This window comes from Viridibacillus sp. NPDC096237, from assembly GCF_050278625.1.
Lineage (GTDB): Bacteria > Bacillota > Bacilli > Bacillales_A > Planococcaceae > Viridibacillus.
In genome coordinates this window covers 1-54963 of sequence record NZ_JBNNTI010000028.1, presented here as the reverse complement: position 1 = coordinate 54963, position 54963 = coordinate 1, and the positions used below count along the sequence as shown (strand labels likewise).

Sequence of the window (54963 nt, the reverse complement as noted above, 5' to 3'; positions counted from 1 at the left end):
AGGATCAAACTCTCCATAAAAGTAGTTTGAAAGCTCATTAGCTTTGCTAGCGTATCATCCGAAGATGATATCTATTTCGTTTTGATCCACCAACAGAGTTGATGTCCAAAAACATTTATTGATTAACGTCTTGCTTGTTCAGTTTTCAAGGTTCATTACGTTCGCCACTTCATTAGCGACATTTAAGATTATATCGTAATAACATTTCGTTGTCAACAACTTTTTAAGTTATTTTCAAATCGTCGTTTCAACTTAGTTACCATTGCTTGTTTATCAGCAACTTTTATATTCTATCAAACTCATCACTCAGTGTCAATAACTTTTTTAAGTTATTTTCAAATCGTTTTGTTAGCTAAATTAGCAACTCAATTAATATACCACTATATTAATGTTAATGCAATACTTTTTTAAAAAAGTTAAATTTCCTTTACTAATTAGTATTAAGAGTATACAAAAATAGCTTATTTTCTATTGTGATGAACTTTTTAGTGATTTTCAAATAAAAAGCTAATCATTCTAATAGAGCATAAATAAAAAGACTCTAGTTAAAACTAGAGTCTTTTTATAAGGCGTCCTTATTATTTAATCACGCGGACGCATTGTAGGGAATAACAATACGTCACGTATTGTTTGCGAATTCGTTAACAACATAATTAAGCGATCGATACCGATACCTAAACCACCTGTTGGTGGCATACCGTACTCTAGAGCTTCAATGAAGTCATCGTCCATTTCATGCGCTTCGTCATTACCTGCTTCTTTTTCAACAATTTGTGCTTCAAAGCGTTCACGTTGATCGATTGGATCATTTAATTCAGTGAAGGCATTCGCATGCTCACGACGCACTATGAATAGTTCAAAACGATCCGTGAAGCGCTCGTCTTCAGGGTTCTTCTTAGCTAATGGGGAGATTTCCACTGGGTGACCGTAGATAAATGTAGGTTGAACTAATGATTCTTCTATTTTTTGTTCGAAGAATTCATTAATAATATGCCCTACTTCCATAGAGTCTTTAATCTCAACACCATGTTCTTTTGCATGTGCTTGCGCTTCCTCTTTAGTCATTGGTGCCCAGAAGTCCACTCCTGTAGCTTCTTTAACTGCATCTACCATGTGTAAACGAGTCCAACCTGGCGCTAGACTAATAACATCATCGCCATACTGTACATCAGTTGTACCTAATACTTCTTGCGCTACATGAGAAATTAAATTCTCTGTAAGTGCCATTATGTCACGGTAGTCAGCGTACGCTTCATATAATTCAATCATAGTGAATTCTGGATTATGGCGCGTTGACATACCTTCATTACGGAATACACGACCGATTTCATATACTTTTTCAAGTCCACCTACGATTAAACGTTTTAAATGGAGTTCAATAGCGATACGCATATATAATTCCATATCTAATGAATTGTGATGCGTAATGAACGGACGCGCAGCTGCTCCACCTGCAATTGCATGTAGCATTGGCGTTTCAACCTCAAGATATCCGTTACCATCTAAGTAACGACGGATTGCTTGAATAATTTTAGAGCGAGTAATAAAAGTTTGTTTACTTTCTTCACTCGTCATTAAATCTAAGTAACGTTGGCGATAACGTTGCTCTACATCTTTTAAGCCATGGAATTTCTCTGGCATTGGACGTAGTGATTTAGTTAGGAAAGTAAATTCTAATGCCTTCACAGAAAGCTCTCCTACTTGAGTACGGAAAACATTACCGCGAATACCTACGATATCCCCTAGGTCCGCTTGCTTAAATAATTCGTATGCTTCTTCACCAATAGCATCTTTACGAACATAAATTTGTACTTGTCCACCCAGATCTTGAATATGAGCGAAACCAGCTTTACCTTTACCACGCTTAGTCATAATACGACCCGCGATTACAACTTCATGTAAATCTTCTTCTAATTGCTCTTTAGTGAAATCCACATACTGTTCTTTTATTTCGTTTGATAAATGCGTACGTTCAAAACGGGCACCGAATGGATCTAGGCCGTTTTCTCTAATAGAAGCCATCTTTTGGCGTCTCACCAAAATTTGGTCATTTAATTCTTCAGACACGATATTCACTCCTCATTTTTTGTTCCGCTATGCAGTCCATAATGTACTTATTGTACACAATTTCGCTTGACGATTCACGTCTTTATCATCATTTACTAGTAAATACTTCATAATCCATTAGCTCATAAAGAAAAAAGCCGCCACTTTAAAAGGACGGCTAGGAATTTTATTAAATAATGTGGATTGCTTTTTCTGTTGCTTCTAGTTCTTCAAATTCTACTACTAAGCCATTTAGTAATGTTCTCAATTCTAATGCTGTCTCTGTTTGATTAATGGCATTACGAGCTTTACCGTTACCACGAATACCTTTTAAGTACCACGAAGCATGTTTACGCATTTCACGAACTGCTACAACTTCACCTTTTAACGCCATTAGGCGTTCAAAGTGAAGTAGACATACGTCGATTTTCTCACGAACACTCGGTTCATCAATTAATTTACCTGATTTCAAATATTCCACTGTTTGATACATCATCCACGGATTACCTAGCGCAGCACGACCGATCATAACGCCATCTACTCCAGTTTGTTCAAGCATACGTTTAGCATCTTGTGGTGTTTCTACATCTCCGTTACCGATAACAGGAATATTGACGTTCTCTTTTACCTGGCGGATAATATCCCAGTTTGCATGTCCTTCATACATTTGAACACGTGTACGACCGTGGACAGCAACTGCAGATGCTCCAGCACGCTCAACCTCTTTTGCATTGTCTACTGCAAAGACACGCTCATCATCCCATCCAATACGCATTTTCACGCTGACTGGTTTTTTCACACTGTCTACTACTGCTGCTACCATTTCATATACTTTATTTGGATCTAGAAGCAATTTCGCTCCCGCTTCACATTTGATGATTTTATTTACAGGGCAACCCATATTGATATCGATAATGTCAGCTGTTGTATTTTGGTCTACATATTTAGCCGCTTCTACAAGCGTTTCTTTATCGCCACCAAAGATTTGTAATGAAAGCGGATTTTCACGCTCGTCGATATAAAGCATATTCAACGTTTTATCGTTACGATAAACAATCCCTTTGTCTGAAATCATTTCAGCATATACTAAGCCTGCTCCAAATTCTTTTACTGTTAGGCGGAAAGCTGAGTTACAAATACCTGCCATCGGTGCAAGAACTACTCTGTTATCCATAACAATATCACCAATTTTGAACGGCTTGTCATTAGTTAATGTCATGCTGTGTTTCCTCCTTTTCTAGCAGGAGATTATTCTCCTCCTTTTAATTCGTTCATATTTATATCAAGCACTGTCGCTATGATTTGTAACTGTTTTTCTGTTGGCAACCGATCTCCACGTTCAATTTTGCCTAAAATAGAAGTAGACATACCAACTTTTTTTGCAAATTCGACCTGCTGAATTCTTTTTAGTTTTCGAAATGCACGAATTCTTCTACCCCAGCGATCGTTTTCCATTGTCGTACGCCTTCTTTCCCAACACTAGATAGCATCGATTGCATTGCTTCGTTTGTTTTAGGATATATGAGATCTGGTGCGATTTCCAATAATGGCACAAGAACAAAAGCACGTTCCTGCATTCTAGGATGCGGAACAACTAGTGTCTCCGTTTCAATATTGTCGTGATTATAAAGCAAAATGTCAAGGTCTATCGTTCTCGGACCCCACCGAATTATGCGAACACGCTTCAACTCATTCTCGATTGCCTGGCACATTTCAAGTGTTTTTTGCGGATTCAACGAAGTATGAATTTGCACAACTATATTAAGAAATGCATCTTGGTCTGTAAAGCCAACAGGATCCGTCTCGTATACAGACGATACAGCCATGACTTTCACTTCAGGATGTTCAGTTAACAACTTAACTGCACGTTGCAAAGTTTGTAGCCGTTCTCCTATATTAGAGCCAAGAGAAATAAAGGCTTCGTTCATTGAAACTCACCTCTTGTCAATTCAACAGATACTTCACGGTAATGCCCTGGAATTGGTGGATCAGGTTTAATCATCTCCACACGTAGCCCCTTTACTTGATCTTCGTAAGTAGCTAAAATACGGGTAGCAATTTGCCCTGCGACAGCTTCGATTAGTTTATATGGTTTACCTTCAACGATTTCTTTGCAGATTATATAAATTTCTGCATAGTTCACTGTATACTCAAGCTCATCCGTTTCACCAGCTCGTTGTAAATCTACCGCTAGAGATAGCGATACCCTAAAACGCTGACCAATAGCGGTTTCAGCAGCTAATACACCGTGGTATCCATAAAACTCCATATCTTTTACATGGATATAGTCCATAGTTAACACTCCACTCCATCATTGGATTTATTTTTTTAAATTTTGTATTCTACATGTGGTTGTTTACCCACTAAGACATCCATCATCCGTGTCATACGCGTAATTTCTTTAACATCATGTACACGTACCATATGACAACCTTTATCGATTCCAAAGCAAACTGTAGCACCCGTACCTTCTACCCGTTCTGTAACAGGGAGATCTAAGATATTACCAATCATTCTTTTTCGAGACGTTGCAAGTAATACGGGATAACCCAATTCTACTAATTGCGGTAAAACTTGCATCATTAACACATTTTCGTGATGCGATTTAGCAAAACCAATTCCTGGGTCTAACCAAATAAGCGTATCAGGTACTCCAGCCTCTTTGGCGATTTGCAAGCTCTTTTCTAAATCAGCTTTTGCTACCTCCCAGAAGTTTTCTCCGTATTCTTCATTGTCACGGTTATGCATTAAAATAATTGGCACATTTAATTCTGCGGCCACATTAGCAATTTCAGAGTCGTACTTAGCTCCCCAAATATCATTAATTATATGTGCACCGGCTAAAACAGCTTGTCTTGCCACTTCCGCTTTATACGTATCAATTGAGATTAATACTTTCACCTCTTTACGGAGTGCCTTTATAACAGGTATAACACGAGCCAATTCTTCTTTAACTGAAATTTGAGTATGCCCTGGACGTGTGGATTCGCCGCCAATATCAATAATCTTCGCACCATCTGCTACCATTTGCTTTGCTTGTGCGACTGCTGCTTCTAAATCGTTATATTTTCCGCCATCAGAAAAAGAGTCTGGCGTTACATTTAATATCCCCATCACAAACGTCTCTTTATGGAAGTCGAGTACATGCCCATCGATGATTAATGGTCTTGTGTATTTGTCTAGGTTCATCAAGATCTTCCTTTCGAATCATTTATACTTTTAACATACTGCTCATGAAGAACTTTGTAAATCGGTCCTTTATTTCCCAGGAAACTTTTCCCTTGCAATGAGCGGATTGGAATAAGTTCCTGAATGGATGTTGTGATAAAGCATTCATCCGCTTTTTCTAAATGCTCTCGAGTATAGAAACCTTCTATAACAGATATTTGATTCATCACTTGCTGGCGTGTAATACCTGGTAAAATACCTGTTTCAATAGAAGGTGTATATACCTTACCATCGGTAGCCCAAAAAATATTAGATGTAATACCTTCTGCTACAAAACCTCCTTCATTAACAAAAAAGCCCTCCAACTCAGCTAAAGATGGTACTTCAAATCGAGCCAGCACATTATTCGCATAGTGATGTGATTTATGACGGATTGATTGCTCTGGTGAATTACGCTCTGTATTTAACCATACCGCCGATTTCTCTTGTCCTCTCACCATTTTAGGTAAAGGTTTACGAAAGACAATAACAGTTGGCTCCGCATAGCTAGTCGGCTTTAATCCGATATCATGCGTACCTGCGGATACATTCAAACGGAAATAACCATCTTCTCCATCACAACGTTTGTCCAACTCACGAATAACAGTTAACAATTCATTAAAGTTATATGGTAATACGATATGATAGTCATCTAATGCTCGTTGCAGTCTTTTACAATGCTCTTCCCAAAGAAATACATCTCCTTCATACGTACGAAACGTTTCAAAGAAGCCTAATCCATACAAAAAGCCATGATCAAAAGGTGAAATTCTTAGATCCACACTCTGCGCATACTCCCCGTTCATCCAACACCACATTAGTTACCACTTCCTTCAGCAACCTCACAATAGCAATCGATAAAGTTCCACAATATCTTCTTACCTTCCTCTGTCATAACCGACTCCGGATGATACTGAACACCCTCAATCGGATACTCCTTATGACGAATCCCCATAATCTCACCTTCTGCTGTAAAAGACGTAATTTCAAGGCAGTCAGGTAAAGTTTCACGTTCAACGATTAATGAATGATAACGGGTTGCTTGAAATGGATTTGGTAGCTCACTATTTACACCGTTATTATCATGCTGTACAGGTGACGTTTTTCCATGCATTAAACGTTTTGCACGAATAACTTTCCCGCCAAAGACTTGCGCAATCGCTTGATGACCTAAACAGACACCGAAAATAGGAATCCTCCCTGCAAAATGAGCAATGATTTCTAGACTTCTACCGGCTTCATTTGGGCTACAGGGTCCTGGAGAAATAACAATCATAGTTGGTGCAAGCTGCTCAATATCCTGCACCGTTAGTTCATCATTTCTTTTTACAATAAGCTCTTGTCCAAATTCACCGAAATATTGTACGAGATTATAAGTAAATGAATCGTAGTTATCAATCATTAAAATCATACATTACACTCCTCTGCCATTGCCTTCGCTTGCCATAAAGCCTTCGCCTTGTTTAGCGATTCAATATATTCATTTGCCGGAACAGAATCTATCACAATGCCTGCACCTGCTTGAATATAAGCCATTCCTTCTTTAATAAAAGCTGTACGAATGACGATATTAAGTTCTAAATCACCATTGTATCCTAACCATCCGATTGATCCTGTATATAATCCTCGACGAACCGTTTCAAGTTCCTCAATAATTTCCATCGTACGAATTTTTGGTGCACCTGTTATTGTACCACCAGGGAATAACGCCCTTACAACATCTGCATTTGAACAGCTTTCATCTACAATGCCCCGTACATTCGAAACAATATGCATAACATGTGAATATCTCTCAATCACCATAAATTCATTCACTTCAACAGTGCCATATTTTGATACGCGACCTAGATCATTCCGCTCCAAATCAACTAACATAACATGTTCAGCACGTTCTTTTTCATTAGCAATTAATTCTTGCGCCAAGCGTTCATCTTCAGTGGCATCTTTACCTCTCGGACGAGTCCCTGCTATTGGGCGAGTTGAAAGCTCTTGACCTTTCTTCTTCACAAGTAATTCAGGAGAACCTGAAACAACGGCAAATTCAGGAGATTGGATATACGCCATGTACGGAGATGGGTTAAATGAACGTAGCGCCTCGTACATTTGCATAGGTTCAGCTCCAAGCTCCTTTGCCTGTCTAACTGACAGGTTCACCTGGAACACATCGCCTTGTGCAATATAGTTTTGCACTTTACGAACAGCTTCTTCAAAAACATCAGCCGATAGCGATACTTGTAACCTTGTCACATCATGGACAACATCCGTCGCTGCTCCCTCCTTAAACTCCTGAGATTTTAGACCACTTTCGCACGCTAATTGCCAATCGCGCGCACGTTGCTCAAGGTCAACATCGCTAGTTGAAAGCTTCATTAAATGAACTTGTTGCTTCACTACGTCAAGAACAGCCCATTCATCGAATAGATAAAAATATAAATCCGGTATTTGCAAGTCATTCTTCGCTAGATTTGGTAGATTCTCAATTTTCCGCGCATAATCATATGAGATAAATCCGGCTGCACCACCTTGGAAATCAAGTAAATCTGCATTAACAGGCAGCTTATATTCTGCTATTAAATCTTCTAACAAATGTAGCGATTCTCCTGTTCGCGTTTCCTCTTGTCCATTACGCCAAGAAATATGTAAACCTTCATCCGTCGAACGCACTACAGCCATCGGGTTCCACCCAGCCACTGACTGCTGACCCCCGCGACCGCTTTCTAATAACAAATGGTATTGCTCATCTTTTACAAGTTCCTTAAACGCATAAAAGAACGACTGCTTGTCCATCGAAAATGATGGGTAGTTAATTAATGATAGGCTCAAGAACTCTTCCTCCAATTAAAAAATTTATATTTCAAATCCACAAATTTCACTTTATAAATTACACCAACAACTAACAGTATATGAAAATGAAAGTCAGAGAGCAAAGTTCTAGAGAAAATATAAACAAAAATAAAAAACGAGGCACGAATATGCCCCGCTTAAAAGTTAATGAAGTTGAATTAGTCGTCAAAGTGGTAAAGAGGCGTGCTTAAGTAACGCTCTCCATTCGATGGAAGAATCGCTAAAACGTTTTTGCCTTTACCAAGACGTTTTGCAGTTTCGATTGCTGCAAAAATAGCTGCACCAGATGAAATACCACCTAATACACCTTCTTCTTTAGCAATTTTACGTGCAGTATCAAATGCAGCGTCATTTTCCACCGGGAAAATCGAAGTATAAACTTCAGTATTTAACACTTTCGGAACAAAACCCGCACCGATCCCTTGAATTTTATGAGGTCCCGGTTGCGCTCCAGCTAATACTTGAGAATCTTTTGGTTCTACTGCGATAATTTCAATTTCAGGATATTTTTCTTTCAATACTTCTCCTACACCTGTAATTGTACCACCAGTACCAACACCCGCGATAAATGCTTCAAGATTTAAACCATCAAATGCCTCAACGATTTCTGGTCCAGTTGTTAAACGGTGAACCTCAGCGTTTGAAGGGTTTTCAAATTGCTGTGGGACGAACCAGCCATTTTGTTCAGAAAGTTCATTTGCTTTTGCAATTGCCCCTTTCATCCCTTCAGCTCCAGGTGTTAAAACAAGATCTGCTCCGTAAGCACGTAGTAAATTGCGACGTTCCATACTCATTGTATCCGGCATTACTAACACCGCTTTATATCCTTTAGCAGCTGCTACCATTGCAAGACCAATACCCGTATTACCACTTGTCGGCTCAATTAATGTGCTTCCTTCTTTTAACTTACCAGCTTTTTCAGCAGCTTCAATCATAGCTAAAGCAATACGATCTTTAACACTGCTACCTGGGTTAAAGTATTCTAGTTTTACGTAAACATTACCATCATTTGGTCCTGTTACATTATTCAATTTAACGATTGGCGTTTTACCAATTAAATCTGTTACTGAATTAACTAATCTACTCATCTTTTATTCACTCCTAATTCCTAGTAATTTTATAGGTTTTAAATTATCTCAATTTTACAACCTATTGGTTACGTTTGTCAAATGAAACACTATTTACTCTACTAAAAATGCAAACTATTTTCCTTAATAACATTTACCATCCAATAGAATCAAAAACATTATTAATTATAGAGGTATAGGCTCAATTCATTTATGAAAATAAATAAAAAGGCTACTCCACACTCCGTAGATGTAGAATAGCCTAGAAATCATTATTTTATAGGTCTTTAAATAAATGAAATAGCTATTTCGTTAAGATATGGATGAAGTTATATTCCACTCATCAGAATAGGTTTACCAACCCTTAAGAATTAATCTCTGTTATAAACCCTTCTAATTCTTCTTTTGAGTATTGATACTTCTCTTGGCAGAAGTGACAATGCGCTTCTGCTTTCCCATCTTCTTCGATCATATCACGGATTTCTTTTTCACCTAAGCTAATAATAGCCGCACCAAAGCGCTCTTTTGAACAACTGCATTCAAATTTCACCAGTAATGTATCTAACATTTGAACATTCTCTTCGCCTAGTACAGCTTTTAAAATTTCTTCAGGTGTGTAACCTTTTTGAATCATCTTAGAAACTGGCTCGATTTTCGTTAAATGGTTTTCAATCGCGGTAATCGTTTCATCGTCTACACCAGGCAGAAGTTGAATGATGAATCCACCAGCAGCCAAGATAGAATCATCTGTATTTACTAATACACCAAGGCCTACTGATGAAGGCACCTGTTCAGATGTAGCAAAATAATATGTGAAGTCTTCTGCTATTTCACCAGAAACAATTGGCACTTGTCCTGAGAAAAAATCACGTAAGCCCAAATCTTTTACAACCGTTAACGCACCTTCAGTACCGACCGCACGACGTACATCTAATTTCCCGTGTGGGTTTAATTCAAATTCCACATGTGGATTAGTTACATAACCACGAACTTCACCTTTTGCATTCGCATCAACAATCATCGATCCAATCGGTCCATTACCTTCAACTTTAACAGTGATTTTATCTTCACCTTTTAACATCGCACCCATCATAACCGCGGCAGTCATTGTACGACCAAGTGCCGCAGAAGTTGTTGGCCAAGTATCATGACGACGTTGTGCTTCCCCAACAGTTTCAGTTGTACTTACCGCGAACGCACGTACACTATTATTAAATCCTAATGCTCTTACTAAATAGTCTCCCATTCAAATATTCCTCTTTTCTTATTGATTTCTCTTATATATTATATGCAATCCCTTTAATGTTAAAAACGGATCAACAATATCGATAATTGTAGATTCTTTCGCAATCAAAGATGCAAGCCCGCCAGTTGCAATCACAAGCGGTTCTTTCTTACTTTGTAATTTCATACGACTAACGATACCTTCAACTTGCCCAACATAACCATAAACGATGCCGGATTGCATAGCAGATACCGTATTCTTCCCAATAACATTACTAGGGCGCATAATTTCAACTCGCGGTAATTTAGAAGCACGTGCAAATAAGGCTTCTGTTGAAATATTAATCCCAGGTGCAATTGCTCCACCCATATAATCACCTTTATCATTCAAATAACAATAGGTTGTTGCCGTACCAAAATCTACAATAATCAGTGGCGAATCATACTCATGAAGTGCAGCTACAGCATTCACAATACGGTCAGCACCAACTTCTCTCGGGTTTTCATATTTGATATTAAGACCTGTTTTCACACCAGGCCCAACAATCAATGGCTCTAGCGAAAAATACTTACGACACATCGCCTCTAATGAAAACATTATCGGAGGCACTACTGAGGAAATAATAATGCCTTCTATATCAGCAAAAGATAAATCCACATGTGCGAACAATGATTTAACCTGCATTGCATACTCATCTTCTGTCTTATGCGGGTCAGTCTCCATACGCCAATGATGCATAAGTTTGTCATCGTTAAATATACCAACGGAAATATTCGTATTCCCAGTATCCATTACTAAAATCATCGAGCCTAGCCTCACTTACATACAGTTTTCTGAAAGAATCATACCATATCTCCTACTAATAAAAGAAGCTGATTGCCTTATGCAAATGCAAAGGTCAATCAGCTTCTGATTTAATAGCTATTATTTTCGTTCTTCTTGAATACCGTCATTTGATGTTCCATCCTGCTTTTCAGTAGGTAGGTCACTTGATGTTGGATCAGCAGTTCCAAATACATCAAGCTTTTCTTCTTTAACTAACGTTACATTTTTAGATTCATTACTTTCAAGTACTAAACCAGCTTTTTTACCATTATTTTGGTAAGCTCTGTCTGGCAATGTACCGTGGTCTTTTAGATGTTTAATCTGTTCTGCATCTAATGTTTCAACTTCAAGTAGAGTTGTAGCAATAAGATTTAGAAGATCACGATTTTCAGTAAGAATTCGCTTTGTACGATCGTATTGCTCTTTTACCATGTTTTGCATTTCTTGATCAATTTCATAAGCAATTTTATCTGAGTAGTTTTGTTCAGAGTTGATATCTCTACCTAAGAAGACATTGCCTCCTTGGCTTGAACCAAATTGCAATTGACCAAGCTTATCACTCATACCGTACTCGGTAACCATTGAGCGAATAATACTCGTAACACGTTGGAAGTCATTATGAGCACCTGTTGAAACTTCACCAAAGACGATATCTTCAGCTACACGTCCACCTAATAACCCTGCAACTTTATCAAGAAGCTCAGGTTTAGTCATGAAGTAACGATCTTCTTTTGGAAGCATTACAGCGTAACCGCCAGCTTGCCCACGTGGGACAATTGTAACTTTATGAACTTTTTCAGCTTCATCCAAGATTAATCCAACAACAACATGACCCGCTTCATGGTAAGCAACAATATTACGTTCTTTTTTAGAAATGACACGACTCGTTTTAGCAACACCAGCGATTACACGATCTGTTGCTTCATCGATATCACCCATGTCAATTTTTTTCTTATTCGAACGAGCAGCTACAAGTGCAGCTTCGTTTAATAAGTTTTCTAAATCTGCACCAGAGAAACCAGGCGTACGTTCGGCAATCGCTTTTAAGTCCACTGATTCATCTAAAGGTTTTTTACGAGCGTGTACTCTAAGAACCGCTTCGCGACCTTTTACATCTGGGCGTCCAACTGTAATTTGACGGTCAAAACGACCTGGACGTAATAATGCCGGATCTAGAATATCTGGGCGGTTCGTTGCAGCGACGATAATAATACCTTCGTTTTCACCGAAACCATCCATTTCAACAAGTAATTGGTTTAATGTTTGTTCACGTTCATCATGACCGCCACCTAAACCTGCGCCACGTTGACGACCAACTGCATCAATTTCATCGATGAAGATGATACATGGTGCGTTTTTCTTCGCGTTTTCGAATAAATCACGAACACGTGAAGCACCCACACCAACAAACATTTCAACGAAGTCAGAACCACTAATAGAGAAGAATGGTACGCCAGCTTCACCAGCTACCGCGCGTGCCAGTAAAGTTTTACCAGTACCAGGAGGTCCTACAAGTAGAATCCCTTTTGGAATACGGGCTCCAATATCATTGAACTTAGTAGGATCTTTTAAGAAGTCTACTACTTCTACAAGTTCTTGTTTCTCTTCGTCTGCACCAGCTACATCTGTAAAACGAACTTTTTTCTTTTGATCGTCATACAGCTTAGCCTTACTTTTGCCAAAGCTCATTACACGATTACCGCCACCTTGTGCCTGATTCAATAAGAAGAAGAACAGGATAAAGATGATGATGAATGGAATAATCCCCGTAAAGAACTGAATCCATCCACTCGTTTCAGGAGCAGGTAAAAAGTTTATTTTCGAGTTGTTTTTTGCCGCAGCATCAATTTTATCCATTACTGCTGGGTTATCACGAGGTACATTCGTTACGAAAGACTCACCTTTTTTGTAACCCTCTAATTCACCTTTAACGACATAAACCAATTTGTCAGGCTGTAACTCCGCACGGGTTACTTTGCCTTTATCTAGTGCTGTAATGAACTCGTGATACTGAATTTCTTTCGTCGGTTGGTTTTTGTTATTAAACGTACCAAAAATCCCGATGATCACGAGGAAAATTAATAAATATAATATGGTGTATCGAAATATTCGATTCATCCCCAGCCTCCTCACAAGGTAAACAGAAAAACTATAGTAAATCTTAACATATGAACATTAAGGCGTACAACGATAAGCATTTCGAAAAAGAAGTTTCAATGTAAAATTGTCAAAATTTTAACATTGTTATTAAAATGAATAAACTTCTTTCTTTAACACCCCAATGTATGGTAAGTTACGGTATTTTTCTGCGTAGTCTAAACCATATCCTACAACAAATGCATCTGGTACTTCAAAACCTACAAAGTCAGCTTTTAAATCTACTTTGCGACCAGTTGGTTTGTCTAATAATGTAACGATTTTAATTGATTTTGCTTTGCGATATTTGAAAAGGTCTACTAAGTAGCTTAGCGTTAGTCCACTATCAATAATATCTTCTACGATTAAAATGTCGCGACCTTCAACACTTGTGTTTAAGTCTTTTACGATTTTCACTTCCCCTGAAGATACAGTTGCATTACCGTAACTAGTTACATCCATAAAATCCACTTCAACGTATGTGTCGATTCGTTTCATTAAATCAGCCATGAATGGCATTGCACCTTTTAGTACACCAATCATTAAAGGAAACTTCTCTTGATACTCCTCCGTTAAGGCTTCCCCAATCTCACGGATTTTAATTTGTAAATCTTCTTCTGAAATTAATACTTTCTCGATGTCTTTTTGAAGCATCTTAGTTCCTCCTTGATTGTATATAGACACTACAAACTTTGTTGATCTACGATGAAGAATGCATCATCAGTAGAACGTTTGCTATTAGAAAAACAATTACCTATACGAAGACCAGGAAGCGCAATAACCTCATCTTCTTGCGTAACAATAACTGGCCATTCATCTCTTAGCGTCATCGGTACCTTCTCATCAATGAATAGACGTGATAAGCGCTTATGTTGATTCAAGCCAAGTAAATTGATACGGTCTCCATTTTGTCTAGCCCGGACATATAACGGCAATGAGAGCAGTTCAATTTGAAAAAAATACGTCTTTGCGGACGGGGTAGTATCAGATGGCCTTTCATCAGATAGCTTTCCTATGTATACACGCAAATTGTTCGTCAAATTCGTCCATGTATTAAGCGTAACCATTAAAGGCGACTTTTCTACACTTGAAATTTGTTTTTTCTTGATAATTAGCTCATCATATTGACGAATTGCTACTACATCTTTTGGTAAATGCAAAATTACATTTCCAGCCGTCGATGAAGTCTGTTCGAGAATAGAGTTCAACAGGGTATAACTTTGTACAATGGTTGTATCTTTATATAGATATTTTAATAGTAGTAGAATGATTCTTCTTTGTAAAGCGAGTGGCTTATTTCGGAATGCTTTTATGCAAATTCTCCATGAATCTTCATTTTTTTTCGTCACAACATCATGAAAAGCATCTTGTGCTAAACTTTGCAATAGATCTTCATCCGCTTGCGCCTTTTCGGTATACTGACGAACTGCATCAGCAACACGTGGATTTTCACCCTCTAATAACGGCACAACATGATGACGTATTCGATTACGTGTGTACGAATCCTTTTTGTTACTAGAATCTTCTCGATAAGCCTGTTTATTTCGTTGTAAATAAGTATGAATGTCATTCTTCGTCACAGCTAAAAATGGACGTATTAGATGCCCGTTTGCAAATGGACGTTCTCGTTTAATCCCAGTAATACCAGAAGCACTTGAACCTCGGGTAAGCGCCATTATGACACTTTCCACCTGATCATCTGCATGGTGCGCAACAACAAGATGCGTACTTGTACTTTCTAACATAACCTTCTCGAAATACCGATAGCGCTCTCTTCGGCATGTATCCTGCAAATTCCCCTTCTCACGGTGTAAAATTTCAGGAATAGGTATATCAATAGCATAAACAGGAATGTCACGCTCTTGGCAAAATACTTCAACAAATTGACGATCACCTTCAGCATCTACCCCACGTAACATATGATTTACATGAATCGCTGCAACAGAGACACCCAGTCGGTCTTTCTCTTTATACAAAAAATGCAGGAGTGCCATTGAATCGGCACCTCCCGAACAAGCTACGAGAAGACGGTCACCTTCATTACATAAGCGATAATGCTTCATGTATTGATATGCTTTTCGTTCGAGTTGCTCCATCTTCTCACCTCATTTACTATCTTACCATTCTTTGCTCAGAAATAGCCGACGAAGATGGTTTAAATAAAGACCAATTCGATATTTTATGTTCAATACGAATTGCAACCAATGTGCAATCATCATTTGGTACATCTGTACCTCGAAAAGCACGTAAAATAGACGTACACATATCCTCAGTTGGACAATTCTCCAGCTCCCGCAAATGACGAATTAGTTTTCTTTCCTGCTCTTCCCAAGGTTTATTCTCAAAGAACAAACCATCTGTACACATGAAAATGATATCCCCTGCTTTTAATGATACTTGATCTGCTTCTACTGAAAACGATGTCAAAAACCCTACCGGCTCGCTCTTACTCTCTAGTCGAATACACTTTTCGCCTCTTACTAAATAAGTTGCCATACTCCCTGCTTTCCAAGACCATAAGGTACCGACTTGTAAATCAACAAGCGCAAAATCCATCGTCGCGTACATATCACTATCATTTTTTAAAGACATGACATAATGCAGAGTATGCATAGCTGTTTCAGGTGCCATTTGATGGTGCATACATTCACGCATTAACCGAATGAGACGTCTACTTTCTTGATGCGCCTTTTTACTATGTCCCATTCCGTCTGATAACATAACAGCCGTAAGCCCTTGATGAAGCGGGAAAACAGCGTGCGAATCACCAGAATAAATTGTATTCTGCTTCGAAGACGTATACACATCATAAGACATTTGGAAACGAACTGAAGATTGGAATGTCATCTGCAAATGTGGATATGGACTATCCTTCAGAGCAGTTCGTGCAATTTCAAACGGTTCATTAAACACACTTTGTAAAATTGGTAGTACTAAGCGCTCTGCTAACGTTTGATCTGTTTCCCACATTGCTTTTTTCTCTGGCAAACAGCAGACAATTTTTCGATTCCCTACCTCATTTGATAAAATATCTACTTGGAAATGTTCAATTCCAGCAAGCTTCAGCTCATCTGATAGCTCGTCCTCTTTCTGTTGGAAAGACACTGTCTCCCCAGTCATATCATTCATCACCATATCGATATGCTGGCACATATCCCTCAATTGCAAGGCAATCATCTTACGCCCGTGGTAAAACTGACCGCTAAGTTGCTTTTGTGAAACTTTCTCTTCAAGCGCTGACAAAAATGCCCCAGATTTCACACATTTATAACGAATTTTCTCATCAAGCTGTAGTATCGTCGCTGCATTTGCAGTAGCACTTGCATCAAGCCATCTCTGCATTAGATCCGGCATTTCACTCTTACTATTGCTCCAACAATTATCGTACTTAAAGCATGCTTGGCAAACTGCAAGCGGTTGCTCCTGCCTCTCTTCCACTATATTCCTATTCACATTCCCAAAACGATCATGTACAAGCTCTTTCATAAAATCTACAAAGTGATGGAAATCTACAAGCTTCGTATTGAGCCTTTCCGTTAACCACTTTTGCCTTTCTAAAAGCACTTCATCGCGATTTGGATATAATTGATTTTGCCAATATATAACCCACCTCTGTGGGAAGATGAAGAATAACAGGGTAGCAAATGCTATAGACATAAAGAATGTGTAATCAAGTGGTAGTGTCGCATCATACAATGCAAAAAAGACACTTGCCATTAAGCCACCTATTGCGATCCAAAACCTACCGACATTTTTGCAAACTCCTGCAAATAATCCGGTTACAGCATATACTGCCATCATTCCACTAAAAGATAATTGAGATAAACTAAGTATCATACCGGTTAGCACTGCAACAGCTGTCGCTAATGTGACACCGCCAACTAACGCAGATACAAGTATGAGTAAATGCATGGCAATACGCGTTACTGATAGAAAGCTAAGTACCACTCCATCCATGGCCGTTAAAATCACTGCACCTACGATTAATGCCGCACCTACTCTTTCAAAAGACCATTTGGCAGTCATTAACTGATGCATTGGGAGAAAAAGGAGTCCCAAAAAGAGCGTCATAAAAATAGACAGCGCGCCTTCATATCCGACATACAGCCATACAAGCATCGGGGGATGCCCACTATACGATATATATTGCCAAACTATTTGAACCGTCAAAATACTAAACCCTACTATTACAGGAAGTGGCAATCGTTTAAATGGGGTTTTTAAAAGGAGTAATAAAAACAACAATTCCAATATATGAATTGTTGTTTGCCCGAGACCTAATGTAAGACTTCCGCATAACCCTCCTACCAATGTCCAACTTGACCACCTTGGATATCTAGTAAATGCTATTGCTGCAATCGGTAGGAAAAATGGTACCGTTGCTTCAAATAACACAGCTTGAGATAAGTAAAAGGAACAAAATAAAAACAAAACGGATAGCCATATTCGATATTTTCGCTTAGCTACACTTGCCCATGTATTCCTAATTGCTTGGTTCTGTGCTATTCCTTCATGCCACATCTTCATAAAACAACCTCCTCCTGAACATTGCCATCATTATAGCCCGAGTATTCCATAAAGTTTGTCTTTTTGTGTTTTCACGAAAAAAAACTTTTCGACGAGAAATTGCTTTTTTAAAGAAAATATTTTCATAAAACAGCTTGACACCTACATATGTTATCTTGTATTATTTATTATGTTGTTTAGAACGGCGGCGTAGCTCAGCTGGCTAGAGCGTACGGTTCATACCCGTGAGGTCGGGGGTTCGATCCCCTCTGCCGCCATATTTTTTTCATCTAGGCCATCTGCGCCAATATTTTTTGGCCCCTTGGTCAAGCGGTTAAGACACCGCCCTTTCACGGCGGTAACACGGGTTCGAATCCCGTAGGGGTCATCATAAAAAAGCAACCTTCTCACCACGAGAAAGTTGCTTTTTTATATGTCTAATTAAGTAAGGTATATAAACATAAGTAGCAAATCATCTACAGAGGTGTCGTTATAGGCGAATTTTAGTTTGTATGTATTGCATTTAATAGTACAATTCGCCAGGTATTAACAATAAAAAAACAACCCACTACATACATGGATTGTTCAAAAATCTATTTCACACTTTTTCTACGATTAAAATAGCCAGCAAATTACCCTCTTCTTGCGCCACGGCCACCACGTTTAGATTCTGTAGCGCGTTTTAATGTTGCAAGACGATCTTCACTGTCTTTTAAAAAACGTGCCATTTTTTGTTCAAAATTCTCTTTCGGTTGATGACGATTATCATTGCGATCATTTGAACGATTATTATGACGTGGGCGTTGAGGGCGCTCTGGTCGTTCTGGTTGAGGTTTTGCTTTGCGAATAGATAAACCAATTTTACCATCCGCTTCGACATTCATTACTTTAACCTCAACCATTTCTCCAACTTTCAAATGTTCGTTGATGTCTTTTACATAATTGTCTGCAACCTCACTAATGTGCACCAGACCTGTTGAGCCATTTGGCAGCTCTACGAATGCTCCAAAATTTGTGATACCTGTTACCTTACCTTGTACCTTGCTGCCTACTTCAATTGACATAAAAAAAACGCTCCTCCTTAATAAATAAAGCGACTTGTAAGCCATGTAATCAATTTTTGAATCTTAAAACTCGGTGAGATTCTCACTTCTAATTATAGCCAACAAAAAAAGAGTGTCAATAAGACTACTCTTTCGAATCACCGTTTTTCTCATCTTTTTCGGTATTTTTTGGAATTGAGAAAATGATTTCACCATCTTCAGAAAGGAAAAGTTCTTTACGTGCTAGTTTGGCGATGTAGTTATCGTCATTTAGCTTCGAAATTTGAATTTTCAATTCCTCTTGCTGGTCTTGGGTGTCTGAAAGTTTTTGGGTTAGCTCTATTTTTTGTTGCTCTTTATTAGCGAGCGCCTTCTTTTGATTTATCAATGTAAATATTAGGGACCCCGTAACGAGAACAAACACGATTGCGAAAAGCGCTAGTCTTCGATAAAGACGTATTTTCATAGCTCGTTTTTTCTTTTCCTGCCGTTCCATGGACTCGATATATTCTCGACGAATGGCAGCAACTGAATTTTCACCATTAGCTTTTTTGTTACGATTATTCATCCTCGTTATCCCTCCCTAAATAAAATTCTTTTAGCTTCTTAGTTGTTATTGTATGTGTATTCTCCATTATAACGAATTTACCTTGTTTTTTTAAGTCTTAACTGTTTAGTTTTTTTAACCAATGGCCTAAATGGTAACAGTAGGAGCCTTACAACACGCATTAGGGCGCGAATTATCCACCTTATGATAGAAATAAAAAAATTAAAAATTAACCATAATGGCCTAAGAAAAATACTGTATATTAGACGACCTCCGAATCGAAATAATGATTGGAAGTATAACTGATAGCAATAAAAACCTGCGAGCTGCGCTATTGGATCAACAATACGCCATTCACCAGCTCGCACTTTAAATAGTAAATAAAAGCTAGCTATACCGAGCAAAAGCCAAGTTGTTAGCTCTAGCGTTATATAACCTTTTCTTCTGAATGACCGCGGGGGTGCATAATATTTAATCGTACGTACTAGATCTATACATGCTGCTCCTACAATTCCACTAGCAATCATGACTAGAAGGCTGAGAAATTGCGCTGTTACGGTCATCCAAATATTTTATGAAGGAAGCTTTTAGACAAGCCGTTGTCTTCGTCATCATACTGTAGCGTCTTCACTGTTCCTTCAAGTGTCAATAAACCCTTGTCTACATCCAAATGGACAATACGCAATTCCTCACCTCGGATGAGTAAATGTCCTTGCGAAGTGTGCACTAAAAACTCTTCTTGATCAAAGCGCTCGATTGATTTCACCGAAGTGACATCCATTCGTTTGCGATTTCTGACCGTTAGCAAATGATCCCCTGTTGGAATTGTGTACGTTGCATTATCCGGCTGTAACGTCAATGATTCCCCTCCCTTGTCCTGTCTTTAAACTATATGCTGTGGACAAACCCTTTATGATAAAATTGCTAATTTCCATTCAGAAATTTGTTTATAGATAGTTTTCTCTAAGTGCTTAGTAGTCATTTTCATACTATTTTAGCGTTAACTCTTTCAACATTCATTCTTTATATAGATAGAAGAACCCCTATAACAATGCATTACTTCATATATCTGCCCATCTCTATGAATCCATATAAAAGATATTCTTATTCATTAATAATTTGTAGTTTCCACCCTATCATGATTACTGGTGAGAGGTAATTTAAAGAACTTAGCTTTGAAAGTGTCTAATTAAAAAAGATTGTCCTGAAAGTTTGTAAACCCTACTTTTCAGGACAACCTCATATAAAATCGTTCAAACAAAATATAGATAAATGCTTAATATACTATTTCTCTATAAGCAATATCTTCTTTTTAAATTCAGCTAGTTCTCGTCATCGATAAATTGTGGTTCAATCTTCTCTAATTTTTCTTCTTTTATAATCGTAAACATTCTTGCGGCGTCTTCTTTTTTTACTGTATCTTTCAATTCTTCAACACGTGCTGTTACAACTTTTTGGCCGAAACGGATTGCGAGCTCATCACCAGTCTTTACAGCTGTGCTTGCCTTCACTATCTTACCATTAATCGTAATACGCCCTTGATCAGCAACCTCTTTTGCTAATGTACGACGTTTAATCAAACGTGATACTTTCAAAAATTTATCTAATCTCATTTTTTATTTTCCTCCTTGTAATTTCGCTTCGTTCCAAAAGGCATCTAGCTCTTCAAATGTGTAAGCTCTGAAATCCTTTTTACCAGCCATTACTTGCGCTTCAACATATCCAAAGCGACTAGCAAATTTCTGATTGGCATGGAGCATAGCATCTTCTGCTGAAATTTTATAAACACGTGCGATATTCACTAACGTAAATAGTACATCACTAAATTCATCGAAACGTGTTTCATTCGTTCCATTCGTTACTTCAGCTCGGAATTCCTGCCATTCTTCAGAGAATTTTTCCCACACGCCATCTGTTGTAGGCCACTCAAATCCAACTTTTGCCGCTCGCCTTTGATAGTTATAAGACGTTTGTAGTGAGGATGTTGCTCTGTATTCACCTTTTAATAAAGGTTCTATTATCTCACTATTTACATTTTCTTTACTTTTGATTTTTTCCCAATTGGCGTTTACTTCTTCCACATTTTCTACTGTAGCATCACTAAACACATGAGGATGGCGACGAATCATTTTTGTGCTCACAGCTTCTAATATATCTTCTAGGTTGAAGAATCCTTCATCTTCACCGATTTGCGCGTGTAAAAATATTTGTAATAGTACATCACCAAGCTCTTCAATCATATGCTCATCATCTTGTTCATCTATTGTTTGTAAGAACTCATGTACTTCCTCTAGCATATACCTTTTCAAACTTTCATGTGTTTGCTGTTGATCCCAAGGACAACCATTAGGGCCACGCAATATCGAAATTATCTCACGGAAAGTCGACCATTCACGAAGAGCTTCATCACGACTCGTTACAGGAGGCACGTAGACAGTTGTTAAGTTATCAATTTCTGCTGCACGATCTAATTCGTACAAAGGAACTGTGCGTAGCTTTTCACCTTGTGAGCCTGCTGCAGTGACGATTGTAACTGGATAGTCCTCACGGTATTTTTCCATCAAAGTCAATTTCACTTCTGAGGCACTGAAAGTATCATATACTTGGGCAATTAGTAGATGTTGCTTCATATTCACTTCATGCACTGAAAAAGTTGTTCCATCTACTAATTGAAAGCCATCGATTGGGTCGATACGTAATGCACCGAAAATCGGATCTAGGAAACTTTGTCCGCCCTCTATATTCAACCTCACCTTTCCTTCTTTTTCAGCTTCGATTAAAAGCTGGACAGTTAACTCCGCTACAAGTGGATGTCCAGGCACTGCATACATTATGTCTTCTTTCTCCACATAACTTAAAAGCGTTGCTACAATTTCTTCATAAACTGGACGGAAATCATCGTGCTTTTCATATATATGGTCAAAGCTTTCAAATTCGATTCCTTCAGTTACTAACTCATTTAGTACCGGATGGTCTATCGTACGTACATATATTTTCTTTGCCTGTTGTAACTTGCGATAAACACCTATTTGTAGTTGTTCAAAGTCACTGGCTCCAAGACCGATTACTGTTAATTGATTCATAATTTTCACCTATCCTTATTTCTTTCGTTGTAGCCATAATTGATAACTGGCCATCCTGCGTCCAAACGGTAGTAAAAACCAATCCCTACTCGCTAGAACTTTATACTTCGCAATGATTGTTAAAAACACAAAGGCCCCTATCAATGCTGCTGAGCTACCAGTCAAAGCTGCATTCAATCGCGAAGGTAAAGATGTAAAAAGCCACTGCTCTGCAAAATAACCCCAAAACAGCACACAACCTATCATGACAATTGACGCAAGTGCCGTGCATATATAAAAGCGTGAAGGTGCGAAGCGGATTGGTCTAACTTTTTTAAAATAATAGATCAAACCAATAGCTGAACATATTAAACCTAAATTACTAGCATACACTGCGCCTATGATACCCCATCTTATAATAAACAACTTATTACAAATCACTTTCACTATAAAACCTACTATTAGTATTAAAGTCGGTATTTTTAATTTCCCTAATCCTTGAAGCATTGCTGTTAGCGTTAAAATAAGTGACAACCATATAATTTGCACCACAAACACTATCAGTACATTAGATAATTCACGTGTTGCAAATAGCATCTCATTTACATATGGCATAACTAGCATCAATCCAAGCGTCGCAGCAAAACCAAATAGCAAGGCCGTACGATAGGTCAATTGGATAAATCTTTCAGCTCCTCGTCCATTGTCCTTTTTTGACGTATGAGCCACAAGAGGGACAATTGCGAGGGATAACGATGTTGCAATAACAAGCCCCACCTGTACAAGCGGTTGGCCCCTATCGTAAATCCCCTTTGTTTCCATTGCCTCTAAGGTCGGTATTCCACTTTTAGTAAGTGTTTCAAAAACAGTAAATGAATCTACTAGTTGAAAAAACAACAGTAAAAGACCACTCACACTTACTGTAATGCTCAAAATTGTTAATTCCTTCAACACAGGAAAGATAGCTATTTTTTTCCTTACAACTATTTTGTCTCCTTGCTTAAACTTTTTAAAATATATCCACAATAAAATGATACCAGCTAATTCACCAACAACAGTGCCAGCCATTGCCATTTGTCCCGCCTGATACAAAGAAGAAGTTGTCTTCATTACAATCCAAGTACCACCTAAAATAACAAGGACACGGACAGTTTGTTCAATCACTTGTGCATAGGCAACTGGTGTCATAATACCGCGCGCTTGGAATAATCCTTTATAAACAGCAAGCGCTGGCATACATAGTGTCACAAATGCACCTGTACGTAAAAGTGAAGCTAAAGCTGAATCGCCCATCCATTTTGCAAATAAATCTGCACCACCAAATAAAATTACGAAGAAAATTATTGATAAAACACTTAAATAATAAAATACGACGCGTAAGAGTTCACGACGCCATACTCCTCCATCACGATCTTCAGCATCAGCAAGCATTTTAGAAATGGCGACAGCAAACCCACTCGATGTCCAAACAACGAAAATCGCTACAAATGGATATACTTGCTGATAAATATAAAATCCCTGATCTCCAACTAAATTTTGAAAAGGGACTCGGTACATCATGCTCAGAATTTTGACAAACAGAGCTGCAAGCGTTAATAACGCCACGCCCTTCACATATACCTTCATTCCCCACTTCTCAGGCATTTCAAATCCTCATTCCTATAAAACGTTCAGTAAAATACATAATAATATAAATGTCATCAGTATAGCATATTGATGCTTATCCATAAAAAAACTGGTTACCGCATATTAAAACACTATATTAATCAGAAGAATATCTTCTTTTTATAGCAATGAATTATAAATTAGTAACTCTTAGTTCAATTCCAGTAAAAAAATCCGATAAATTTATTAACTAAAAAATACAGAGGAGGTATTGCTTTGAAATTGAATATCACCAATATTAAAACATTTCATAACGCGGCAAAATTTAATCAGCCACATATGCTACAGAGCTCATATATTCACGCTGCGCTAAAATCAAAATCGAAAAAAAATCGGGTTATCACTGAAAAAGAAAGTGGTTATGTACGTCAATACCTCGTCAAAGATGATGGCTCAAAAACTTTGATTTCTGAAATGCGGGAGGGTACGATGCAACAGACACGTACTCATAATGAATCAAACGACCGCTCAAATGCAGACGGTTTAATGAAGTTTCTTAATTCTTCTTCAATTGTACATCCTTCCAATATTAAAACGATAAAATAAAAAAGTCTTCTTCGCACCATGCGAGGAAGACTTTTTTCATGTTAATCCAACATTTGTTTGGCAAGGAAGTGAGCTGCAGTTTCAGCTACCTTTTGCTCCGAGTCACCGATAAAATGTACCTTTGACAATATATAGACAGCGCCAATTGGGTCACCTGACACGATAATCGGTGCCACACAATAAGATTTTATTTGCTCAATTTGACCTGGAACTAACTCTACAGAGCTTTCATGCTTCTCAACTAGAATAGATCGTTGCATAATACTTTCTTCAGCAAATGATGAAAGCTGTCTATTAACGTAATCCTTTTTTGATACACCTGCTACAGCAATCATTTCATCACGATCGCTAATTAACGCAGCTGTGCCAAGCGTTTCATATAACGTTTCTACATACGAAGTTGCAAAGTCACTCAATTCGCTAATAGGTGAATATTTCTTTAAAATAACTTCCCCTTCGCGATCCGTGAATATTTCTAACGGGTCGCCTTCACGAATGCGTAAAGTCCTTCTTATTTCCTTTGGGATAACGACGCGCCCTAAATCATCAATACGTCGTACAATGCCAGTTGCTTTCATTCGTGTTGCCTCACTTTCGACAAAATATAGTTATACTTGTCCTAGTATGGTTCACAAATGGGCAATCTATGCAAAAAGGGTATTACTCAGCAACAGGTGCAGATTCTTCCCTTTTTGCAGTTGGCAAAAGTTTCATAATAGCTTCTAAAATATCAAATGGTAATTCTTTATCCGCTTTACGCTCGTCTATTGTTAGTAATAGCTGTTGCCCATCCATTCGGAAGCCAACAGCACGACCGAACTTCAGTGATTCTGAGACAACTTTTGCACCGTCTATATTCGCGGTACCTTGCTCTGAAATTTGAATAGTAATTACTTTATTCGTTTCTTTAATTGAAGTGACTCCAGTTTCCTTAGCCCAAATTTTCATTCGTGCAATGCGTAACAAACGTTCAGTTTCAAATGGAATATCCCCAAATCGATCTTGTAATTCATCAATGATTTCCACAAAATCATTTTCAATTTCCATCGCTTTTACACGTTTATACATTTGAATTTTTTGATAGCCATCTGGAATATATTGATCTGGAATGTATGCATCATATGGTAAAATAATTTCGATTTCAGATATGTCTTCTTTTTTCGTACCACTACGTCGTTCTTCTATTGCTTCTTCAAGCATTTGTGAGTACAAGTCAAATCCGACAGAATCAATAAAGCCATGTTGTTGTGATCCTAGTAGATTCCCTGCACCCCTAATTGATAAATCACGCATAGCAATTTTAAATCCAGATCCAAGTTCTGTAAATTCCTTAATCGCTTGCAAACGCTGCTCAGCTACCTCTGTTAGTACTTTATCGCGTTGGTACATGAAATAGGCATATGCAACACGATTGGAACGCCCAACACGCCCACGTAACTGATAAAGCTGTGATAAACCCATGCGATCTGCATTGTGTACAATTAATGTATTCACATTTGGAATATCAATACCTGTTTCAATAATTGTTGTCGTGACTAGCACATCATAATCCCCGTCCAAAAATCCAAGAATAACGGATTCTAGTTCAGACTCAGTCATTTGTCCATGTGCAAAGCCGACACGCGCTTCAGGTACGAGTTCTTGAATCGCTTGCACCTTTTTGGCCATATCTTCAACACGATTGTATAAATAGAATGTCTGCCCACCGCGTGACATTTCACGCTCAATAGCTTCACGCACTAGTGCACCACTATGCTCCATGACATACGTTTGAACTGGGAAACGATTTGCAGGTGGTGTTTCGATAACAGATAAATCACGTACACCAACCATCGACATATGCAGTGTACGAGGTATTGGTGTTGCTGTTAATGTTAATACATCGACGTTCGTTTTTAATTGTTTGATTTTCTCTTTATGCGTCACACCAAATCGTTGTTCTTCGTCAACAACGAGTAGTCCTAAGTCTCGATAAACAACATCTTTAGATAACAGCCTATGAGTACCGACTACAACATCTATCGTACCTTCTTTTAAGCCTTTTAATGTTTCTGCTTGCTGTTTTTTTGTACGGAAGCGGCTAAGTAAACCAATAGAAACTGCCTGCTCTTGGAAACGTTCTACCATCGTTTCATAATGTTGCTGGGCTAATATGGTTGTAGGTACAAGAAAAGCTACTTGCTTACCATCCATAATCGCTTTGAAGGCTGCACGAATGGCAACTTCAGTTTTACCATATCCAACATCACCACAGACAAGTCGGTCCATTGGACGCTCACGTTCCATATCGTGTTTGACTTCACGAATAGAACGTAATTGATCCTCCGTTTCCTCATAAGGGAATGCAGCTTCAAAAGTACGTTGTTCATCACCATCTGGAGTAAAAGCAAAACCTTTTTCAGCTTCACGTTTTGCATATAGTTTGATTAAATCATCGGCAATATCTTGTACTGCAGATGATACTTTACTTTTCGCACGTTTCCACTCTGCTCCGCCTAGCTTATGTAACTTCGGATCACGGTCCTCAGACGCAACATATTTTTGGATTAAATCAATTTGATCGACTGGTACGAATAATTTATCATCTGCTCGGTAGCGAATGTGCAAATAATCTTTATGCGACCCTTTTACTTCTAAAGTTTCGATACCAATATATTTCCCAATACCGTGGTGAATATGAACAACGTAATCGCCTGGTTTGATTTCAGTATAACTTTTTATACGCTCGGCATTTGTCATTTTCTGAGGACGCGCTTTCTTTTTTTGCTTTTGTTTAAAAAGCTCCTCTTCCGTAACAATTGCTAAACGCTGTAATGGGAGTTCGAATCCAGCTGTTAATGCACCTTCAATTGCATAAACACCCGCTCCATTCGGCTCACCAAGTTGTATATGAATATCGTAATCATCCAACACTGTTTGCATTTTTCGTAGACGATCTTTTCCTTCCGCCACAAAAAGCACAGTAAATTTCCCTTGCTCCCATCGCTCCATTTCATTTTTCAATAGAGGTATCTGTGCATGGAAATGCTGCATCGGTTTGCATGAGAAACTCGTAGTTTTCTTAAATTGCACACCTGAAAATGCGCGCGTAAATAGGGCAAAGAACAATTTCGGCTGATTTAACATCGCTAAAATTTCTTTCAGTGAATAGGATGGTTTTACAGCATGCACCATTTTACCTTCTTCAAGCAGGCTCAGGAACCATTCCTTCTCTTCTTTCTCCCACGCATCCATTACTTCTTGTACTCTGCCTAACTCATCAAATACAATAAGACTATTTCGGACAAAATAATCACCTAAATAAGATGGTTTATCATATAAAATTGAACCATACTTATTGGCGTAATCGGGTAAGTTACCTTGCTTTAGCATTTCAATATCAGCTTGGATGTTTTGATAGAGTGCTTCTTTAACATCTTGCGCTCTCACTTTACGTAAGCTTTCAGCCAATGCACTCTCTAGCTTTTCAGCCAGTATTACTCTATCTGCTTGCGTTAAAACGAATTCTGTCGCAGGTAAAATACGTACATCTTGTAACTTATCAATTGAACGCTGATCATCAGCTGAAAATGTTCGGATTGAATCTACTTCTGAATCGAACAATTCAATACGCACTGGCACTTCCATATAAGGTGGATAAATATCTAAAATACCGCCGCGCAATGCAAATTCTCCTGGTGTTGTCACCATCTGACCACGTGTATAACCCATTACAACAAGCTGATTTAACCAAACCTCTACATCTATGTCGTCACCGATTGTCGTATGAAGGCGCAAATCAAGCCATTGCTCTTTTGGAGACATCATTTTGCGTAGACCCGCTATCGGAATAATATAGACTCCCTTTTGTTCATGTAACATATGGTCAATTGTTTCAATTCGTTGCGCTTTTAACTCAGGACTTGCAATCGACATATCAGCTGCAATAAATTCATCAGCTGGATAATAATGAACAAGATCCTCACCCATTAGTTTCACTAAATCATCATACATTTTCTGCGCCTGCAATAAATTCGGAGAGATAATATAAATTGGTTTTTCTATCGCTCCATAAATTGTATCTAAAAATGCTGGGCGTGCACTCCCAGAAAGGCCTGTAATTAACTGAGGACCATTATCTTTCTGCAAGCCTTCCAATAATTTTGTTATATGCATATCTTGAGAGAACAATTTACGTAACATCTCCAAATGAAGCCCTCCTTCCTTAAAAAATATAATGACCTCACTCGCTCTATTTATATTTTACGAGTAAATAATCTATCTACTTCATATTCCTTTTGCATTCATATACAGAAAAAGGCCTTGGACGCTTAGCGCGCCAAAGCATTCTTCGTTATTGTAGCCATTTTTTTAACGCATAATAATCTGGAAATTGTTTTAAAGATTCTTCACAGTGCTCACAAATACAATCGACCGTTGTATCTCCATTATGGTCTTTATGAATGTATTGTTCTGCCTCTTCTTTATTTAATTGATGGAGCTTGCGGACACTTTCCTCTGAATCGAAAGGCAGTAGCCCAACCTCAGTTTCACAGTGCCGACAGCGATAATGAATTGCCATATGCAACATGCCCTCCTTTATAAAAAGTATAGACAGCTACATAACAATTTATGCTCATCTATTAATTAAATTGGTTCATAACATCTATGAATGGTTTTTCCAGTGCATATTCGCAAGCATCCGCTGCTTTTTCAAAAGCGTCCTGCATCAAAGGTTGATCTTCCTTCGAAAACCTTGAGAGAACGTAATCAGAAACCTTCATACCAGCAGGTGGACGGCTAATACCAATACGAATGCGGTTAAAGTTTTGAGTACCTAAATGCTGAATTAATGATTTTATACCGTTATGCCCGCCCGCACTGCCCTTTTGACGCAGTCGTAATTTTCCTTTATCTAAATCTAAATCATCATAAATAACAATGATATCTTCCACATCAATATCAAAATAATCCATGATTGGCCCTACGCATTCGCCGGAAATATTCATATACGTAAGTGGCTTCAATAGCATTACTTTGCCTTCTGGGCGATGAATAGTGCCGTACATACCATTAAATTTTGATTGATTTAATGAAATACCCCATTTTGCCGCTAATACGTCGATGGTATCAAAACCGACATTGTGATGTGTATGTTCATATGTTTTTCCCGGATTGCCGAGACCAATTATTAGTTTCATAATAGCATCTTCCTTTTCTGCCTAATCCATGCTATTTTATCACATACCGTTGGATATTATGAAAAAATGCAATTATTAGTGGTTTTTCGACTTTTTGTTATGAAAAAAATCGCCCTATCATAAAATGATAAAGCGATTTCCTTTATACGACTATTGTTTCCAATAATCGGCCATTTCTCGGTCGAGATATACCCAACCTTTCCATGAAATATGAATTGTATCACTGATAAAATGAGGCTCGTACTCATAACCAGTAAAGTCAACGAGTGGGAAACCTGCACTTTCCACCTGCTTATTAATCTTCGTGTAATATTCCTCACGACGCTCTTTTGGGAATCCTGCATAATCATACCATTTCCCGTTTACAGGAATAGATACGAACATTGGCTTCGCTCCAGCATCCTTTAGTACATCTAAGACCATTTGAAAATCTTCATACTCAGGTGACTCTGTATAGCTTTCGTGTTTACGGAAGTCTTTGAGTTCATCTAACTTAAACTCAATCTTCTTTTTAAAATATTTATCGTTAATAGATAAATCATTTGTTGTAATTCGCTGACTACCATATTCATCTGCATGCTTCGTCAACTGCTCGAAAGATTTTCCAGCAACCATTTCTGGATTTGCATACATTTTTTTTCTTGACTCTCCAATGATGGAGTAGTACAAATCTTTTTTCTCCATTAACTTTTTATTTATTAAAGCTACTGGTTTTGCTAAAGCTACTTTTATCGGATACTTTTCGCCATCTGTTATTTCATTTTCATAAATTGTTGATAAAACAAAATCTCTTTGTACGCTATCAAACTGTAAAAGGCGCTCCATTGCTTTTTTCTTCAATTGAGGATTCATCTTATTATTCAACGCTAAATCATATGACTGTAACATCGAATAGTTCGGTGAGAAATGGAACTCATCAACCCCTACCTCATTAAACCATTGCGGTGAAATAATGAATACTAATTTCTTATCCTTTAAATTTTCCTCTTGTGCTGCAAAATTCATAAAATGATGAATCGATTGCGTACCACCACGACCATATAAATACGTCGAAAAGCCTCCATCATTCGCTTTAAAGTAGTTATATGGATGGAATGGATCAAAGCGATTCAACTCAGATGAGCCATAGATCGGGAACACATTCGGCTCTTTTAGAAAACGATTTTGGAAATACTTCCCTTGAAACATCAGAGGATTCAAAGCTGTTTTTGAATGCTCAACATCTTCATCTGAGATTAAAAAACCGAGCCATTTATTTGGTATAAACAAAAATATTAAAAACAAGATTACCGCAATAATGAGCGGTAAGAAGGCATACTTTCTCATACACGCTCAGCTAACTGATCTGCGATACGATTTGGTGTATTCCACTCCTCGCGTGTAAACTCTGTAATTGATACTGAAATACCTAATTTTTCTTCAACTTCTACTAAAAATGTAATGATACCAAACGAATCTAATAAACCTTCTTCGAACAAATCGATATCAGGTTGCTCTACAACAACATCTTCCTGACATACTTCTGCTAATAATTCATATACTTTTTGTTTTTCCATCTTAATCTAACTCCTCTTTATTTAAATAGTTGTCCTGAGAAAATGTAAAAGCCAAAGCAAACAAAGTTAAATGTTATAAACACGGATACAGCATGTGTCCATTTATTTTTTGGCCATAGTTTATGTTTTCGATTCCATCGGTCGAAGAAATCATATCCAACAATAAGCGCTGCATGATACAAGCCATAAATAACAAAATGCCATTCTAGCCCATGCCAAACACCCATGATGAAGAATAATAAGAAATAACCAATATTAGAAACGGTATAACGATTTTTAATCCACTTTTTCTTTGTCATCCAAAATACAAAACGCATATATACATAGTCTCTAAACCAGAATGATAGACTCATATGCCAACGATTCCAAAAGTCTTTAATATTTTTACTAATGAATGGCATGTTGAAGTTTTCTGGTGTTTTAACGCCCATCAAGTAGCTTACCCCTATAGCAAAGGCGCTATAGCCTGCAAAGTCAAAGAATAAATAAAAGCTGTAAACATACATATACACTACGTTAGCCCAAAATGGTGAATGAATATATGTTGCGTGATCTGGTAAGTACACAAGAATTTTGTTGTAAATTAAAAAGGCTAAAATAAATTTGTATAAGAACCCTCGGAAAATACTATTAATCCCTAAATATAAAAGCTCTTTATACTCTTCTTTAGAAAAGGTCTTATTAACATCCTTCTCAAATCTTCTCCAACGATCAATCGGACCTGAAGAGACCGTTGGGAAAAATAGTAGGAAGTAAATAAGCTCACCAATTGGTAAGGTCTGCTTCTTCATTAAACCGTCACGTGTTTCAATAACGATCTGTACGGACTTAAATGTGATATACGAAACACCAAGGAATCCAAATAGATGATTCAAGTCAAGTAATGGTAATACCTTCACAAGCACTAATGGCAATATTGCCAATACAACCATCATACAGAATACAACTGTATTGTTACGTTCTTTTCTGTAATGATGATAACCTTTAATTAGAACAATTTGAAAAATCGTAAACAAAATAATAGAAATTGCACCGGTCTTCGAATTCCCAAAAATAACGGCCAATATAACAATAGACACAAACATATTATAAATTTTCGATGATTTACCTAACAACCCAAGAATAATTGTAGGTAACAATAAAATACCAATTAAAAAGAAAAATATAAACGAGCCATATGGAATCATACCATAACCTCAGCTACTAATTGTTTTCTATTTATTTTACCATTAGATGTCATTGGTAACTGATCGCAGTAATTAAATTTTCTCGGAATCATATATGCTGGTAAACCTTTTGCTAGTTCTTTTTTTATAGCGCTCGATAATTGGTAGTCTTTTTCGAAAGAGTGTCCTTTAGGCACAATATATGCTGCTAAGAAATCAATAGCCTCATTTTTATATACCGGTACGACTACGCAAGAATCTACATATTGGCATTGTAATAAATGATTTTCAATTTCTTCAATCTCCATTCTATAGCCATGAACCTTCACTTGGAAATCCGCACGCCCACTATAGAAATGTAAACCTTTTTTCTGATACCCAACATCACCTGTACGATATGCTTGTTGTCCTTTATAATCAAAAAAAGCTTTTTCAGTTAATGTTTCTTCCCCTAAATACCCTTTACTAACACTTGGGCCAATTATAATCATTTCACCTTTTTCACCATCAGGCAATATTTGATTATCCTCATCTATAACAAGCATTTGAGTATCAGCTTTTATATAACCTATTGGTAAAGAAGTATGATTATTTAATAGTTCTTCAGTTACTTCTATTGCTGAGATAGCCACAGTTGCTTCTGTTGGTCCGTATGTATTGAAAATGCGCGCGTTCGGGAACAATTTCAATAACTTATTTGCAACTTCCGTCGGCAATACTTCACCGCAAAATAGAAACGTATTTAATGAGGGTAACATCTCATTCGAAAAGTCAGGATTCATTAAACACATTTGTACAAATGATGGTGTAGATGTCCAAACGTTTGTTTCAGACTGTGCTAACTGCCCAAACAATTTCTTCGGATTTGCAATCATCTCTTTTGTAACTGCGAATAATGTAGCACCTGAAGTTAGAGCAGGATAAAGGTCCATTACAGATAAATCAAATGAAAATGGTGCTTGATTTAAAAACACTTTACTATCTGTTATTGGGAAGTCTGCATGCACCCAACTAACAAAGCTCTCTAAATTTCGTGCTGAAATTTGCACACCTTTTGGATTTCCTGTGCTGCCAGAAGTATAAATAATGTAAAAGTTCTCATTTTCTTTCACCCAAGTAGAAGATGATAGCACTTTGGAATGTTCATTAATTATATTTTCTAATTGACCTTCCGACATAGAAGGAATCGATGACTGCTGAAGTGAATCTCTTTCTAGATTCTCTGTTTCAATGAGAAGTGCTGCCCCTGAGCACTCTATAATTCTTTGAATGCGTTCTTTCGGAATTGATACATCCACTGGAATATATGGATGACCTGATTTGATCACTCCTAAAAAAGAACTGATCATCATCGGCGCCATATGACCATATACAATAACAGGCGCTTGCTTTGGGAGATTTAAAGTGGTTAAATGCGCGGCTAATGATTCTGACTGTTTCCATAAATCTCCGTAACTTAATGTTGCATCTCCATTTTGAAATGCAATAGAATCCTCATTATTTAAGGCTATATTTTGAATAGCCGAAAGTATATTCAATTGAAACCCTCCTAACTTTAAAATTCTGTATATATGAATGGTCCTGCATTCATATCATGAAAACCATATAAGAGAACGAGTAAAATGAGAATCGCCAAGTAATAGATCGTCCGCATACCTACATACGTTACAGTATGATTCCAAAGCTTTCTTACTTTCTCCATCTTATTTACCTCACATTTCTACAATTTAATCATTTACGATACACCATTTTGTCTATTATTACAATATCGTGTCAATACCATTACATTAGACGTAATGAAGTAAAAGTTGTTCCAACACTCAATCAGAAGGAGACCTAAAGACCACAATTTTTGCAATAACTAGTGATTGCAATAAAGAAAAAGACTTACCATACTTATCTATAGATGGTAAGTCTTTTTATGAAATTTATTTTATTTTGCACCGATAATTGCTGCAGATGTTGCTTCTTCATCAACTTTAGGTGCCGATACGGTAACAAGAAGAAAATCATCAGTATCTAGAATTTCAAACGTTGATATACTACGAATATCACCAACAGCTAAAGTGTCGCCAATTTCTAATGTTGAAATATCAATTTCTATTGATTCTGGAATATCTGATGGTTTTACCTTAACTGTAACTTCACGATTAGGCTGTTGAAGAATACCACCTTCTTTAGCACCTACTGAATCGCCAGTAAGATTTACTGGTACACTCACTTCTAAAGCATCTGACATATTAACTGCTAAAAAATCTAAGTGAACTAATGTCCCCTTCAATGCACATTTTTGAGCTTCGTTTAATACAGCATTTAATTTTTTACCATCAATTTCTAATGTTACTATGGAGTTTTCACCATCTAAGCGTAATGCTTTTTCATAGTCCCTTGCACTAATCGCAATTGGAGTTGCCTCTGTTTTATAACCATAGACCACAGCTGGCACAAAACCTCTTTGTCGAAGTTTAGTTAGTGTAGAATGATTTCCAACCTCACGCTTTTTTGCATGAACTACAATACTCATATAGATACATGTCTCCCTTCCTAGTTAACATAGTCACATTAATATATGTACCTCGTTAGCTAGGAATTCAAACATTTACCTTTATTAATCGAATAAAGTACTTACAGATTTATTTTCATAGATTCGTACAATTGCATCAGCCAATAATGTTGCTACAGATAGTTGTTTAATTTTCGGCGATTTTTTCTCATCCGGTAATTGGATTGAGTTTGTAATAACTAATTCTTTAATAACAGAGTTATCAATACGTTCGATAGCTGGACCTGATAATACAGGGTGTGTACAGCAAGCGTAAACTTCTTTCGCACCAGCTTTAATTAATGCGTCAGCACCGATTGTAATTGTACCTGCCGTATCAATAATATCATCGATTAGGATTGCTACCTTACCTTCAACGCTACCTACAATATTCATAACTTCTGCAACATTTGGACGTGGACGACGTTTATCGATAATAGCGATTGGAGCTTTTAAGCGATCAGCCATTTTACGGGCACGAGTTACACCACCGTGGTCTGGTGATACGATAACAACGTCTTCTGATTTGAAGCCTTTTGCTTTAAAATGCTCAGATAGTAACGGTACACCGATTAAGTGATCCATTAAAATGTCGAAGAAACCTTGGATTTGTGGAGCATGCAAGTCAAGAACAATTGCACGAGTAGCTCCTGCAGTTTCAAGTAAGTTAGCCACTAATTTAGCCGTAATCGGTTCACGTGCACGTGCTTTACGGTCTTGGCGAGCATAACCATAGTAAGGTAATACTACGTTTACTGTGCGCGCTGAAGCACGTTTCACGGCATCAACCATAATAAGTAATTCCATTAAATTTTCGTTTACTGGAGCTGAAGTAGACTGCACGATAAATACGTCACAACCACGAATACTTTCCTCAATATTAATTTGAATTTCTCCATCACTGAAATGTTTAACAGAGCATTTCCCTAGCTCGACACCTACCTCTTTAGCAATTTCTTCAGCTAAAGGTATATTTGAGTTTAATGAAAAGATTTTTAACTTTGAGTTAGCATATTGATACGGCATGATGGCCTCCTGGTAATTTTAATTATTTTAAATTTAATTTGGTAACGTAATTATCTTTGTTCTCTTGTCTAGAACGTGCAATTGCTAGTGCATCAGCAGGTATGTTTTTTGTAATTGTAGAGCCAGCTGCTACATATGAGCCTTTTCCTACCGTTACAGGCGCAACTAAATTAGAGTTACACCCCACAAAAGCATTATCTTCAATCACTGTTTTAAACTTGTTTTTACCATCATAATTGACAGTAATCGTACCGCAACCTATATTGACTTCCTTACCTACTTCCGCATCTCCTAAGTACGATAAGTGAGATACTTTACTACCGTTATCAATTTTTGCTTTCTTCACTTCAACGAAGTTTCCGATTTTCACATGGTCACCCAAATCAGAATTTGGACGGATATGTGCAAATGGACCAACAGCTGTATCTTCACCGATGACGCTGTCACGTACTACAGATGAATGAATAGTTGTTCGATTTCCAATACGGCTATTTTGAATATGGCTATTTGGACCAATGATACAATCTTCTCCAATGCTTGAAGCACCTTCTATAATAACGCCCGGCTGGATGACTGTGTCATGACCAATTTGTGCATCAACGCTTATATATGTGTTGTTAGGGTTAATAATCGTAACCCCATTACGCATATGTTGTTCATTAATTCTAGCACGCATTATTTCTTCGGCTTGAGATAAAGCAAAGCGGTCGTTGACACCAAGTGTTTCAGCAAAGTTTTCAGTTACATATGCTGCAACTACTTCACCTTGTTTTTGTAAAATTTCAATGACATCAGGTAAATAGTATTCACCTTGGGCATTATCATTTTTCACAAGTTTCAACGCAGCAAATAACGCTTTATTATCAAAGCAATAAGTGCCCGTGTTGATTTCTTTTACTTGTCGTTGTTCTGGTGTAGCATCTTTTTGTTCAACAATTTGAGAAACCTGTTGATCTGTAGAGCGAAGAATTCGACCATAGCCAGTAGGGTCTTCAGCGATAGCAGTTAAAATTGTTGCCTTTGCATGATTAGATTCATGATGCTCGAACAACGCCTTCATTGTTTCGGGGCGGATTAAAGGTGTATCCCCACAAATAACAATCGTTGTGCCTTCTAGTTCTCCAAGGATCGGTTCTACCTGTTGAACAGCATGTGCAGTACCAAGCTGATCCGCTTGTAATACATACTCACTTTTTTCACCAAGTTGTTCCTTTACCTTTTCAGCACCATAACCTACGATTGTTACTATACGTTCTACATCTAATGATTGAATATGATCAACTACATGTTCAACCATTGGTTTTCCACAAACTGGATGAAGAACTTTATATAATTTGGACTTCATACGCGTACCTTGGCCAGCAGCCAGTATAACGGCATAAACATTCGTCATTTCGCAAGTCCTCCATTTTAGCTGATTTTCTCTTTTGACTATAAAGCAAATTTAGTTTATTTTCAAGGCTTCCCCACTTGACAAAACTATGACAAACAATTTATTATTAAAATCTTTTGTTTTTTTATAAAAAAATTCCAGTAACTATACTTATAAATGAAAACTACTTTAAAGTGTTCACCACCCAATAAACGACAATTACCCTATAATATTTAAAATCATAAAAAACTACTTCCAAATAACCTTCATTTGCTCTCTAAGTTGATTTGAGTGGGTTGTTTAAATTTTAATTAAATTTATTTTTAAGCATATATATGAAGTAGATTAAAAGGAATCTCATTCTTTTGTATAGTAGATTTCAGATGGAAGATTATTATTCCTCTGTTCACAAACCTAGCAAACTTAAAATCTGATATATAAAAAAGAGCCCATTCGCATTGAATAGGCTCTAAATTTACGGATTATTGAATTTCTTGATGCTCTTCATAAACCGTCGCATCTTCATCACTCGACTCTTCGAAAGCTTTCAATACAGCTTCTTGAATTTTTGTACGAGTTCCAGAATTAATCGGATGTGCAATGTCACGAAACTCTCCATCTGGTGTGCGTTTACTAGGCATTGCTACGAATAGCCCTGCATTACCATCAATGACGCGAATATCATGCACTACAAATTCGTTGTCAAGTGTAATGGAAGCAATGGCACGCATACGTCCATCAGTTTGTACACGTCGTAATCTTACATCTGTAACTTCCATTCTCTCACCACCTCTCATCTAAGATGCCAAAATGACTCTATCTACTTTAATTCTATGTAAATTTATATATTCCTTCTTTTTCCTTATTTTTATTTTTTAAAAATTTCGAATGTTTACAACCCTATTATTAAACTTAAAATCACCTTAAACCATTTATTCAATATAACTTCCAACAAAATAATGATTCTATAAAAAAAGACTATCAAATAAGCTCAACAGCTTATTGATAGTCTTTTCATATTTATTTAGTCGTTTCTGACACCTAATTGGTACTTAGTCGATTACTGCAATGACTTCAATTTCTACTTTTGCATCTTTAGGCAGACGTGCTACTTCTACAGTTGTACGAGCAGGTTTATGCTCCCCAAAGTGCTGAGCATATACTGCATTCATTGCTGTAAAATCATTCATATCTGCAATAAATACTGTTGTTTTAACTACTTTTTCTAAAGAAGTGCCTGCTTCTTTAAGAACTGCTTTTAGATTCTCAAAAACTTGGTTTGTTTGTTCAGTAATGTCACCATCTACAAACTCTCCAGCTGGTGTTAAAGGAATTTGACCTGAGCTATAAAAAACATTATTTAAAATCATACCTTGTACGTATGGGCCAATTGCTGCTGGCGCATTTTTTGTTGCTACTACTTCCATCTTTCATTTCCACCTTTCTAAAAATAGTTCCCTTCACTTAAAGCAATTGTACGATCCTTTTCATTCACTTCTTTTAATTTTACAAGTGAATAATAATCATCTACTAAGCGCTCGTCTAGATGTTCTGCCTCTACTAACACAGCAATGCCAGCTAGTGTACAGTCGAATTCTTCTAGCAAGTTTTTCATGCCATTCATTGTACCGCCAACTTTCATAAAGTCGTCGGTAATAAGTACACGTTGGCCACTTTGCATGCTACGCTTTGATAGTACCATCGTTTGAATACGACGCGATGAGCCAGATACATAGTTAATACTCACAGTGGAGCCCTCTGTCACTTTGTTATCACGACGAACTACAACTACAGGTACATTTAAATGTCTCGCAATAGCGTGGGCAATTGAAATACCTTTTGTTGCTACTGTCATAATAACATCTATTTCTTTATCGCAAAATGCCGAAGCAAATACTTTTCCAACACGATTCATTAACTCGGGATTACCAAGTAAATCTGTCATAAATAAGTATCCACCTGGCAGTAATCGATCTGAATGACTTAACTCTTTTAAGAGCTCTTGCATCACTTCTTTAACAGCCTCTTCTGGCATTTTAGGAATATACTTTACTCCCCCAGCAGCTCCTGGAACAGTCACAAGTAGGCCAATCCCTCTTTCCTCAAATGTATCTTTAACAATCGATAAATCTTCACTAATAGAAGATTTAGCCGATTGATACAATTCTGCGAAAAATGTAAGAGGGATTAATTGCTGTGGATGCTCCAATAAATAATGCGTCATGTCAACAAGACGTTCGCTACGCTTCCATTTCATGAAATCCTCTCCTAAATACGAATGATTTATACAAAAAATACCACAATTATACGTATTTAAGCAAGAGAATCGCGATCTCCAAGCATACGAATTGCATAAACTTCATCACAGAAACCTCTTAACCCATTATAAATACGACTTACACGTGCCTCATTCTGTACGAGACCAAACACTGTTGGACCGCTACCACTCATTAATACAGCATCGGCTCCAAAACGTTTCATTTGTTCTTTAATCACTGCTACTTCTGGATGTAATTTTAATGTAACCGTTTCTAATACATTCCCGACTGTATCACAAAGCAATTCATAATCATCCGCTTCAATAGCTTGAATCATTTGTTGTGTATTCGGATGGACAACCTCTTCCACGTTTAAACCACCATAAACAGCCGCTGTTGAGACGCCAATCGTTGGCTTAGCTAATACTACCCAGCAACTTGGAGGCGCTGAAATCGCCTTTATATGCTCTCCTCGGCCTGTTGCGAGCGCAGTACCACCATAAACACAAAAAGATACATCAGAACCAATTTTAGCTCCTAACTCTGCGATTTCATCCATAGTTAAGTTTAAGTTCCATAATGTATTTAAGCCTTTCAAAGTTGCGGCAGCATCACTACTACCTCCAGCTAGTCCAGCCGCTACTGGAATATATTTTTCAATAGTAATAGATACACCTTTGTCTATGTTGTATGTATCTTTTAATAATTTAGCTGCTTGATAAGCTAGGTTTCTTTGATCATCAGGTACAAAACGATCTGTCGAATGAATTTTAATAAGCCCATCTTTTCTAGTTCTAAGGCCAACTCTATCAGCGAGATCAACCGTTGTCATAATCATCTCTACTTCATGATAGCCATCAGGACGTTTGTAAAGTACATCTAGTGTTAAATTAATCTTGGCAGGTGCTTTTACGTAAAGCATAACGCTGCCCCCTTCCTAGCAGGTTTTTATATAAAAAAGTGATTCTTTTATTCGTGCTTTTTTCACTGATTATATTCTACCACAGGAAGACCTTTGTAAATAAACTTCTAACCTTACCAATTGAGAGATTTTTATCCCAGCTGATCTTTGTGTTAAAAATGAAAAGCTACCTCACAGTTGAAAGCTTAAACTGTGAGGCAGCCAGTTGTCAGTTCATCAATTTTGGACAATCATCAATCTACTTTGATTTTGCTTCTTCAGCTAATTGCTGTTGCGCCATTTCGATTGCTCTCTTGACCATGTTACCGGCATCTCGTGATTTGATTCCGCCCCATCCTTCTCGCTCTACTACATCGTAAAATCCAAGGTCTTTTGCGATTTCTTCTTTCAAACGATCCGACATGATACGTTTTCTTGCCATCCGAAATTCCTCCTTAGATAACTGACAGTTATAGTATGTTCAAAAAAAAACAAAAACACTCATAAAATATTCTTACACAAAGAATACGTTACAAGTGTCCGAAAAAAAATATTCGATTATAAATGCACTTACTTAGCGATGACCAATTCTTTGATGTCATCGTCAAATGTAATCTCTACTGCTTCTGTTAATATATCTGTGTAGCTGTAAGAAACTCGCTCAAAAGCGTTTTCATCTTGATCAAGATCAACTACAAATACTGCGCGATATGTTTCACGTAGTATTCCAGCGCGCTCAACCGTTTTCTTGCGACCACCGTTTGCTTTTAATTGCAAACGTCTACCCAAATGACAATCTAACGACTTCTTAATGTCGGCTAAAGTTTTTGGCATTTTCGCTTACACCTCACTATAAACCATTATACATGAGGGAATCTAATTCGTCAAGTCAAATAAATTATTTTATCAATCCACAATAGTGATGTCAATTGTTTTTTACTCAAAAATCTATATTTTTTTTACGAGTGTTCAGAGATTGTAACAGAAACGTTTATTGACGGAAGATAGGATAAAGTGCATCAGCCAACTGTCCAAACTCAATAATAGATAGAGTTTCACCGCGACGAGTCGGGTCAATATTACAATCAGCCAGTGCTTTTAGAATTTGTTCTTTCTTTTCTTTACCGTTCGGCAACTGTGATTGTAAGTTATTTAGAATCGTTTTACGACGTTGCGCAAATGAACTTCTCGATACTTCAAATAAGAATTCTTCATCTATTACTTCTACTGGTGGCTCTGCATGACGCGTTAAGCGAATCACTGCTGAATCTACGTTCGGCTGTGGCATGAAAACAGTTTTTGGTACAGTCATCACTACTTCAGCTTTCATGTAGTATTGGATAGCAATCGATAATGACCCATACGCTTTTGTACCAGGCTGTGCTGAAATACGATCTGCTACTTCTTTTTGCATCATCACAACCATACCGCGTATAGGTAATTTCTCCATTAATAATTTTAGTAAAATAGGAGTTGTCACGTAGTAGGGTAAATTCGCCACTACCATAATGTCTTTGTACTTCGCAAATTCCGAGCTTAACTCCTCAGCTACATTTGCTTTTAAAATATCCGAATGTACTACTTTCACATTATCATATGGGCTTAATGTGTCTTCTAGAACTGGTAATAACCGTTGATCAATCTCGAACGATACAACCTGCCCTGCTGAGCGAGCTAAATGCTCAGTTAAGGCGCCTATACCAGGACCAACCTCAATAGCTACACTATCTTCTGTTAAATCAGCATAACTTACTATGTTACGAAGAATATTAGGATCAATTAAAAAATTTTGCCCTAAACTTTTTTTGAATGAAAAGCCATATTTCTTTAAAATCTCTTGCGTGCGTAAAGGTGTTGCAATATCTTTATGCATTTTGTTCCTCCCGATTTATCTGTGCAATTGCTTCTCCGAATTGCTCTAAAGTTATTTGAAACATCTGTAATCGCTTGTGCAATTGTTTACCGTTTGTTGAACCTATATTTAATAATTCACCTATTCGTTCTCTACGTACTTTTGCATTAGGATGTGATAATAGCTGCGCCATGATTAAATCATCTAATGTGATTATTTGTACATCCTCTTTTGCCCCTCTTGGTGTATAAACATTTGAAAGGGCATAACGAATATCTCCGTCTTTTGCATGTTCTATACCTAGACTTTTACCGTTTTTAGCAATCGTTTTCTTTTTCGGTAAAAATGCATGTTTTACATCCGGCACTCTTTGTTCAATAATCGCACGAATACGTCTCCCTGGATAATCTGGATCCGTAAAGACGATGACACCTCGTTTTTCTTGGGCATGTTGAATTCGATGTAGAACTTCCTCTGAAATAGCGGAGCCGTTCGTTTCGATTGTATCTGCATGAACAGCTCGTTTAATTGCTGTCGTATCGTCTTTTCCTTCGACCACAATAAATTCTTTTATTTCCACGGATATCTTATCCTCTTTTCTAAAACGTCCTTTGACTATTTTACTGCTTTATTACTTATATTGTACAGTAGCTTGAGCAAGATGACTCCTTTTCACTCAGCAAGACTGTTCCCCATAAAAAAAGCTCCCCTTACAATTGCAAGGAAAGCTTTTCATTTCTATATGTTAAACAACATGTATTAGTTTAATACTTTTATTTTAACTCTTTTACGACCCCAATTATAAACAGCTTGCTTATTTGAAATAAAGACATCGATTTTGCTACCTTTAATCGCGCCACCAGTATCCCCAGCTACTGCATAGCCATAATCTTCGACCCAAACTTTAGAACCTAATTTAATAACTTTTGGGTCAACCGCGATTAATTTTATATTCGGATTTTTTCGTAAGTCGATACCTGTAGCCGTTTTACCCGAACAACCATTACAGAAAGCTGTATAAGCTGTAGCTGTTACATACATAGTTTGACCCCTAGACGGCTCGCCTGAACGAGATGGCGTCTTCGGTTTTGAAACTTTTTTAGTGGATGTTAAATATTTTGACGAAACATAACCTGTTTTGCCTTTATATTTAACTTTATACCAAGAACCCTTTTTACCTTTGTACGTCACTTTTTTCCCTTTTGGAATCGTTAGAAGCACTTTGTATTTTGTACCTGCACTTTTCCGTAGATTTAAGCGACCTTTTGTTTTATAGGTTTTGGCTTTGCTAACTTTTGTAATCTTGTTATTACTAACGTCAGTTGTGGAGCCCTTAGAGCCTTCCACCACATCGGTGACTTTTTGTACTCGAACATCAAAAGCCGTTGTGTTAGGTGTTTTAGCTAGCGCCTTAGTTTTTTGTTGTGCGCGTCCTATCTCGCCTGACTCAACTATTGGTTGCTTTAAAAAGTCAGCGACCGTAGTCGAAGTGGTTCCTGCCATCTTGTTGTTACCACCATTTTGGATGGTTAAATTTAATGCCTGTTCATACGAATTTGTATTATTATTTTTAAAATTCGTATTCACTGAGGTTTGTATTTTATCATTGTCGGATGTTTTAATTCCGGCAATATTGTTTTGTGCTGTAACTTCTTGATAATCACCGTTTACCACGGTTGTGTTTGTACTTTCGAATAAATTCGAAGCTACGAAAGCAATTACTAGCGCGATAGACAATACCATCATCACTGTCTGCTTATTCCTCAATGATCTTGAGAACAGGTTTTTCATGGAATTTTTTGTCATGAAAAACGCCTCCTTATCACTCGTTGGATTATATAGACCTTCTTTTTAGCTGTCAACACCTAAGATTTTTCCCTAATTTTGACAACCTAGCAAGTTTTCCTATCCGAAGTAAGGGAGGCGACCCTGCATTTTATTTTGTAATTTTATAAAAACGGTGGGCATTGGCGGTTGTTACCGATGCTACTTCTTCTACCGATATTTCCTTTAGGCGCGCTATTTCTTCTGCTACTAACGGTACTAATGATGGCTCATTTCTTTTACCTCGATGTGGGTGAGGGGCCAAGTAAGGAGCATCTGTTTCAATCATCAAATATTCTAGTGGAATTTCTTTTGCAACTTCTTTTGGTTTTTTTGCATTTTTGAACGTAACTGGACCACCTAAGCTGATCATAAAATTCATGTTGATGCACTCTTTTGCAATTTCTACGCTACCGCTATAGCAGTGCATAACTCCGCCTGTAATTTCTGCATGCTCTTCTTTTAAAATGCGCACACAATCTTCTGTTGCATCACGATTATGAATAACAATTGGTAAATCTAATTTTTGTGCCAATCTAATTTGTTTACGTAATAATTCTTGTTGTATTTCTTTTGGTGATTTATCCCAATAATAATCAAGTCCTGTTTCACCGATTGCTACTACCTTAGGATGGGCCGCTAATTCCTCAATCCATTGTAAATCCTCTTCTGTGCAGTCAATTGCATCTACAGGATGCCAACCGATTACAGCATACAAAAATGGATATTCATCAATCAACTTCATCGCTTTTTCAATTGTTGGTCTGTCAAAACCTACGACAACCATCTCTTTTACATCAGCGTCTAATGCGCGTTGGATTACTTCTTGCAAATCCTCTTCATATTGGTCTGCATTTAAATGCACATGTGTATCGATAAACATCGTCATTCTCCTCACAATAGTTTTATTTTAGACAAAGAACAGATTTCAGAGTTGTCATTCACATTACAATTTGATTACAAAGCCCCCCTGAATTATTTCATTAACCATATAAAGGGATATTTGTGGGCATTAAAATTTTACCATGTTATTTTTATACTAATAACATATCCCGAAAATACAATTTCACAAAAAAATATCATATCCATAAATAGAACCAAGAGCCTACTAATCATACAGTAGGCTCTTGGTTTTTCTGCCAACTTGGGAAAAATCGTGATTTTCAAGGAATTTTAGGCTTCCTCCATTATCAACAAGATGATTCTTTAGTCGTTATTATATATTTATTTTACTTTTGCACCGTTTTCTAGTTTTTGATCAACAGTTGCTAAAGTTAAAATTCCATCTTTACTGCCTGCCAAAACCATACCTTGAGAAAGTTCCCCACGAAGCTTTACTGGTTTTAAATTAGCAACAACGATAACCTTGCGTCCAATTAATTCTTCTGGTTTGTAATACTCTGCAATCCCTGAAACAACTTGGCGTTGCTCATAACCTAGATCCAATTGTAGTTTTAATAACTTATCTGCTTTCGGTATTTTATCGCATGCAGTGACAGTTGCGACACGAAGATCAACTTTCATGAAATCTTCAATAGAGATTTCTGGTACATCTTCTTCTTTTTTAGCTACTGCTTCTTTTTTAGGTTCTTCAATTGGTTGAACTGAACCTCGCATTTGTTCGCGAATATAACCGACTTCTACCTCGTTATCTAAACGAGGGAAAATTGGGACACCTTTTTCAATGACTTTTTTACCAGCTGGAATTGCACCAAATTTATTTAGTGTATCCCAAGCCAATAATTCATCATCTAATCCAAGCTGTTCCATAATTTGTTTTGGCGCATTTGTCATAAATGGTTGAATCATAACTGCTATTTGTCGTAAACTTTCTGCTAAATTGGCCATTACAGTTGCTAATTGACCTTTTAACGCTTCGTCTTTAGCTAAAACCCATGGTGCTGTTTCATCAATATATTTGTTTGTACGTGAAACTAATGCCCATACATCAGAAAGAACTACACTAAATTGCATTCTTTCCATATTTTCTTCATATCTCGCTTTTGTGTCCACAGCTTGAGCGACAAGTGCTGCATCAAATTCTGTTGGTTCTAAACCTTCAGTTGGTATGTGTCCGTCGAAATATTTGTTCATCATAGAAATTGTACGGTTTAATAAGTTACCAAGGTCATTGGCAAGATCAAAGTTTGTACGTTCGACAAATGATTCTGGTGAGAATACCCCATCTGATCCAAATGGTAACTCACGTAATAGGAAGTAACGTGTTGCATCTAATCCATAACGCTCAACGAGCATTTCAGGATATACAACATTACCTTTAGATTTCGACATTTTGCCATCTTTCATCATTATAAAACCATGAGCAAATACTTTTTTAGGTAATGGTAAATCTAGGGCCATTAAGAAGATTGGCCAGTAAATTGTATGGAAACGTACTATATCTTTACCAACAACATGTACATCTGCCGGCCAGTACTTTTTGAATAATGTATCGTCATTAGATAAATAGCCTAACGTTGTAATATAGTTTGTTAAAGCATCAACCCATACATAAATAACATGTTTTGGATCTCCAGGAACTTTAATTCCCCAGTCAAAAGAAGTACGTGAAACAGATAGGTCTTCTAAACCAGGTTTGATAAAGTTATTGATCATTTCGTTTTTGCGAGATTCCGGTTCAATAAACTCTACATTATCTTCATAATATTTCAGAAGGCGATCAGCGTATTTCTTCATATTAAAGAAATACGATTCTTCTTTTACTTTATGAACAGGGCGACCGCAGTCAGGGCAGTTACCATTGTCCAATTGTGATTCAGTAAAGTATGATTCACACGGTGTACAATACCAACCTTCATATTCCCCTTTATAAATATCACCGTTGTCTAAGAATTTTTGGAAAATCTTTTCGACAGCGTCTGTATGACGTTTTTCTGTTGTCTGGATAAAATCATCATAAGAGATGTCCATCAACTTCCAAATAGCTTTTGCTGATTCAGCAATTTCATTCACATATTGCTGTGGTTCTTTACCAGCCTCAGCTGCTTTTTCTTGAATTTTTTGACCATGCTCGTCCATCCCAGTTTGCAAACGAACATCGTATCCTCTCAAACGTTTATAGCGTGCGATCGTATCAGAAGCTACAGTTGTATATGCAGTTCCGATATGAAATTTACCACTAGGGTAATAAATAGGTGTTGTTATATAGAATGTTTTCTTTTGATTGTCCACGAAAACTTCCTCCAGTGCTCTACAGTATACTTTCTATTCTAACCAAGTACGAAAAACCTTTCAATCAAAGATTATAAAACGATAATTTGGCGAAATTTGTCGAATATTAATTTTCGAATTCGAGATACTTAAATATAGCAAAAAACTCTTATAATTCAAGCTTTTTCGAGGGGGAAAGTCAAAATTATACGGAATTATTACTTAAAGAACGGAATTTATTTGAAAAAAAATATCATTTTTAAACAAAAATAATTGACGTTTATGTCATTAGTTGGTATGATAAACAACAGACACAGAATCTATGTCGAAATTTGACGAAAAATCATAATAATATAGGAGGAATTCTTGTCATGAAATCTACTGGTATCGTCCGCAAAGTTGATGAATTAGGTCGCGTGGTTATTCCTATCGAACTTCGCCGTACTCTAGGCATTGCTGAAAAAGACGCTCTTGAAATTTACGTTGATGATGATAAAATCATCTTAAAAAAATATTTACCTAATATGACTTGTGCAGTAACAGGCGAAGTGTCTGATGATAACTTCCGTCTTGCTGGTGGTAGCTTAATCTTAAGCCCTGAAGGCGCTGAAATTCTTGTAAAAGAAATCCAATCTAAATTAATTAAATAATTTAGGGGATTTGATTATATTCGAGCAACAAGTTGTACAATAACAAATAAATTATTACCTACCTTGTTTTTCAAATGTGATTTCATATATAGAAAACATCCGAAATATTCGCCATTTCGGATGTTTTTTATTTAATAGAACGTATTATTCTACATGATAAGCTTGATACACATCTCGCTTAGCAAGGCCTCTTACTTTTGCCACTTCTTTAATAGCATCTTTAGATGATAGTTGCTGTCCTTCTATTAACTTATTTATGTGGTCGACAACCGTGAGCTCGTCCCACCAAGCTACTTCCTCTTCTTCATCAGCATTTATATTACCTTCTAAAACAATACAAAATTCTCCCCGAATTTCATTTTCAACTGCCCACTCTAAAGCTTCATCAATCGTACCTCTTAAAAACTCCTCAAATTTCTTTGTCAATTCGCGTGCTAAAACGATCCGACGATTACCAAGAGTCGCCTGCATATCCTTTAGTGTATCTTTCAAACGGTGAGGTGCTTCATAAAATAGAATTGTTTCTTGTCGTTTACTTAATTTTTCTAAAGCATCTTTACGCTCTTTCTTTTGACGGCTCAAAAATCCGTAGAAGAAAAATGGTTGAGGGATTAGGCCTGATGCGATTAAAGCGGTGATAGCTGCGTTAGCACCTGGTATAGGTACTACTGCAAAATCTTCTTCAATTGCCTTTGCAGCAATATCTGCACCTGGATCTGATATACACGGTAAACCTGCGTCACTTACTAATGCAACTGTTTTGCCTTCACGTAAATAATTTAGAAGCTTTTCACCACCATATTCCTTATTATGATCATGGTAACTAACCAGTGGTGTAGCAATTTCAAAGTAATTACAAAGTTTCTTTGTATTACGTGTATCTTCTGCTGCAATGACATCAGCTTCGTTTAGAATACGAATAGCTCGCATAGTCATGTCTTCTAAATTACCAATAGGTGTAGCAACTAAGTATAGGCAACTCGCCTTTTCATGCATGGTGCTTTTTTGTGATTTCACAATTCTCCGCTCCTTATATGATCAATCTTCTGTTTTCGTGTTAATTGTTTGAATGCGTATTCAGCTCGCATTGCTTCTTGCTTTGTCTCGTATTCTTCAAAGTAAATACAACTTACAGGTAAACGCGCTCTTGTATATTTAGCACCTCTGCCTTGATTGTGGACACTGAGGCGATGTTCTAAATCATTTGTATAACCTGTATAGTAAGTTCCATCACCACATTCGAGAACATACATAAAATGCTTATTGTTCTTTTCCATATAGCATCTCTCTCACTTCAGCTGTATATTCACCATCTTCTCCATATACATAAAGAGGAGGCAAAATCTTTAAATCTGGCTTGCCATCTTTGATTCCTTCTATTAATAATGTATTTGCTTCTTTTCCAGCTTTCGGATAAACAAAACGGATACGTTTTGGCTCCAATCGATTCGCTCGCATTGCTGTTACAATATCAATTAAACGACCAGGACGGTGGACAAATGCGGCCTTTCCACCTTGTTTCAACAATTTACTTGCAGAAAAAATCATTTGGTCTAACGTTAAATAAATTTCGTGCCGTGCAATAGCGACATGCTCTTTCAAGTTTTTATCACTTGCCTCATGCGCAGGGAAATAAGGTGGATTACATGTCACAACATCATATCTTTCCGCGCCAAGTACAGATGCAATTGTCTTCACATCACCTTGCATAATCTCAATTTGTTCTTCTAATTTATTATAATGAACACTTCTCCGAGCCATATCAACAAGGCGTTCTTGCAGTTCTACTCCAGTAATATGCCCTTTTGTCCGAGCACTCAAAAATAATGGAATAGCTCCATTACCAGCGCATAAATCAACAAGCTTTCCTTTTTGATAAGGTACATTTACAAACTTTGCAAGTAACACTGCATCAAGAGAAAATGAAAACACCGACGGACTTTGAATAATGCGTAGATCCTCTGCTAAAAGATAATCGAGTCTCTCATCTTCTTTCAACCACTGTTCCATATTATTACCTCCAACATAGCAAAAGACTGACCTCCACTTTTTAAAAATGGAATCAGTCTTTGTTTAGCCGTTTTGTTTATTTAAAAATGATAGGCAGAATAAACAATCCTCACCCTTACGTGAACCACCAAAATGGACATGACATACATGGTATCCTTCATGATACAGGCGCGCTAGATTATCATAACCTTCACCTACATCAATGATTTCTACCTTTTTCGCTGAAACGTCTTTAATAACCTTTCCCTCTGGTTTAGAAGAGAGTACTTCCTCTAGACGTGTGCGAAGATGTAGATTCTCCATTTGGAGCGTTTGATGCTCTTCCATCATAAGTGCAACGAATTTCTTCAGTGCCTCAAATTGTTTTTGCATCGATTCTAGCTGTTGTTCGAACTCCATAACAGTATCTAAGAAATTACGGTCCTCCACTCAAGCCACCTCATTATTTCCACTATTGGACAGAACTTTTTTCGTGTTGTAAAATTTCTTCCAATGTATAATCCAAAATACGTTGTTGCTCAGAAAGCTCTACTTGTAGCACGCGTTCTAATATATTCATACCCACTACTTTTCCACTACCATCTGGCGTTGTAATTAAAGCACCAATATCAGGCATTTGCTCTCTAGCTTCTTCATACTCGTCGTTTTCATATTTCAAGCAACACATTAAACGACCACATAACCCTGAAATTTTGGAAGGGTTAAGCGATAAGTTTTGATCCTTCGCCATTTTTATAGAAACTGGCTCAAAATCACCCAAAAATGTAGAACAACATAACATTCTCCCACACGGACCTATTCCACCAAGCATCTTCGCTTCATCTCTCACACCTATTTGACGAAGTTCAATTCGCGTGCGGAAAATAGCAGCTAAGTCTTTTACTAACTCTCTGAAATCTACTCGACCTTCCGCTGTAAAATAAAAAATAATTTTATTTCGGTCAAATGTATATTCAACATCAACTAATTTCATTTCTAGTTCATGGTCTGTAATTTTTTCTGTTGCCAATTCAAAAGCACGTTTCGATTCAATAGCATTTTCATCAACCTGGAAACGGTCGCGATCATCAGCTGGTCGTACAACTTGCTTTAATGGTAGTACAACATCGCTTTCACCTACTTGTTTCATTGGAACGACGACTTTGCCGTACTCAATACCACGTGCAGTTTCGACAATTACATACTGACCCTTACTTAATAAAAATTCTCCAGGGTCAAAATAATATATTTTACCCGCTTTTTTAAAGCGAACACCAACTACGTTATACAAAGGATTTTCCCTCCTGCAGATTCAGCATAAGCTGCTCCATCATCAGCGTTCGGTTCATGTTGCGCTGTAATTGCTGACGAGCTTGTAATATCGCCTGCAACTGCGTCGATAAACGAGCATATGTCGTCTGCAATGCAACTTTCTTCCAATACGATAACCAATCTGGATACGTACACACTGCTTCGGGATTTGCTTTAATCGCAACAATGTCACGAAATGCAAACAGCAGTAAATCTAATGCCAACTCCATTTGCTCTTTCTCTTTAAATAGTGGCAGCCAATCCTCATGTACTGATAACATAGATTCATGTACATTAGTAAAGGTTGCTTCTACCAATTTTAACACTGTTTTTCGGGCATGCGCAAACTCATCATCTTTTGATAGAGAAAAAGCTTCCTCTAAATCGCTTGTCAACATGCTAACAGTAGCGGCCATTGAAGCCGTAATTCCTCCCGCTACAAGCTCTTTAATCATAGTCTCTCTCGATATTCCCTGAAATTTAATATGTTGGCAACGCGAGCGAATAGTCGACAGCATAGCATTTATATTATCTGTAATGAAAATTGCCGTAACAATACCTTCAGGCTCTTCAAGAAACTTCAATAATTTGTTAGCAGATTGTGGATTCAAACGGTCAGCCTCATGAACGACATATACTTTTCGTCCTGCTTCTAAGCCTGTCTTATTCATCTCATGTAACAGAGCCTCAATGGCTACTACTTTAATAAATTGACCATCAGGGTATATTTGGTGGAAATTTGGGTGATTTCCTGATTTTATGCGCTGACAATTTCGACATGTTTCACATGGAACATTTTTCCGAGGTTCCTCACAAAACATTAATTGCACGAAGAAATGCATTATAGCTTCAGTTCCAGAACCTTTTCCACCTTCAAATATGTAAGCATGACCCAGTCTCTTTTTATCAAAAATTGTTTGGAGCTGCTTCATTACTACAGGTTGTAATTTTAGTAACTCTTCAGCTGTCTGCACCATCATTCATCACCTTTTCATTGTTTGAAAAAATCCCGTGCTCCGGAGTTCCGAAAGACACGGGGTTTATTTACGTATATAAGTTGATTAACAACCCTTTAATCTCGCCTATTTTACTTAATAATTCAACGGAGTCTTTCTCCTGGTCTAAAATGTCTTCTGTCAATTCGATAAGCTTTTCATCAATTGTTGATACAACCTTCAATCGTCGACCTTCACCAAAACGATTCCAGGTATGTGATTGTTTAAGCTCCATACCATGATCAACAGCTTCTTTTAAGAAGCGTTTTACAAGCATTTTAAATTTAGCTAAGTCACGTAAATTACGAGATTTGGCAATACGATCGCCAGCTGTTGATATATCACCTAATAGTCTTGTTAGTTGCTCTGTTTGCAATCGCTGCCCTTGCTTCACTACTACATCACCAAAACGTGTTACGGGTTGATGATTTGGTAGTGGCTGACGCGATTGATCTAAGCCTGTTCGTAAGTCTTGATTAATTTTCAATTACCTGTCGCCTCCATTACTAGAAATGGTGGAACTGTTCAATCGGTAATACGAAAACGGTAGCTCCCCCAACCTCAACTTCTACAGGATATGGAATATAAGAATCTGCATTGCCACCCATTGGTGATATTGGTGCAACCATTTGTTCACGAGCACGACAATTATCACGAATGACATCTAAAGCTTTTGAAACTAATGAATCTTCAGTACCTATAAGGAATGTTGTATTCCCCGAGCGCAGGAATCCCCCAGTACTTGCCAATTTTGTTGCACGAAACTCATTTTTCGTTAAAGCGTTTGAAAGACGGTTACTATCCTGATCTTGTACAACTGCTACAACTAATTTCATCGGCACTCACTCCTTAGTTAAATAGGTTCTTTTAATAATTATAACACAAACAAGCTAATTTCTTCATTTTCTTTATAGCTCATTTTTCAAAATTTCCCAAACATTCTCTACGACTTCATCTAAATTTTTACTTGCATCTACTATTCGAAACCGCTCTGGACTTTGATTTGCTAATAATTTATACGCTTCACACACTTTTGTATGGAATGTTAAGCTCTCTACATCTAAACGATTTACTTCACGTTCACTATGCGAATTAATTCGTGCAAGACCAACCTCTGGCTCTAAATCAAATAATATCGTCAAATCCGGCATTCTATCGCCAATAGCAAACTCATTGATAGAACGCACCCCTTCCATTCCAAGTCCTCTAGCATGTCCCTGGTAAGCTAATGATGAATCGATAAAGCGATCACATAATACTGGGATACCTAAAGCTAAAGCTGGTTCTACCTTCTCGGCAAAATGCTGGCTGCGAGCAGCTGCATATAATAGAGCCTCAGTCCGCGCGTCCATTGCTGTATGGGCGGGATTTAAAATGATATCGCGAATCTTTTCAGCTATTTCGTTGCCCCCTGGTTCACGTGTAGCAACGAACTTCTTTCCCTCCCTTTGTAGCCTTTCAACAACCATTTTCAAAACCGTAGTTTTTCCGGCTCCCTCTGGTCCTTCAATTGTTATAAATAAATTTTTCTTCATTATTATATGTTCCTCCGATAACGGATTAGTTTCGATTAATTTCTATTTACTCTATTATACAATATCTATTCTAAAAACCTGCCACTCATGCGTTATTTCACAGAACAAAAAATTCATTACACATAAGATAGATTTTATTTACCCTATTTCTAATTATTTTGACCTACTACCTTTTACAATAATTTATATACCACATTTTAGATAGATTTCTGCTCATTTTCTATTAATCCATAATACCGTGGGTGATTTATTAATTTGAATATATAGTATCTTGCTGTATATTGTGGTAATCCCCACCTTAAATAACGCCATACCCTATCATACCTTTTGCTGATTCGCTTGCAAATATAATACCAAGTCTATTATCTCTATCTAGTAAAATCATTTCTGGTGTTGTTATAACATGTGTTGAATTAATTTAAGAATGTTTTAGACCTACTACATACTGTTCAGGTTAAGGCAGGCTTGTTCCGATGGAAAAGAACAAGTTGTTCTATGGCAAATAATAGGATTAATTTGAATGCAGTAGCATCAACGTTTATTGAAACAGATCTAACGGCTAGGATGTTTGCAAACTAACCTTTTAGGGAGTATGTAGAAAATTGCTTTTTATTAGAAGGTTTACCACAACTAAAGGATATTTCTAGGATGGTTTTATTTATTGTTTCAGACTTAGCCAAAACTAGAAATATGGAAGTTAAGCAAGTATTAGAAGAAGTTTTGTATCTTCTAGAACCCTAAGGCTACTTTATAAAGTAATTACATTTTTTTAATAAACCAATAAAAAAAGCACAACTGATTAAATCAGCTGTGCTTTAGTGTGCCTAGCAACGTCCTACTCTCACAGGGGGAAACCCCCAACTACCATCGGCGCTAAAGAGCTTAACTTCCGTGTTCGGCATGGGAACGGGTGTGA

57 protein-coding genes, 2 tRNA genes and 1 rRNA gene are annotated in these 54963 nt (G+C 37.3%); 4 read left to right on the top strand and 56 right to left on the bottom strand.

Annotated elements, in window-relative coordinates:
- Positions 1-582: 582 nt before the first annotated feature.
- The 16 genes from lysS to ACQKMD_RS15050 all read right to left on the bottom strand — a co-directional run bounded on the left by lysS (position 583) and on the right by ACQKMD_RS15050 (position 17877).
- Complete coding sequence (gene lysS / locus ACQKMD_RS15125; protein ID WP_427752974.1) at positions 583-2067, bottom strand: lysine--tRNA ligase; 1485 nt, start codon at positions 2065-2067, stop codon at positions 583-585.
- A gap of 169 nt (positions 2068-2236) precedes the next feature.
- Entirely contained in the window at positions 2237-3265 is a 1029-nt protein-coding gene (gene dusB, locus ACQKMD_RS15120; RefSeq protein ID WP_427752973.1) for a tRNA dihydrouridine synthase DusB, read from the bottom strand.
- A 29-nt stretch (positions 3266-3294) separates the two neighbouring features.
- Positions 3295-3501 carry a helix-turn-helix domain-containing protein gene (locus tag ACQKMD_RS15115; protein WP_427752972.1) on the bottom strand — a complete coding sequence of 69 codons (207 nt, stop codon included), beginning with the start codon at positions 3499-3501 and terminating at the stop codon, positions 3295-3297.
- Positions 3453-3974 (bottom strand): 2-amino-4-hydroxy-6-hydroxymethyldihydropteridine diphosphokinase, encoded by a 522-nt coding sequence (gene folK, locus ACQKMD_RS15110; protein ID WP_427752971.1) that lies wholly within the window; start codon positions 3972-3974, stop codon positions 3453-3455. Before folK ends, ACQKMD_RS15115 begins: the two co-directional genes overlap by 49 nt.
- Complete coding sequence (gene folB / locus ACQKMD_RS15105; protein ID WP_427752970.1) at positions 3971-4339, bottom strand: dihydroneopterin aldolase; 369 nt, start codon at positions 4337-4339, stop codon at positions 3971-3973. The genes folK and folB overlap by 4 nt, the downstream gene beginning before the upstream one ends.
- Before the next feature lie 35 nt (positions 4340-4374).
- Positions 4375-5235, bottom strand: coding sequence for a dihydropteroate synthase (folP, locus tag ACQKMD_RS15100; protein WP_427752969.1), 861 nt, complete (start codon positions 5233-5235; stop codon positions 4375-4377).
- Positions 5235-6071, bottom strand: a complete 837-nt coding sequence (gene pabC, locus ACQKMD_RS15095; RefSeq protein WP_427752968.1) for an aminodeoxychorismate lyase — start codon at positions 6069-6071, stop codon at positions 5235-5237. The genes folP and pabC overlap by 1 nt, the downstream gene beginning before the upstream one ends.
- A complete protein-coding gene (pabA, locus tag ACQKMD_RS15090) occupies positions 6071-6664 on the bottom strand; it encodes an aminodeoxychorismate/anthranilate synthase component II (protein WP_427752967.1) in 594 nt (197 codons plus the stop codon). The genes pabC and pabA overlap by 1 nt, the downstream gene beginning before the upstream one ends.
- Entirely contained in the window at positions 6661-8040 is a 1380-nt protein-coding gene (locus tag ACQKMD_RS15085; RefSeq protein WP_427752976.1) for an anthranilate synthase component I family protein, read from the bottom strand. The genes pabA and ACQKMD_RS15085 overlap by 4 nt, the downstream gene beginning before the upstream one ends.
- A gap of 215 nt (positions 8041-8255) precedes the next feature.
- The gene (gene cysK, locus ACQKMD_RS15080; protein ID WP_427752966.1) at positions 8256-9185 is read right to left on the bottom strand and encodes a cysteine synthase A; all 930 of its coding nucleotides are present in this window, start codon (positions 9183-9185) and stop codon (positions 8256-8258) included.
- Positions 9186-9528: 343 nt separating this feature from the next.
- On the bottom strand, positions 9529-10410 hold the full coding sequence (hslO, locus tag ACQKMD_RS15075; RefSeq protein ID WP_427752965.1) for an Hsp33 family molecular chaperone HslO: 882 nt from the start codon (positions 10408-10410) through the stop codon (positions 9529-9531).
- Positions 10411-10428: 18 nt separating this feature from the next.
- Positions 10429-11193 carry a type III pantothenate kinase gene (locus tag ACQKMD_RS15070; RefSeq protein WP_427752964.1) on the bottom strand — a complete coding sequence of 255 codons (765 nt, stop codon included), beginning with the start codon at positions 11191-11193 and terminating at the stop codon, positions 10429-10431.
- Positions 11194-11313: 120 nt separating this feature from the next.
- Positions 11314-13332, bottom strand: a complete 2019-nt coding sequence (ftsH, locus tag ACQKMD_RS15065) for an ATP-dependent zinc metalloprotease FtsH (protein WP_427752963.1) — start codon at positions 13330-13332, stop codon at positions 11314-11316.
- Between the two features lie 129 nt (positions 13333-13461).
- Positions 13462-14004: a hypoxanthine phosphoribosyltransferase gene (gene hpt, locus ACQKMD_RS15060; protein WP_427752962.1), complete on the bottom strand. Its 543-nt coding sequence runs from the start codon at positions 14002-14004 to the stop codon at positions 13462-13464.
- Positions 14005-14033: 29 nt separating this feature from the next.
- A complete protein-coding gene (gene tilS, locus ACQKMD_RS15055; RefSeq protein ID WP_427752961.1) occupies positions 14034-15446 on the bottom strand; it encodes a tRNA lysidine(34) synthetase TilS in 1413 nt (470 codons plus the stop codon).
- 16 nt (positions 15447-15462) lie between these two features.
- Positions 15463-17877 carry a SpoIIE family protein phosphatase gene (locus ACQKMD_RS15050; protein WP_427752960.1) on the bottom strand — a complete coding sequence of 805 codons (2415 nt, stop codon included), beginning with the start codon at positions 17875-17877 and terminating at the stop codon, positions 15463-15465.
- A 183-nt stretch (positions 17878-18060) separates the two neighbouring features.
- Between ACQKMD_RS15050 and ACQKMD_RS15045 the strand changes: the two genes are divergently transcribed.
- Positions 18061-18134: transfer RNA gene (locus ACQKMD_RS15045), tRNA-Met, on the top strand.
- Positions 18135-18172: 38 nt separating this feature from the next.
- A tRNA-Glu gene (locus ACQKMD_RS15040) sits at positions 18173-18244 on the top strand.
- 244 nt (positions 18245-18488) lie between these two features.
- Here the strand turns inward: ACQKMD_RS15040 and ACQKMD_RS15035 are convergent.
- From ACQKMD_RS15035 to ACQKMD_RS15005, 7 genes are all read right to left on the bottom strand, one after another.
- Positions 18489-18920 (bottom strand): S1 domain-containing RNA-binding protein, encoded by a 432-nt coding sequence (locus tag ACQKMD_RS15035; RefSeq protein ID WP_427752959.1) that lies wholly within the window; start codon positions 18918-18920, stop codon positions 18489-18491.
- Between the two features lie 124 nt (positions 18921-19044).
- Complete coding sequence (locus tag ACQKMD_RS15030; RefSeq protein ID WP_427752958.1) at positions 19045-19467, bottom strand: FtsB family cell division protein; 423 nt, start codon at positions 19465-19467, stop codon at positions 19045-19047.
- A gap of 77 nt (positions 19468-19544) precedes the next feature.
- Complete coding sequence (gene yabQ / locus ACQKMD_RS15025) at positions 19545-20009, bottom strand: spore cortex biosynthesis protein YabQ (protein WP_427752957.1); 465 nt, start codon at positions 20007-20009, stop codon at positions 19545-19547.
- A complete protein-coding gene (gene yabP / locus ACQKMD_RS15020; protein WP_038179281.1) occupies positions 20006-20305 on the bottom strand; it encodes a sporulation protein YabP in 300 nt (99 codons plus the stop codon). The genes yabQ and yabP overlap by 4 nt, the downstream gene beginning before the upstream one ends.
- A gap of 463 nt (positions 20306-20768) precedes the next feature.
- Complete coding sequence (locus ACQKMD_RS15015; RefSeq protein ID WP_427752956.1) at positions 20769-21059, bottom strand: RNA-binding S4 domain-containing protein; 291 nt, start codon at positions 21057-21059, stop codon at positions 20769-20771.
- A 3-nt stretch (positions 21060-21062) separates the two neighbouring features.
- The gene (mazG, locus tag ACQKMD_RS15010) at positions 21063-22529 is read right to left on the bottom strand and encodes a nucleoside triphosphate pyrophosphohydrolase (protein ID WP_427752955.1); all 1467 of its coding nucleotides are present in this window, start codon (positions 22527-22529) and stop codon (positions 21063-21065) included.
- A 15-nt stretch (positions 22530-22544) separates the two neighbouring features.
- Positions 22545-24152, bottom strand: coding sequence for a putative polysaccharide biosynthesis protein (locus ACQKMD_RS15005; RefSeq protein WP_427752954.1), 1608 nt, complete (start codon positions 24150-24152; stop codon positions 22545-22547).
- 237 nt (positions 24153-24389) lie between these two features.
- Here ACQKMD_RS15005 and ACQKMD_RS15000 point away from each other — a divergent pair, with 237 nt between their 5' ends.
- Complete coding sequence (locus tag ACQKMD_RS15000; protein WP_427752953.1) at positions 24390-24719, top strand: hypothetical protein; 330 nt, start codon at positions 24390-24392, stop codon at positions 24717-24719.
- 41 nt (positions 24720-24760) lie between these two features.
- Here the strand turns inward: ACQKMD_RS15000 and spoVT are convergent, their stop codons facing one another.
- From spoVT to metG, 23 genes are all read right to left on the bottom strand, one after another.
- Entirely contained in the window at positions 24761-25297 is a 537-nt protein-coding gene (spoVT, locus tag ACQKMD_RS14995) for a stage V sporulation protein T (RefSeq protein WP_427752952.1), read from the bottom strand.
- 82 nt (positions 25298-25379) lie between these two features.
- A complete protein-coding gene (gene mfd, locus ACQKMD_RS14990; protein WP_427752951.1) occupies positions 25380-28907 on the bottom strand; it encodes a transcription-repair coupling factor in 3528 nt (1175 codons plus the stop codon).
- Between the two features lie 145 nt (positions 28908-29052).
- Positions 29053-29280 carry an anti-sigma-F factor Fin gene (locus ACQKMD_RS14985; RefSeq protein ID WP_427752950.1) on the bottom strand — a complete coding sequence of 76 codons (228 nt, stop codon included), beginning with the start codon at positions 29278-29280 and terminating at the stop codon, positions 29053-29055.
- 61 nt (positions 29281-29341) lie between these two features.
- The gene (gene pth / locus ACQKMD_RS14980; protein WP_427752949.1) at positions 29342-29899 is read right to left on the bottom strand and encodes an aminoacyl-tRNA hydrolase; all 558 of its coding nucleotides are present in this window, start codon (positions 29897-29899) and stop codon (positions 29342-29344) included.
- A gap of 150 nt (positions 29900-30049) precedes the next feature.
- Entirely contained in the window at positions 30050-31225 is a 1176-nt protein-coding gene (gene dltD / locus ACQKMD_RS14975; RefSeq protein WP_427752948.1) for a D-alanyl-lipoteichoic acid biosynthesis protein DltD, read from the bottom strand.
- Entirely contained in the window at positions 31222-31455 is a 234-nt protein-coding gene (gene dltC / locus ACQKMD_RS14970; protein WP_427752947.1) for a D-alanine--poly(phosphoribitol) ligase subunit 2, read from the bottom strand. The genes dltD and dltC overlap by 4 nt, the downstream gene beginning before the upstream one ends.
- A gap of 17 nt (positions 31456-31472) precedes the next feature.
- Positions 31473-32642: a D-alanyl-lipoteichoic acid biosynthesis protein DltB gene (gene dltB, locus ACQKMD_RS14965; RefSeq protein WP_427752946.1), complete on the bottom strand. Its 1170-nt coding sequence runs from the start codon at positions 32640-32642 to the stop codon at positions 31473-31475.
- A complete protein-coding gene (gene dltA / locus ACQKMD_RS14960) occupies positions 32639-34159 on the bottom strand; it encodes a D-alanine--poly(phosphoribitol) ligase subunit DltA (RefSeq protein ID WP_427752945.1) in 1521 nt (506 codons plus the stop codon). The genes dltB and dltA overlap by 4 nt, the downstream gene beginning before the upstream one ends.
- 17 nt (positions 34160-34176) lie before the next feature.
- Positions 34177-34323 (bottom strand): teichoic acid D-Ala incorporation-associated protein DltX, encoded by a 147-nt coding sequence (locus ACQKMD_RS14955; RefSeq protein ID WP_083446292.1) that lies wholly within the window; start codon positions 34321-34323, stop codon positions 34177-34179.
- A 231-nt stretch (positions 34324-34554) separates the two neighbouring features.
- A complete protein-coding gene (locus ACQKMD_RS14950) occupies positions 34555-35145 on the bottom strand; it encodes a 50S ribosomal protein L25/general stress protein Ctc (protein ID WP_427752944.1) in 591 nt (196 codons plus the stop codon).
- A gap of 84 nt (positions 35146-35229) precedes the next feature.
- On the bottom strand, positions 35230-36189 hold the full coding sequence (locus ACQKMD_RS14945) for a ribose-phosphate diphosphokinase (protein ID WP_427752943.1): 960 nt from the start codon (positions 36187-36189) through the stop codon (positions 35230-35232).
- A gap of 22 nt (positions 36190-36211) precedes the next feature.
- Entirely contained in the window at positions 36212-37582 is a 1371-nt protein-coding gene (gene glmU, locus ACQKMD_RS14940) for a bifunctional UDP-N-acetylglucosamine diphosphorylase/glucosamine-1-phosphate N-acetyltransferase GlmU (protein WP_427752942.1), read from the bottom strand.
- Between the two features lie 461 nt (positions 37583-38043).
- Complete coding sequence (gene spoVG, locus ACQKMD_RS14935) at positions 38044-38340, bottom strand: septation regulator SpoVG (protein ID WP_427752941.1); 297 nt, start codon at positions 38338-38340, stop codon at positions 38044-38046.
- Between the two features lie 273 nt (positions 38341-38613).
- Positions 38614-38988, bottom strand: coding sequence for a RidA family protein (locus tag ACQKMD_RS14930; RefSeq protein ID WP_427752940.1), 375 nt, complete (start codon positions 38986-38988; stop codon positions 38614-38616).
- A gap of 17 nt (positions 38989-39005) precedes the next feature.
- A complete protein-coding gene (gene purR / locus ACQKMD_RS14925) occupies positions 39006-39818 on the bottom strand; it encodes a pur operon repressor (RefSeq protein WP_038179243.1) in 813 nt (270 codons plus the stop codon).
- Positions 39819-39874: 56 nt separating this feature from the next.
- Positions 39875-40741: a 4-(cytidine 5'-diphospho)-2-C-methyl-D-erythritol kinase gene (gene ispE / locus ACQKMD_RS14920; RefSeq protein WP_427752939.1), complete on the bottom strand. Its 867-nt coding sequence runs from the start codon at positions 40739-40741 to the stop codon at positions 39875-39877.
- Positions 40742-40979: 238 nt separating this feature from the next.
- Positions 40980-41162: a small, acid-soluble spore protein, alpha/beta type gene (locus ACQKMD_RS14915; protein WP_076035404.1), complete on the bottom strand. Its 183-nt coding sequence runs from the start codon at positions 41160-41162 to the stop codon at positions 40980-40982.
- Positions 41163-41290: 128 nt separating this feature from the next.
- A complete protein-coding gene (veg, locus tag ACQKMD_RS14910) occupies positions 41291-41554 on the bottom strand; it encodes a biofilm formation stimulator Veg (RefSeq protein WP_038179237.1) in 264 nt (87 codons plus the stop codon).
- Between the two features lie 157 nt (positions 41555-41711).
- A complete protein-coding gene (gene rsmA, locus ACQKMD_RS14905) occupies positions 41712-42593 on the bottom strand; it encodes a 16S rRNA (adenine(1518)-N(6)/adenine(1519)-N(6))-dimethyltransferase RsmA (RefSeq protein ID WP_427752938.1) in 882 nt (293 codons plus the stop codon).
- Complete coding sequence (rnmV, locus tag ACQKMD_RS14900; RefSeq protein ID WP_427752937.1) at positions 42586-43152, bottom strand: ribonuclease M5; 567 nt, start codon at positions 43150-43152, stop codon at positions 42586-42588. Before rnmV ends, rsmA begins: the two co-directional genes overlap by 8 nt.
- Before the next feature lie 179 nt (positions 43153-43331).
- Positions 43332-44378, bottom strand: coding sequence for a 3D domain-containing protein (locus ACQKMD_RS14895; RefSeq protein ID WP_427752936.1), 1047 nt, complete (start codon positions 44376-44378; stop codon positions 43332-43334).
- Between the two features lie 130 nt (positions 44379-44508).
- Positions 44509-45279: a TatD family hydrolase gene (locus ACQKMD_RS14890; RefSeq protein ID WP_427752935.1), complete on the bottom strand. Its 771-nt coding sequence runs from the start codon at positions 45277-45279 to the stop codon at positions 44509-44511.
- Between the two features lie 341 nt (positions 45280-45620).
- The gene (gene metG, locus ACQKMD_RS14885; RefSeq protein ID WP_427752934.1) at positions 45621-47588 is read right to left on the bottom strand and encodes a methionine--tRNA ligase; all 1968 of its coding nucleotides are present in this window, start codon (positions 47586-47588) and stop codon (positions 45621-45623) included.
- Between the two features lie 350 nt (positions 47589-47938).
- Here metG and ACQKMD_RS14880 point away from each other — a divergent pair, with 350 nt between their 5' ends.
- Positions 47939-48217, top strand: coding sequence for an AbrB/MazE/SpoVT family DNA-binding domain-containing protein (locus tag ACQKMD_RS14880; RefSeq protein ID WP_427752933.1), 279 nt, complete (start codon positions 47939-47941; stop codon positions 48215-48217).
- Between the two features lie 144 nt (positions 48218-48361).
- On the opposite strand, the gene rsmI is transcribed toward ACQKMD_RS14880, so the two are convergent.
- From rsmI to rrf, 10 genes are all read right to left on the bottom strand, one after another.
- On the bottom strand, positions 48362-49234 hold the full coding sequence (gene rsmI / locus ACQKMD_RS14875) for a 16S rRNA (cytidine(1402)-2'-O)-methyltransferase (RefSeq protein WP_427752932.1): 873 nt from the start codon (positions 49232-49234) through the stop codon (positions 48362-48364).
- Entirely contained in the window at positions 49231-49494 is a 264-nt protein-coding gene (locus ACQKMD_RS14870) for a GIY-YIG nuclease family protein (protein ID WP_427752931.1), read from the bottom strand. The genes rsmI and ACQKMD_RS14870 overlap by 4 nt, the downstream gene beginning before the upstream one ends.
- Positions 49478-50227 (bottom strand): tRNA1(Val) (adenine(37)-N6)-methyltransferase, encoded by a 750-nt coding sequence (locus ACQKMD_RS14865; RefSeq protein WP_427752930.1) that lies wholly within the window; start codon positions 50225-50227, stop codon positions 49478-49480. The genes ACQKMD_RS14870 and ACQKMD_RS14865 overlap by 17 nt, the downstream gene beginning before the upstream one ends.
- A 63-nt stretch (positions 50228-50290) precedes the next feature.
- Positions 50291-50656: a DNA replication initiation control protein YabA gene (gene yabA, locus ACQKMD_RS14860; RefSeq protein ID WP_427752929.1), complete on the bottom strand. Its 366-nt coding sequence runs from the start codon at positions 50654-50656 to the stop codon at positions 50291-50293.
- A 22-nt stretch (positions 50657-50678) separates the two neighbouring features.
- Positions 50679-51497: a PSP1 domain-containing protein gene (locus ACQKMD_RS14855; RefSeq protein ID WP_427752928.1), complete on the bottom strand. Its 819-nt coding sequence runs from the start codon at positions 51495-51497 to the stop codon at positions 50679-50681.
- Positions 51490-52494, bottom strand: coding sequence for a DNA polymerase III subunit delta' (gene holB / locus ACQKMD_RS14850; protein WP_427752975.1), 1005 nt, complete (start codon positions 52492-52494; stop codon positions 51490-51492). Before holB ends, ACQKMD_RS14855 begins: the two co-directional genes overlap by 8 nt.
- A 67-nt stretch (positions 52495-52561) precedes the next feature.
- The gene (locus ACQKMD_RS14845) at positions 52562-52999 is read right to left on the bottom strand and encodes a YaaR family protein (protein ID WP_427752927.1); all 438 of its coding nucleotides are present in this window, start codon (positions 52997-52999) and stop codon (positions 52562-52564) included.
- A 19-nt stretch (positions 53000-53018) separates the two neighbouring features.
- Positions 53019-53348 carry a cyclic-di-AMP receptor gene (locus ACQKMD_RS14840; protein ID WP_427752926.1) on the bottom strand — a complete coding sequence of 110 codons (330 nt, stop codon included), beginning with the start codon at positions 53346-53348 and terminating at the stop codon, positions 53019-53021.
- 72 nt (positions 53349-53420) lie between these two features.
- Positions 53421-54047 carry a dTMP kinase gene (gene tmk / locus ACQKMD_RS14835; RefSeq protein WP_427752925.1) on the bottom strand — a complete coding sequence of 209 codons (627 nt, stop codon included), beginning with the start codon at positions 54045-54047 and terminating at the stop codon, positions 53421-53423.
- A gap of 822 nt (positions 54048-54869) precedes the next feature.
- Positions 54870-54963 (bottom strand): 5S ribosomal RNA (gene rrf / locus ACQKMD_RS14830); the annotation flags it as partial.

Bases quoted from the DNA above. Each gene is read 5' to 3' on its own strand.
- dusB (WP_427752973.1), bottom strand. From the start codon at position 3,265: ATGACATTAACTAATGACAAGCCGTTCAAAATTGGTGATATTGTTATG.
- ACQKMD_RS15115 (WP_427752972.1), bottom strand. From the start codon at position 3,501: ATGGAAAACGATCGCTGGGGTAGAAGAATTCGTGCATTTCGAAAACTA.
- folK (WP_427752971.1), bottom strand. From the start codon at position 3,974: ATGAACGAAGCCTTTATTTCTCTTGGCTCTAATATAGGAGAACGGCTA.
- folB (WP_427752970.1), bottom strand. From the start codon at position 4,339: ATGGACTATATCCATGTAAAAGATATGGAGTTTTATGGATACCACGGT.
- folP (WP_427752969.1), bottom strand. From the start codon at position 5,235: ATGAACCTAGACAAATACACAAGACCATTAATCATCGATGGGCATGTA.
- pabC (WP_427752968.1), bottom strand. From the start codon at position 6,071: ATGTGGTGTTGGATGAACGGGGAGTATGCGCAGAGTGTGGATCTAAGA.
- pabA (WP_427752967.1), bottom strand. From the start codon at position 6,664: ATGATTTTAATGATTGATAACTACGATTCATTTACTTATAATCTCGTA.
- ACQKMD_RS15085 (WP_427752976.1), bottom strand. From the start codon at position 8,040: ATGGACAAGCAGTCGTTCTTTTATGCGTTTAAGGAACTTGTAAAAGAT.
- cysK (WP_427752966.1), bottom strand. From the start codon at position 9,185: ATGAGTAGATTAGTTAATTCAGTAACAGATTTAATTGGTAAAACGCCA.
- hslO (WP_427752965.1), bottom strand. From the start codon at position 10,410: ATGGGAGACTATTTAGTAAGAGCATTAGGATTTAATAATAGTGTACGT.
- ACQKMD_RS15070 (WP_427752964.1), bottom strand. From the start codon at position 11,193: ATGATTTTAGTAATGGATACTGGGAATACGAATATTTCCGTTGGTATA.
- ftsH (WP_427752963.1), bottom strand. From the start codon at position 13,332: ATGAATCGAATATTTCGATACACCATATTATATTTATTAATTTTCCTC.
- hpt (WP_427752962.1), bottom strand. From the start codon at position 14,004: ATGCTTCAAAAAGACATCGAGAAAGTATTAATTTCAGAAGAAGATTTA.
- tilS (WP_427752961.1), bottom strand. From the start codon at position 15,446: ATGGAGCAACTCGAACGAAAAGCATATCAATACATGAAGCATTATCGC.
- ACQKMD_RS15050 (WP_427752960.1), bottom strand. From the start codon at position 17,877: ATGAAGATGTGGCATGAAGGAATAGCACAGAACCAAGCAATTAGGAAT.
- ACQKMD_RS15035 (WP_427752959.1), bottom strand. From the start codon at position 18,920: ATGTCAATTGAAGTAGGCAGCAAGGTACAAGGTAAGGTAACAGGTATC.
- ACQKMD_RS15030 (WP_427752958.1), bottom strand. From the start codon at position 19,467: ATGAATAATCGTAACAAAAAAGCTAATGGTGAAAATTCAGTTGCTGCC.
- yabQ (WP_427752957.1), bottom strand. From the start codon at position 20,009: ATGACCGTAACAGCGCAATTTCTCAGCCTTCTAGTCATGATTGCTAGT.
- ACQKMD_RS15015 (WP_427752956.1), bottom strand. From the start codon at position 21,059: ATGAGATTAGATAAATTTTTGAAAGTATCACGTTTGATTAAACGTCGT.
- mazG (WP_427752955.1), bottom strand. From the start codon at position 22,529: ATGAATCAATTAACAGTAATCGGTCTTGGAGCCAGTGACTTTGAACAA.
- ACQKMD_RS15005 (WP_427752954.1), bottom strand. From the start codon at position 24,152: ATGCCTGAGAAGTGGGGAATGAAGGTATATGTGAAGGGCGTGGCGTTA.
- spoVT (WP_427752952.1), bottom strand. From the start codon at position 25,297: ATGAAAGCAACTGGCATTGTACGACGTATTGATGATTTAGGGCGCGTC.
- ACQKMD_RS14985 (WP_427752950.1), bottom strand. From the start codon at position 29,280: ATGGCAATTCATTATCGCTGTCGGCACTGTGAAACTGAGGTTGGGCTA.
- pth (WP_427752949.1), bottom strand. From the start codon at position 29,899: ATGAAACTAATAATTGGTCTCGGCAATCCGGGAAAAACATATGAACAT.
- dltD (WP_427752948.1), bottom strand. From the start codon at position 31,225: ATGAGAAAGTATGCCTTCTTACCGCTCATTATTGCGGTAATCTTGTTT.
- dltC (WP_427752947.1), bottom strand. From the start codon at position 31,455: ATGGAAAAACAAAAAGTATATGAATTATTAGCAGAAGTATGTCAGGAA.
- dltB (WP_427752946.1), bottom strand. From the start codon at position 32,642: ATGATTCCATATGGCTCGTTTATATTTTTCTTTTTAATTGGTATTTTA.
- ACQKMD_RS14955 (WP_083446292.1), bottom strand. From the start codon at position 34,323: ATGGAGAAAGTAAGAAAGCTTTGGAATCATACTGTAACGTATGTAGGT.
- ACQKMD_RS14950 (WP_427752944.1), bottom strand. From the start codon at position 35,145: ATGAGTATTGTAGTTCATGCAAAAAAGCGTGAGGTTGGAAATCATTCT.
- ACQKMD_RS14945 (WP_427752943.1), bottom strand. From the start codon at position 36,189: ATGCCGTATCAATATGCTAACTCAAAGTTAAAAATCTTTTCATTAAAC.
- glmU (WP_427752942.1), bottom strand. From the start codon at position 37,582: ATGACGAATGTTTATGCCGTTATACTGGCTGCTGGCCAAGGTACGCGT.
- spoVG (WP_427752941.1), bottom strand. From the start codon at position 38,340: ATGGAAGTTACAGATGTAAGATTACGACGTGTACAAACTGATGGACGT.
- ACQKMD_RS14930 (WP_427752940.1), bottom strand. From the start codon at position 38,988: ATGGAAGTAGTAGCAACAAAAAATGCGCCAGCAGCAATTGGCCCATAC.
- purR (WP_038179243.1), bottom strand. From the start codon at position 39,818: ATGAAATGGAAGCGTAGCGAACGTCTTGTTGACATGACGCATTATTTA.
- ispE (WP_427752939.1), bottom strand. From the start codon at position 40,741: ATGCTTTACGTAAAAGCACCTGCCAAGATTAATTTAACACTAGATGTA.
- ACQKMD_RS14915 (WP_076035404.1), bottom strand. From the start codon at position 41,162: ATGGCAAGAAAACGTATCATGTCGGATCGTTTGAAAGAAGAAATCGCA.
- veg (WP_038179237.1), bottom strand. From the start codon at position 41,554: ATGCCAAAAACTTTAGCCGACATTAAGAAGTCGTTAGATTGTCATTTG.
- rsmA (WP_427752938.1), bottom strand. From the start codon at position 42,593: ATGCATAAAGATATTGCAACACCTTTACGCACGCAAGAGATTTTAAAG.
- ACQKMD_RS14895 (WP_427752936.1), bottom strand. From the start codon at position 44,378: ATGACAAAAAATTCCATGAAAAACCTGTTCTCAAGATCATTGAGGAAT.
- ACQKMD_RS14890 (WP_427752935.1), bottom strand. From the start codon at position 45,279: ATGTTTATCGATACACATGTGCATTTAAATGCAGACCAATATGAAGAG.
- ACQKMD_RS14880 (WP_427752933.1), top strand. From the start codon at position 47,939: ATGAAATCTACTGGTATCGTCCGCAAAGTTGATGAATTAGGTCGCGTG.
- ACQKMD_RS14870 (WP_427752931.1), bottom strand. From the start codon at position 49,494: ATGGAAAAGAACAATAAGCATTTTATGTATGTTCTCGAATGTGGTGAT.
- ACQKMD_RS14865 (WP_427752930.1), bottom strand. From the start codon at position 50,227: ATGGAACAGTGGTTGAAAGAAGATGAGAGACTCGATTATCTTTTAGCA.
- holB (WP_427752975.1), bottom strand. From the start codon at position 52,494: ATGGTGCAGACAGCTGAAGAGTTACTAAAATTACAACCTGTAGTAATG.
- ACQKMD_RS14840 (WP_427752926.1), bottom strand. From the start codon at position 53,348: ATGAAATTAGTTGTAGCAGTTGTACAAGATCAGGATAGTAACCGTCTT.
- tmk (WP_427752925.1), bottom strand. From the start codon at position 54,047: ATGAAGAAAAATTTATTTATAACAATTGAAGGACCAGAGGGAGCCGGA.